The 57,671-nt window shown below is 33.0% G+C and carries 51 protein-coding genes and 4 riboswitches (1 of these 55 only partly in view); of the genes, 43 read left to right on the top strand and 8 right to left on the bottom strand.

The features are described 5' to 3' along the window. Positions 1 to 897, bottom strand: the 5' portion of a protein-coding gene (locus tag BX659_RS03935) for an ammonium transporter (RefSeq protein ID WP_097017121.1). It extends 360 nt beyond the left edge of the window; only the first 897 of its 1,257 coding nucleotides appear in the window; it begins with the start codon at positions 895 to 897; its stop codon lies beyond the left edge, outside the window. A 190-nt stretch (positions 898 to 1,087) separates the two neighbouring features. Between BX659_RS03935 and BX659_RS03940 the strand changes: the two genes are divergently transcribed. Then, the gene (locus BX659_RS03940; RefSeq protein WP_097017120.1) at positions 1,088 to 1,426 is read left to right on the top strand and encodes a P-II family nitrogen regulator; all 339 of its coding nucleotides are present in this window, start codon (positions 1,088 to 1,090) and stop codon (positions 1,424 to 1,426) included. A 217-nt stretch (positions 1,427 to 1,643) separates the two neighbouring features. On the opposite strand, the gene BX659_RS03945 is transcribed toward BX659_RS03940, so the two are convergent. Next, positions 1,644 to 2,666 (bottom strand): methyl-accepting chemotaxis protein, encoded by a 1,023-nt coding sequence (locus BX659_RS03945; protein ID WP_097017119.1) that lies wholly within the window; start codon positions 2,664 to 2,666, stop codon positions 1,644 to 1,646. Positions 2,667 to 3,157: 491 nt separating this feature from the next. Here BX659_RS03945 and BX659_RS03950 point away from each other — a divergent pair, with 491 nt between their 5' ends. From BX659_RS03950 to BX659_RS04005, 13 genes are all read left to right on the top strand, one after another. Beyond that, positions 3,158 to 5,680, top strand: coding sequence for a hypothetical protein (locus BX659_RS03950; protein WP_106231623.1), 2,523 nt, complete (start codon positions 3,158 to 3,160; stop codon positions 5,678 to 5,680). A gap of 169 nt (positions 5,681 to 5,849) precedes the next feature. After that, positions 5,850 to 7,034 carry a M20 metallopeptidase family protein gene (locus BX659_RS03955; protein WP_181186408.1) on the top strand — a complete coding sequence of 395 codons (1,185 nt, stop codon included), beginning with the start codon at positions 5,850 to 5,852 and terminating at the stop codon, positions 7,032 to 7,034. 125 nt (positions 7,035 to 7,159) lie between these two features. Then, entirely contained in the window at positions 7,160 to 7,327 is a 168-nt protein-coding gene (locus BX659_RS18935; RefSeq protein ID WP_172431845.1) for a hypothetical protein, read from the top strand. Beyond that, complete coding sequence (locus BX659_RS03960) at positions 7,327 to 8,709, top strand: APC family permease (protein ID WP_097017116.1); 1,383 nt, start codon at positions 7,327 to 7,329, stop codon at positions 8,707 to 8,709. The genes BX659_RS18935 and BX659_RS03960 overlap by 1 nt, the downstream gene beginning before the upstream one ends. A gap of 67 nt (positions 8,710 to 8,776) precedes the next feature. Next, the gene (locus BX659_RS03965) at positions 8,777 to 11,008 is read left to right on the top strand and encodes an amino acid permease (RefSeq protein WP_097017115.1); all 2,232 of its coding nucleotides are present in this window, start codon (positions 8,777 to 8,779) and stop codon (positions 11,006 to 11,008) included. Between the two features lie 87 nt (positions 11,009 to 11,095). Next, on the top strand, positions 11,096 to 11,335 hold the full coding sequence (locus BX659_RS03970) for a TIGR03905 family TSCPD domain-containing protein (RefSeq protein ID WP_097017114.1): 240 nt from the start codon (positions 11,096 to 11,098) through the stop codon (positions 11,333 to 11,335). 68 nt (positions 11,336 to 11,403) lie between these two features. Further along, a riboswitch (SAM riboswitch) is annotated at positions 11,404 to 11,492 on the top strand. Between the two features lie 166 nt (positions 11,493 to 11,658). Beyond that, positions 11,659 to 11,831, top strand: a riboswitch (SAM riboswitch). 74 nt (positions 11,832 to 11,905) lie between these two features. Continuing rightward, positions 11,906 to 12,961 carry a methionine ABC transporter ATP-binding protein gene (locus BX659_RS03975; protein ID WP_097017113.1) on the top strand — a complete coding sequence of 352 codons (1,056 nt, stop codon included), beginning with the start codon at positions 11,906 to 11,908 and terminating at the stop codon, positions 12,959 to 12,961. Continuing rightward, the gene (locus BX659_RS03980; protein ID WP_097017112.1) at positions 12,933 to 13,604 is read left to right on the top strand and encodes a methionine ABC transporter permease; all 672 of its coding nucleotides are present in this window, start codon (positions 12,933 to 12,935) and stop codon (positions 13,602 to 13,604) included. Before BX659_RS03975 ends, BX659_RS03980 begins: the two co-directional genes overlap by 29 nt. Positions 13,605 to 13,706: 102 nt before the next feature. Further along, entirely contained in the window at positions 13,707 to 14,519 is an 813-nt protein-coding gene (locus BX659_RS03985; protein ID WP_097017111.1) for a MetQ/NlpA family ABC transporter substrate-binding protein, read from the top strand. A gap of 92 nt (positions 14,520 to 14,611) precedes the next feature. Further along, positions 14,612 to 15,418 (top strand): MetQ/NlpA family ABC transporter substrate-binding protein, encoded by an 807-nt coding sequence (locus tag BX659_RS03990; protein ID WP_097017110.1) that lies wholly within the window; start codon positions 14,612 to 14,614, stop codon positions 15,416 to 15,418. A 263-nt stretch (positions 15,419 to 15,681) separates the two neighbouring features. Beyond that, positions 15,682 to 15,797: riboswitch (FMN riboswitch) on the top strand. A gap of 92 nt (positions 15,798 to 15,889) precedes the next feature. Then, positions 15,890 to 16,444, top strand: a complete 555-nt coding sequence (locus BX659_RS03995; RefSeq protein ID WP_097017109.1) for an ECF transporter S component — start codon at positions 15,890 to 15,892, stop codon at positions 16,442 to 16,444. 128 nt (positions 16,445 to 16,572) lie between these two features. Continuing rightward, a complete protein-coding gene (locus tag BX659_RS04000; RefSeq protein ID WP_097017108.1) occupies positions 16,573 to 17,559 on the top strand; it encodes a hypothetical protein in 987 nt (328 codons plus the stop codon). A gap of 97 nt (positions 17,560 to 17,656) precedes the next feature. Then, positions 17,657 to 18,421 (top strand): MBL fold metallo-hydrolase, encoded by a 765-nt coding sequence (locus BX659_RS04005; RefSeq protein WP_097017107.1) that lies wholly within the window; start codon positions 17,657 to 17,659, stop codon positions 18,419 to 18,421. A 154-nt stretch (positions 18,422 to 18,575) separates the two neighbouring features. Here the strand turns inward: BX659_RS04005 and BX659_RS04010 are convergent, their stop codons facing one another. Then, positions 18,576 to 18,914 (bottom strand): terminase small subunit, encoded by a 339-nt coding sequence (locus tag BX659_RS04010; protein WP_097017106.1) that lies wholly within the window; start codon positions 18,912 to 18,914, stop codon positions 18,576 to 18,578. A 526-nt stretch (positions 18,915 to 19,440) separates the two neighbouring features. On the opposite strand from BX659_RS04010, the gene BX659_RS04015 reads away from it, so the two are divergent. The 6 genes from BX659_RS04015 (at position 19,441) to BX659_RS04040 (ending at position 23,990) form a co-directional block, all read left to right on the top strand. Further along, positions 19,441 to 20,478, top strand: a complete 1,038-nt coding sequence (locus BX659_RS04015; RefSeq protein ID WP_097017105.1) for a YeiH family protein — start codon at positions 19,441 to 19,443, stop codon at positions 20,476 to 20,478. 167 nt (positions 20,479 to 20,645) lie between these two features. After that, positions 20,646 to 20,873, top strand: a complete 228-nt coding sequence (locus BX659_RS04020) for a hypothetical protein (RefSeq protein ID WP_097017104.1) — start codon at positions 20,646 to 20,648, stop codon at positions 20,871 to 20,873. 10 nt (positions 20,874 to 20,883) lie between these two features. Next, positions 20,884 to 21,546 carry a PrsW family intramembrane metalloprotease gene (locus tag BX659_RS04025; protein WP_097017103.1) on the top strand — a complete coding sequence of 221 codons (663 nt, stop codon included), beginning with the start codon at positions 20,884 to 20,886 and terminating at the stop codon, positions 21,544 to 21,546. Between the two features lie 129 nt (positions 21,547 to 21,675). Further along, positions 21,676 to 23,061 carry an NAD(P)/FAD-dependent oxidoreductase gene (locus BX659_RS04030; RefSeq protein WP_097017102.1) on the top strand — a complete coding sequence of 462 codons (1,386 nt, stop codon included), beginning with the start codon at positions 21,676 to 21,678 and terminating at the stop codon, positions 23,059 to 23,061. Positions 23,062 to 23,307: 246 nt separating this feature from the next. Beyond that, positions 23,308 to 23,562 (top strand): AbrB/MazE/SpoVT family DNA-binding domain-containing protein, encoded by a 255-nt coding sequence (locus BX659_RS04035; RefSeq protein WP_097017101.1) that lies wholly within the window; start codon positions 23,308 to 23,310, stop codon positions 23,560 to 23,562. Between the two features lie 170 nt (positions 23,563 to 23,732). Further along, a complete protein-coding gene (locus tag BX659_RS04040) occupies positions 23,733 to 23,990 on the top strand; it encodes an AbrB/MazE/SpoVT family DNA-binding domain-containing protein (RefSeq protein WP_097017100.1) in 258 nt (85 codons plus the stop codon). A 71-nt stretch (positions 23,991 to 24,061) separates the two neighbouring features. Here the strand turns inward: BX659_RS04040 and BX659_RS04045 are convergent, their stop codons facing one another. Beyond that, positions 24,062 to 24,592 carry a thioredoxin-like domain-containing protein gene (locus BX659_RS04045; protein ID WP_097017099.1) on the bottom strand — a complete coding sequence of 177 codons (531 nt, stop codon included), beginning with the start codon at positions 24,590 to 24,592 and terminating at the stop codon, positions 24,062 to 24,064. Between the two features lie 372 nt (positions 24,593 to 24,964). Here BX659_RS04045 and pcrA point away from each other — a divergent pair, with 372 nt between their 5' ends. Further along, positions 24,965 to 27,103, top strand: coding sequence for a DNA helicase PcrA (pcrA, locus tag BX659_RS04050; protein WP_097017098.1), 2,139 nt, complete (start codon positions 24,965 to 24,967; stop codon positions 27,101 to 27,103). A 475-nt stretch (positions 27,104 to 27,578) separates the two neighbouring features. Next, complete coding sequence (locus BX659_RS04055) at positions 27,579 to 28,502, top strand: manganese-dependent inorganic pyrophosphatase (protein ID WP_097017097.1); 924 nt, start codon at positions 27,579 to 27,581, stop codon at positions 28,500 to 28,502. Between the two features lie 48 nt (positions 28,503 to 28,550). On the opposite strand, the gene BX659_RS04060 is transcribed toward BX659_RS04055, so the two are convergent. Beyond that, positions 28,551 to 29,228 carry a potassium channel family protein gene (locus BX659_RS04060; RefSeq protein WP_097017096.1) on the bottom strand — a complete coding sequence of 226 codons (678 nt, stop codon included), beginning with the start codon at positions 29,226 to 29,228 and terminating at the stop codon, positions 28,551 to 28,553. 540 nt (positions 29,229 to 29,768) lie between these two features. On the opposite strand from BX659_RS04060, the gene ligA reads away from it, so the two are divergent. The 11 genes from ligA (at position 29,769) to gatB (ending at position 45,446) form a co-directional block, all read left to right on the top strand. After that, on the top strand, positions 29,769 to 31,751 hold the full coding sequence (gene ligA, locus BX659_RS04065; protein ID WP_097017095.1) for an NAD-dependent DNA ligase LigA: 1,983 nt from the start codon (positions 29,769 to 29,771) through the stop codon (positions 31,749 to 31,751). A 567-nt stretch (positions 31,752 to 32,318) separates the two neighbouring features. Then, positions 32,319 to 33,506, top strand: a complete 1,188-nt coding sequence (locus BX659_RS04070) for a BTAD domain-containing putative transcriptional regulator (RefSeq protein WP_172431844.1) — start codon at positions 32,319 to 32,321, stop codon at positions 33,504 to 33,506. 278 nt (positions 33,507 to 33,784) lie between these two features. Beyond that, positions 33,785 to 34,660, top strand: a complete 876-nt coding sequence (locus tag BX659_RS04075; RefSeq protein ID WP_097017093.1) for a hypothetical protein — start codon at positions 33,785 to 33,787, stop codon at positions 34,658 to 34,660. A gap of 25 nt (positions 34,661 to 34,685) precedes the next feature. After that, positions 34,686 to 35,477, top strand: a complete 792-nt coding sequence (locus BX659_RS04080; protein ID WP_097017092.1) for a hypothetical protein — start codon at positions 34,686 to 34,688, stop codon at positions 35,475 to 35,477. A gap of 124 nt (positions 35,478 to 35,601) precedes the next feature. Then, a complete protein-coding gene (locus BX659_RS04085; protein WP_097017091.1) occupies positions 35,602 to 36,408 on the top strand; it encodes a hypothetical protein in 807 nt (268 codons plus the stop codon). Positions 36,409 to 36,449: 41 nt separating this feature from the next. Then, positions 36,450 to 39,467 (top strand): hypothetical protein, encoded by a 3,018-nt coding sequence (locus BX659_RS04090; RefSeq protein WP_097017090.1) that lies wholly within the window; start codon positions 36,450 to 36,452, stop codon positions 39,465 to 39,467. A 383-nt stretch (positions 39,468 to 39,850) separates the two neighbouring features. Further along, positions 39,851 to 40,294 (top strand): peptidylprolyl isomerase, encoded by a 444-nt coding sequence (locus BX659_RS04095; protein WP_097017089.1) that lies wholly within the window; start codon positions 39,851 to 39,853, stop codon positions 40,292 to 40,294. A gap of 282 nt (positions 40,295 to 40,576) precedes the next feature. Further along, positions 40,577 to 41,929, top strand: coding sequence for a PTS galactitol transporter subunit IIC (locus tag BX659_RS04100; protein ID WP_219884422.1), 1,353 nt, complete (start codon positions 40,577 to 40,579; stop codon positions 41,927 to 41,929). Between the two features lie 158 nt (positions 41,930 to 42,087). Beyond that, entirely contained in the window at positions 42,088 to 42,375 is a 288-nt protein-coding gene (gene gatC, locus BX659_RS04105; protein ID WP_097017087.1) for an Asp-tRNA(Asn)/Glu-tRNA(Gln) amidotransferase subunit GatC, read from the top strand. A 55-nt stretch (positions 42,376 to 42,430) separates the two neighbouring features. Next, positions 42,431 to 43,888, top strand: a complete 1,458-nt coding sequence (gene gatA / locus BX659_RS04110) for an Asp-tRNA(Asn)/Glu-tRNA(Gln) amidotransferase subunit GatA (RefSeq protein ID WP_097017086.1) — start codon at positions 42,431 to 42,433, stop codon at positions 43,886 to 43,888. 106 nt (positions 43,889 to 43,994) lie between these two features. After that, a complete protein-coding gene (gene gatB / locus BX659_RS04115) occupies positions 43,995 to 45,446 on the top strand; it encodes an Asp-tRNA(Asn)/Glu-tRNA(Gln) amidotransferase subunit GatB (RefSeq protein WP_097017085.1) in 1,452 nt (483 codons plus the stop codon). 45 nt (positions 45,447 to 45,491) lie between these two features. Here gatB and BX659_RS04120 read toward each other — a convergent pair whose 3' ends face one another. Continuing rightward, on the bottom strand, positions 45,492 to 46,742 hold the full coding sequence (locus BX659_RS04120) for a citrate/2-methylcitrate synthase (protein WP_097017084.1): 1,251 nt from the start codon (positions 46,740 to 46,742) through the stop codon (positions 45,492 to 45,494). A 433-nt stretch (positions 46,743 to 47,175) separates the two neighbouring features. Here BX659_RS04120 and BX659_RS04125 point away from each other — a divergent pair, with 433 nt between their 5' ends. Then, on the top strand, positions 47,176 to 48,195 hold the full coding sequence (locus tag BX659_RS04125) for an isocitrate dehydrogenase (NAD(+)) (RefSeq protein ID WP_097017083.1): 1,020 nt from the start codon (positions 47,176 to 47,178) through the stop codon (positions 48,193 to 48,195). Between the two features lie 140 nt (positions 48,196 to 48,335). On the opposite strand, the gene BX659_RS04130 is transcribed toward BX659_RS04125, so the two are convergent. Together BX659_RS04130 and BX659_RS18940 are read right to left on the bottom strand one after the other, a co-directional pair. Further along, complete coding sequence (locus BX659_RS04130) at positions 48,336 to 48,875, bottom strand: hypothetical protein (RefSeq protein WP_097017082.1); 540 nt, start codon at positions 48,873 to 48,875, stop codon at positions 48,336 to 48,338. A 47-nt stretch (positions 48,876 to 48,922) separates the two neighbouring features. Further along, a riboswitch (cyclic di-GMP riboswitch) is annotated at positions 48,923 to 49,005 on the bottom strand. 136 nt (positions 49,006 to 49,141) lie between these two features. Beyond that, on the bottom strand, positions 49,142 to 49,291 hold the full coding sequence (locus BX659_RS18940) for a hypothetical protein (protein ID WP_172431843.1): 150 nt from the start codon (positions 49,289 to 49,291) through the stop codon (positions 49,142 to 49,144). A 186-nt stretch (positions 49,292 to 49,477) separates the two neighbouring features. On the opposite strand from BX659_RS18940, the gene rlmD (BX659_RS04135) reads away from it, so the two are divergent. The 9 genes from rlmD (BX659_RS04135) (at position 49,478) to BX659_RS04170 (ending at position 57,598) form a co-directional block, all read left to right on the top strand. Beyond that, entirely contained in the window at positions 49,478 to 50,851 is a 1,374-nt protein-coding gene (gene rlmD, locus BX659_RS04135) for a 23S rRNA (uracil(1939)-C(5))-methyltransferase RlmD (RefSeq protein WP_097017081.1), read from the top strand. A 251-nt stretch (positions 50,852 to 51,102) separates the two neighbouring features. Next, positions 51,103 to 52,467 (top strand): 23S rRNA (uracil(1939)-C(5))-methyltransferase RlmD, encoded by a 1,365-nt coding sequence (gene rlmD, locus BX659_RS04140; RefSeq protein ID WP_097017080.1) that lies wholly within the window; start codon positions 51,103 to 51,105, stop codon positions 52,465 to 52,467. Between the two features lie 112 nt (positions 52,468 to 52,579). After that, complete coding sequence (locus tag BX659_RS04145) at positions 52,580 to 52,780, top strand: cold-shock protein (protein ID WP_097017079.1); 201 nt, start codon at positions 52,580 to 52,582, stop codon at positions 52,778 to 52,780. A 182-nt stretch (positions 52,781 to 52,962) separates the two neighbouring features. Continuing rightward, positions 52,963 to 54,192, top strand: a complete 1,230-nt coding sequence (locus BX659_RS04150) for an NAD(P)/FAD-dependent oxidoreductase (RefSeq protein ID WP_106231627.1) — start codon at positions 52,963 to 52,965, stop codon at positions 54,190 to 54,192. 617 nt (positions 54,193 to 54,809) lie between these two features. Continuing rightward, positions 54,810 to 55,034 (top strand): YdbC family protein, encoded by a 225-nt coding sequence (locus BX659_RS04155; RefSeq protein WP_097017077.1) that lies wholly within the window; start codon positions 54,810 to 54,812, stop codon positions 55,032 to 55,034. Positions 55,035 to 55,251: 217 nt separating this feature from the next. After that, on the top strand, positions 55,252 to 55,725 hold the full coding sequence (locus BX659_RS04160) for a GAF domain-containing protein (protein WP_097017076.1): 474 nt from the start codon (positions 55,252 to 55,254) through the stop codon (positions 55,723 to 55,725). 387 nt (positions 55,726 to 56,112) lie between these two features. Beyond that, positions 56,113 to 56,313 carry a cold-shock protein gene (locus BX659_RS04165; protein ID WP_068715624.1) on the top strand — a complete coding sequence of 67 codons (201 nt, stop codon included), beginning with the start codon at positions 56,113 to 56,115 and terminating at the stop codon, positions 56,311 to 56,313. A gap of 399 nt (positions 56,314 to 56,712) precedes the next feature. Then, positions 56,713 to 56,871, top strand: a complete 159-nt coding sequence (locus tag BX659_RS18945; protein ID WP_172431842.1) for a hypothetical protein — start codon at positions 56,713 to 56,715, stop codon at positions 56,869 to 56,871. A gap of 460 nt (positions 56,872 to 57,331) precedes the next feature. Next, complete coding sequence (locus tag BX659_RS04170; protein WP_097017075.1) at positions 57,332 to 57,598, top strand: HPr family phosphocarrier protein; 267 nt, start codon at positions 57,332 to 57,334, stop codon at positions 57,596 to 57,598. Positions 57,599 to 57,671: the final 73 nt, after the last annotated feature.

Genomic DNA, 57,671 nt, shown 5'->3' on the forward strand with positions numbered 1-57,671 from the left:
AGTAAATCCTTTAACGAAGATAATTGATGCTATTCCTCCAACAACAAAGGCAGCCAATGGATGATATAAGTTAGAACCTGCACAGACAGCAACCAAGCCAGCTAAAGCACCATTATGGATAAAGACAGGGTCATTTTTAGAGATGACTAAAGCTACTAGTATTCCACCAACCATAGCAAATAGAGAGTTGATTGCAACTAAGCCTGATATATCACCTAAATTTTGAGCACTCATTACATTAAATCCAAACCAACCAACAGCCAAAATCCAGCTTCCTAATGCCAAGAAAGGAACATTACTAATTGGAATGGGATTGCTTTTTGTTTTACTATATCTTCCTTTTCTTGCCCCTAAGATTAAGATTGCTGGTAATGCTAGCCATCCTCCAAAGGAGTGAACAACGACAGATCCTGCATAATCACTAAACTCAGCACCACCAATGGACTTGATAAAACCTTGAAATACTGCAGAATTCTGTCCCCAGATCAATGATTCAAAGAAAGGATATAATACTCCAGCAAAGACTGCCCCTGCAATTACTTGAGGCCAGAACTTTGCCCTTTCAGCAATCCCTCCTGAGATAATAGCAGGAATACAAGCAGCAAAGGTTAATAAAAAGAAGAACCTTACTAAACTAAAGCCCATATCAGTAGCCATTAATTCATTAGCAGGTTTAATAAAACTGATGCCATAAGATATTGGAAAGCCTACTAAGAAATAGACAACAGTTGAAACAGCCCAATCGGTCAATATTTTTACCAAAGCATTTATTTGGTTCTTTCTTCTAACAGAACCTACTTCTAAAAATGCAAAGCCAGCATGCATTGCAAAGATCATGATTGCTCCTAATAATAAGAATAAGACATTAGTACTTTGGATCAAATTATTTAAATTCATTTTGATTACCCCTTTATGTATTTTATTTTAACTATAAAATAATTATAAACAACCTCACAACTGATGTCAAGTATTTTTACATCAACCTTACGCAAAGCTCACATTTGTCATTTTCTATCTACTCTAAAGGTAATTGTTGCTGATTGTAGAATATATCTATTTAAGAGTGAGATTAAGGAGGAGTTTAGATATGAGAAAGATAGAAGCAATAATTAAACCATCAAGGCTAAATATAGTTAAAGATGCATTAAATGAGGTTGGTGTAAAAGGAATGACAGTAACAGAAGCTAAAGGTTTTGGAAGGCAGAAAGGTAAAAAAGAGATTATCAGAGGAGCAGAGTATAAGGTTGATTTCTTATCTAAGGTTAAGTTAGAGATTGTCTGTAAAGAAGAGGCTGTAGAAGAAATCTTAGATATTATCATTGCTAATGCCAAAACTGGTGAGATAGGTGATGGTAAGATATTTATTTATCCAGTTGAAGAGGTTGTTAGAATTAGAACTGGCGAAAGAGGAGAGACAGCGATATAAACATAGTTAGCTTATTATAGATATTTTAGAGTTTAAGATTAAGTCTGAGTCTAAGTCTAAGAAAAACATTAAAAAGAATGTTTTTATGTTTTACTCAATCTTGAACTTAAACTCAAAGTATCATCACTTCATAGATTAAGGCTAGAAGGATCGTATAATTTTATATTATGTAAATAGATAAGGTGGGCAAATTTGCCCACCTTATCTATTTTATAAATTAAATTTGAATACTATCTATTAGGTTACTAAATTCTTGAGCAATAGCTGCTAGGTTTTGGGATGAAAGGGTAACTTCATCAGACATATTTTGGATATCTTGTGCAGCTGCTCTCATCTCTTCACTATGGTCAGCTAAATCCTTGGTAGCTGTGGCAATCTCTTGAGTTTGCTTAGCTGCTTTTGAGCTTGATTCTTCAAGGTTAAAGAAGACATCTGCAACTTCTTTAGTAATTTCATGTCCTTCTTTGGCTTGGTTCTCTACTTCTTCAATAGCATTAGAACAGGTCTTTGATTGGCCTTGAACATCTGTGATTAAAGAGGAGATATTTTGAGTAGAGCGGTTAGTCTCTTTGGCTAATTGCCTTATCTCCTCTGCTACTACGGCAAAGCCTTTGCCATAGTCACCTGCTCTAGCAGCTTCAATTGAAGCATTTAGGGCTAAAAGGTTGATCTGGTCAGCTATATTTTCTACAGTCTGGACTATCCCTCCAATCTCCTTAGAAGTACCGTTTAATTGTCCTATTACTTTGACAGCCTTCTCTACAGATTTGTTGATATTAATCATATTACGTAAGGTCTGAGTAATCTTCTCCTCACCAACATAAGCATTATCATTAGCCTGCTGGGTAGCAGCACTGACCTCATCTGTACTGGCAGAAACCTGCTTAATACTTGCAGTTATACTGTCTATTAACTCGCTTGTAGTCTTGATACTGGCATTACCTTCTTCAGATAAAGCAGAAAGTTCTTCACTATGGGCAGTCAAATCTTCCATAGCTTCTGAAACCCTTAATAAGACAACTCTATTTCTTCCTGTAATAAAAGATATAATCAGTAAGAAGGTTATAGCCTCTAGTAGATGGAGAACATACTCGATATTGATATAATTGCCTAAGAGCTTGTCCAAAAACTGGCTAAGTAGAGGGCTGATAAATACCAGAATTACAAGTAGATTAATCTTTGATTTGATACCTAATTTTATCTTCCTAATCAAATCACTAATCAGTTCATTTCCTTTCATAATTTCACCCCTTTTAAGATTATAGTTGTTAGTGAATCTATTTAAGGTCTTTAAAACTAAAAATCAGTATTTATTTTATTTTAATATAAGGATATTAAGAGGGTATTAAGAAAATATTAACAAAATATTACTAAAATCTTATAAGCTATTTAATTTGCTTATAATTTCAAATTGAGCTTTAGAGAGATATTGCGACACTGTTTTCGAGTTGACGGTTGACAGTGAACAGTTTATAGTAAAAAGAATAAATTATACCTTAAGAGCTTTGGTGATTTTGAACTTAACCGTCAACTGTACACTGTAAACTGAAGTAAAAGTGTTTCAATATCCGCAGCCTCGTATTTAAATTAAATTTATATAATTAATTTTTACTATTTCAGTAGGGAATTTATTGATGATAAAGAATTAAATAGATAATAAATATTGATAGGAGAGGATTTGAAATGGAAAAAAGGAGGAACTTGTTATTTATCTTCCTTTGTCTTATTATATTGGGATTTACAGTTAACGTATCGGCAGCTGTCTTGGATTGGAAGTATTATGAGACAGATGATTTTATTGTCTTTTATCCTAAAGGTTATGAATGGCAAGGGACAGAGGTACTTTATTATTTAGAGAAATATCAATCAGAGGTAAGGGAGGTTACAGGTAATTCTGCTCAGTTTAAGACTACTGTAGTGCTTCAGGATATGGGAAATGAGAGTAATGGAATGGCTGATCCTATTACTACTAAGATTGATATTTATACCAATAATCCCTCAACCTATGCAGCGATGAGTGGACTAGAGAATGGTCATAGTTGGCTTAGAAGTGTTAGTGTCCATGAATTTACCCATATTTCACAGATGACAAATACTTCAGGTACAGTAGGAGTATTGGCTCGTCTTTTTGGTAATGCCTATTCTACCAATTCAGCACCTTTCATTCCATTGTGGATGGTCGAGGGGATAACTGTCTATCAAGAGTCACAGCTTAGCCCTTATGAGGGTAGGCTAAATACAGGTTATTATGATGCCCTGATAGCTACTAAGGCTAAGGAGAATAAGCTACCATCTATTTCAGAGGCGACTTACCCTCATAATCATTATCCAAGGGGGCAGTGGTATCTTTATGGTGGAGAGTTCTTTGAATATCTTGGCAAAGAATATGGTGAAGATAAGCTGGCTGAATATTTTAAATTAAATGGTTCTGATACCTCCGCTCCTTATGGTATCTTCTTTCCTAGCTTATCTCTAGATAATTCTGCTAAGACAGTCTATGGTAAAGGCTTTCCTGACTTATTTGAAGATTGGAAAGAAGAAGCAAAGCAGAATTATCAGAGTTGGCAGGTAGATGGTCAACAAGTCTTGGAGAATAAGAGTGGAAGAATCTATAACTTACTCACTGCTCATGGTAAGATATATTATTTAAAAGAACTGCGTTTAACTTCAGCACCTTTTAATTCAAAGAGAAATTTAGCTTTGACAGAGTATGACCCTAGTAGTGGTCAAGAGAAGGTTCTTAAATTAATGAACTCTTCTAGTGCAACTTCGATGCAAATAGTTGGGGACAAAATATATTATTCCTTACTTGATTTTGAGCGGGGATTTGCAAATTTAAAGCAATCTGGCAGAGGTACTTTAGGAGTCTTATATAGTTATGATTTAACTACAGGTAAGAGTCATAAAATTTTTAGAGATGATTTTAAGGACTTTGTAGTTTTAGCTACTGGAGAGATTATTTATAGTAAGGATAATAAAGAGGAGTTTGGTTCAGAGCTTTGGAGTTATAGCTCTAAGGGTAAAGAGAAATTAGCAGTAACAGAGGAGCTTATCAGCGAAATCAGAGCTTATCGAGATAGATTTATAGTAGTTGCTAAGCAGAGGGTCGGTTCTTGGAATATTAACTATTTAGATTTAGAGCAGGATAAAGTATCTTTAGAACCGATTATCAAGACCCCTTATACAGAAGAGTTTATCAAGGTGATAGGTGATAAGATTTATTTTACAGCCAATTATGATGATCACCATTCGGTTTATAGCTATGATTTATTATCTAAAAGGTTAGCTCAAATTACTACAGGTGCTTATAGTGTAGATGGAATACCCTATCAAGATAAGTATTATTTTGTTAGTTTAACAGCAGATGGAGAAGGGGTTTATAGAAAGAACTTAGATTTTAAATCTGTTGCCATACCAGAAGTAGAAGAAGAAAGAGCTTTAAATATAGATTTTGATGGCAAAGTTAAAGGAGGAAGTGCTGGACTTAAGAGTTTAAGTTACTTGTTTAAGCCCTATCTAAGATTTCCATTCTTGATGGGCGAGGATGCTTTGGGTCAAAATTATTATCTGCTTAATTATTTTGATGATTTTTCTTTTACCTTTGGCACTAAACTATTAAATTCATTGAATTTAGCAGTAAGTAACTTTGAAGATGATGAAGAGGATAATCAGAGAAGTACAGAATTGTCTTTGGACTATCCACTTTATTCATCTAAATTAAGTGGTTTATCATCATTGAACTTAGGTTATAGTACAGACTTTGATGAAGACTCGAATCCAAAATTGGCCGTCTTCTTCTCTTATCCTAGACAGGATATTTCATTATCATCAGAGGTCAATCTAAAGGTTGATGATAGTATTAATACAACACTTAATTATCGTTATACCTTTAATAACAGTAGTCTAGCCTTTAAAGCTAAAAGGTATGATGATTTTGATAGTGAAGAGAGCATCCGTTCCTTTGATTCAGCAGAGGTCGATGATGGGTATCAACTTAGTGTAGACTACATTCATAAATTAACAGAGGTTAGAAGTGGTTCATGGAGTCCTAATATCTTCCTTGGTGATATCTATGGTAGTGTTTTTATAGATTATGCCCATGAATTAGAAGATGATAATCATGACCTTTCTGGAGGTTACGAATTTTTAGTTGAGATGGGTCTCTTTAATTATCTCTCTGTAGTACCTAGATTAGGAGTGACAACTGATGGGCAAGAGGTCAAAGGCTATTTGGGAGTTAAGATGGATCTTTAGAAGGATAGGATTAGATAGAAGTATATGAATAAAAAAGCCATTTGGAGAATTCTCCAAATGGCTTTTTTATTATCTCTTAGCATAAATAATCCATTTTAATTTAAACTAAAGACTTAGAAACACGATTTTCTTATAAGTAAATATAATGGAAAAAAGAGGTGGTAAATTTATGATAAATATGAAAGTAGAGGCTTTAGAGATAAAGGATGAGATTATTAAGATTAGGCGAGAGATTCATGCCAACCCTGAATTGGGCTTTGAAGAATGGGAGACTGCAAAGCTAGTAGCTGATTACTTAAGGTCTTTAGGCTTAGAGGTAGAGGAAGGGGTAGCAAGAACTGGAGTTGTAGGCTTTTTAGAAGGTAAGAACAGAGACAAGGTAGTTGCTATTAGAGCAGACATGGATGCTCTACCAATCAAGGAGCAGAATCATTGTGACTACAAATCAAATAATGAAGGGAAGATGCATGCCTGTGGTCATGACTCCCATACTGCAATGGTCTTAGGTGTAGCCAAGTTACTGACTAAATTCAAAGAAGAACTAGAGGGGAGCGTCAAATTCATCTTCCAACCAAATGAGGAGCAGACTGAAATGCCTGGTGGTGCAGAGACTATGATTGCAGAAGGGGTGTTAGAAAAGCCAAAGGTAGAAGCTATCTTTGGAATTCATGTCAATCCACAGCTAGAAGTGGGAACTGTAGGAATCAAAGAAGGTCCTATTATGGCTGCTACCGACAAGTTTAAGATAACTGTCAAAGGTGAAGGTGGTCATGGTGCGGCTCCCCATGAGACTATTGATGCAATCATTATCGCTGCTGATATAGTTCAGAATCTACAGTCGATAGTTAGTAGAAGAATCAGTCCAGTAGAGCCAGCTGTCTTAACTATTGGTAAGCTGTGTGGTGGTGAAAGCTATAATGTCATTGCTGATGAGGTCAGGATAGAAGGGACAGTTAGAACTGTAAATCCAGAGGTCAGAGATAAAGTACCTTTATTGATGGAACAGACTATCGATGGAGTTACCGATATTTTTGGTGGTGGTTATACCTTCGATTATCAATTTGGTCATTCAGTCTTAGAGAATGATGAGCAGTTAACTGCTTTAGTTACCCAAGTAAGTAAGGAGTTAATTGGCGCAGATAATACAGTTATCTTAAAGAATCCCTTGATGGCAGGAGAGGATTTTGCTAGTTATGCCAAAGAAGTACCAGGTTTCTTCTTACACCTAGGAGTCAGTAATTCTGATAGAAAGATCTATCCTTGGCATCACCCTAAGTTCAATCTTGATGAAGAGGCATTGCCTATTGGAATGGCTATCTTAGCTAAGTCTGCTATGGAATATTTAAGTAAATAATGAAACTATTGATTCAATAATGAGATAATAATCAGCCAATCTCCTATAATTTGACATTAGATAAAGATTATCATAAGATAGAAATAAGTAATAATAATAATTACTAATTAAGGAGGTTGGCTAAATTGACTACAAATAAAATTATAGGATTAGCCATTATCATAGGTGGTTATGGATTAATTTGGTTTCTATTATTAAAATCTAAAAATATAATTGAAATTATAAATAAAAAAGAGTTAAAGAATTTAGATGAGATAGAGGATGAGTTAGATTTGAAGGTTGGTGATAATTAATGGCTGAAGAAACAGACAAGCAACCTGAATTATCCCGTGATTTAACTCTATTTCAAGTAACGATGATGGGAGTAGGGATGATGATTGGGGCTGGCGTTTTTGTAGCTACAGGTATAGCTATAGGGGTTTCAGGTCCTGGTGGAGTTTTAATTGCTTTTATTCTCAATGGTTTACTAGCCTTCTTCTCTTCTATGACTTATGCTGAATTAGCTTCTGCAATTCCCAAGGCTGGTGGTGGATATACTTATATTAATGAAGCCTTTGGTGGAATTATTGGTTTTATGGGAGGCTGGTTATCATGGTTTGGACATGCTATATCTGGGAGCCTTTATGCAATTACCTTTGCTAAATATTCGAGTTTATTATTAGAAGGTATAAATTTCTTTGAAAAATTTAGTTTGAATCAGAATCTATTTATGAGAGTTACTGCTGTGATAATAGCATTAGTTTTTGTATTTATTAATTATAAAGGCTCTTCTGAGACGGGGAATACAAGTGTTTATATTACTCTAGGTAAGTTATCAGTTTTAGGGTTGATTGGAGTTGCTGGTATTAGAGCAGCTTTTTTACAGCCCGATAATTTCAGTAATTTTTCTCCCTTCTTACCCAAAGGTTGGGGTAAGATACTGGTAACTATGGGCTTTACCTATATTGCTTTTGAAGGTTATGAGGTGATTGCTCAAGCTGGAGAAGAGACAGTTAATCCTAAGAAGAATATACCTAAAGCTATCTTTTATTCTTTAGTGATTGTAGTGAGTATTTATGTAATTATTGCTTTTGCTACAATCATAGGTGTTGAGACAGGCGAAATAGCAGTCTGGAAGTGGTTTGAGCAAGAAGGTACAACTGGCTTTGCCAATGCTGTTAAGCATTTATTACCCTATGGTGGAATAATGGTATCTGTTGCAGCTTTATTATCTAGCACCTCAGCACTGAATGCTACCACTTACTCTTCCACTAGAGTTGCATATGCAATGGGTAAGAATGGTAGTCTACCAAAAAAGATATCGAAAATATCTAAAAATAGTAAGACACCCCATATAGCCTTATTATTGTCGTCAATTATTATAGTTTTAGTAGCAGCTACTTTACCTGTAGAGGATGTTGCTGCAGGAGCAGATATAATGTTTTTGCTAATCTTTATGTTTGTAAATTTAGCTGTCTTTAAAATACGTAAAGAGCAGGGTAATGAATTAAATTATGGCTATCTGATGCCTTATTTTCCCTTTGTACCGATTGTAGCTATTATTATGCAATTTATCCTTTCAATCAGATTGTTTGATTTAAGCATAATAGCTTGGGTAACTAGTGGGATTTGGATTGGATTAGGATTACTTATGTATTTTATTTTTCAAGATAAGGATGAAGCTAAGGTGAATTAAGGTTTATTTCAATAATTTCACAGAGAGAAATATTAATTGAAAAAATATAAATAAAGGGGGATTGGTAATGGCTAATTCTAAAGTTGATGTAGAAAATAATGAGAACAAGAGCTTAGGAGAACAAGCTAAGGGGAAGAAGGATGAATCTCAGCTATTTGGTACCTTTGCTGGTGTATTTACACCAACCTTACTGACTATCTTAGGGGTAATAATGTTCTTAAGGCTAGGCTGGGTAGTAGGTAATGCAGGGTTATTAGGTTCTTGGGGGATTATTCTTTTATCCTTTGGAATCACTACCTGTACTGCTTTATCCCTCTCTTCAATAACAACTAACATCAGAATTGGTGCTGGAGGGGCTTTTTCGGTTATCTCCCAGTCTTTAGGTCTTGAGGTTGGCGGAAGTATAGGAGTACCTTTATATCTATCTCAGACCTTGGCTGTAGCAATGTATATCTTTGGTTTTCGTAGTGGGTGGCAATGGCTCTTTCCTAATCACCCAGCGATATTTATAGATTTGATTACTTTTTTTGTTCTATTTACAATTGCCTTTATCAGTGCTAACTTTGCTTTTAAGATACAGCACTTAATTTTACTAATTATAGGAGCATCATTATTGAGTGTAGTTATAGCAGCTTTTATGGGTTCTATGCACTTTGATATTCAATGGATAGGGAAATTCCCAGGTTCCCCAGAGAATGATTTTTCAGGGATAGGCTTTTGGGCAGTTTTTGCAGTCTTTTTTCCTGCTTCAACAGGGATTATGGCAGGGGCTAATATGTCAGGGGAGCTTAAGAACCCTCGCAAGAATATCCCTTTAGGTACCATGACTGCTATCGGTGTTAGTGTAGTAATCTATCTTGTTTTAGCTTATTGGTTAGCCCGCTCGGCATCGGTTTCAGAACTTGTTGAGAACTATACGGTAATGATTGATAAAGCTGCTTGGGGACCAGCAGTTTTAATAGGATTGTTGGGAGCTACTTTTTCATCAGCCCTTTCCTCTATTGTAGGAGCACCACGGATTCTTCAAGCTCTTGGCAATCACAATATCTTACCTAAAGGAGAGTGGTTTGCTCGAAAATCCATTAATGGAGAGCCAAGAAATGCACTGTTTTTAACAGGAGCAATAGTCTTAGCTGCAATTATGCTTAGGGATTTAAATGTACTTGCTCCATTAATTACAATGTTCTTTTTAATCACTTATACTATGATTAATGTAGTAGTTCTAATTGAGCAGAGTTTGCAATTGGTCAGCTTTAGACCGATGTTTAGGATACCAAATTTTGTTTCGCTAGTAGGTGCTTTGGGATGTATCTTTGCAATGTTTATCATCAATCCTACCTTTAGTATAGTTGCAGTAGCAATTGTTTTATTAATCCATGGACTTTTACTAAGACGTCACTTAAATGCTCCTTTTGGTGATGTTAGAAGTGGTTTATTTGAGGCATTAGCTGAATGGGCAGCTAAAAAGGTACATGATTTAACTCTCCATCAAGAGAGGACTTGGAAAGCAAATCTACTCTTACCAATAGAAAATACAGCTTGGTTGGATAAGTCCTATAGCTTTGTTAAAGATATCTGTTATCCAAAGGGTTTTTTGAAGATAATAGGACTTGCTGATAAGGAAGATAAGGACAGGTTAATTGATGAACTATCAGATTTTACTGAAGGAATTAGAAAGAAAGGGATATTTGCTTCTTGGACAGTGATTACTGTCTCAGAGTTTAGTGAGAATTTAAAGGCTGGGATTCAGACCTTTGGAAGTACCTTCTTTAAACCAAATATCATCTTACTACAGATGCCAGAAGATCCAAAACGTGAAGATGATATGAAAGAGCTGATTAAGATATGCCGTCAAAATGAGATTGGAGTGCTATTATTTGATGAGCATCCAGTTAAAGGTATGGGTAAAGAGGAGGATGTGAATCTCTGGTTTGAAAATCAAGGACCTGAGTGGGACCTTGATATGGAGCTAGATAACCAGGATTTAGCTATATTAATAGCCTATAAGCTTAAGCTCAATTGGGAAGCAAACCTAAGAATGATTGCAGAGCTTGAAAGTCAAGAGTATAGCCAAGATGCTAAAGAATACTTAAGTCTGGTAGCAGAAATGGGCAGAATTCCTAATGTCAATGTATTTGCCAAAAAGCCTGAAGCTTATGATGAACTGCCAAAAGCAGATTTGCAGGTAATACCCTTACCAGAAGAGATTGATTTTGAAGAGTTGAGGGCATATAAGGATAAATTTAGATCTTCTTGCTTATTTACCTTAGATTCAGGTGATGAGAGTGCATTAGCTTGATAACTTATAATAAATCCAATAGTAGTTGATTTATAATTTAACTCTCTGGTATAATTGAATCAGTTAATAATTTAGGAGGTCGTTAGAATGCAAGTCTTTAAAACAAGTGGAGTATGTGCCAGAGAGATTAGATTTAAGATTAATGATGCAAAGATTATTGAGAAGGTAAAGTTTATTGGAGGCTGTAGTGGTAACCAATCAGCCATTGCAGCTTTAGCAGAGGGGCAGACTATTGAGCATGTTGCTAATAAATTAGCAGGGATTGAGTGTCGTAATGGAACATCTTGTCCTGACCAGCTAAGCAAGGCTTTGAAAGATTTGCTATAAGCAATTTTTCAAAAGCTGTTGACAAATGATAAATAAATTGATATGATACTAATAACTTAAATAAGTAACTCTTATCGAGAGAGGTGGAGGGACCGGCCCTATGAAACCCAGCAACCCCCCTGCAAGGGGAAAGGTGCTAATTCCTGATAGATAAGAGAAGACGGTAAAACTTCTTCTCTTGTAGAAGAAGTTTTTTTAAGTTGGATGTGATACTTAACTGAGAAAAAGTATAAGTAGCAGGTTTTTGATAATTGCTCGTCACTCATCACTTGTTACTCGTTACTTTCATTAAAGCTTAACTTAAACTTTAATGACCATATAGATTCTTATCAAGAGAGGTGGAGGGACTGGCCCGATGAAGCCCAGCAACCGGTAGTATATTAAGTCTGAGCTTGAGATTAAGTTTAAGTTAAGAGGCTATTCTTATTTAGACTTAGGCTTAAACTTAAACTCAAAATTAGGTTCTATGGCGGTGCTAATTCCTGATAGATAAGAGCAGGGAACTGATAGCCCCTCTTCTCTATTGGGTAGAAGAGGGGAATTCTTTTAATAAGGAGAGAAGGAACTATTATGATTAAGATCAATAATTTAACAAAGATTTATCAGAGTAAGGATAAGCAAGTAGTTGCTTTTGATAATATTAATCTAGACATAGGTGAGGGAGAAATCTTTGGAGTAATTGGACCAAGTGGTGCAGGAAAGAGTACCTTGATTCGTTGCCTTAACCTACTAGAAGAGCCCACAGCAGGAGAGGTTATTATAGATGGTCAAGATATCACTAAATTGAGTACCTATAAGCTGCGTGAAGCAAGAAAAGAGATGGGAATGATCTTCCAAAGATTCAATCTCCTTAAATCAAGAACTGTAGCTGATAATGTAGCTTTTCCTCTAGAGATTGCAGGCAAGACTAAAAGGGAGATTACTATTAAGGTAGCAGAACTATTAGAGTTGGTTGGTCTGGCTGACAAGGCTAATAATTATCCTAGCCAGCTCAGTGGCGGGCAGCAGCAGAGGGTAGGAATTGCTAGAGCTTTGGCAAATGATCCTAAGGTGTTGCTCTGTGATGAGGCTACTTCAGCCTTAGACCCAGAGACTACCCACTCTATTTTAGAGTTATTAAAGAAGATTAATGATAAATTAGGGATTACTATTGTGATTATAACCCATGAAATGGAAGTTATTAAAGAGATATGTACCAAGGTAGCTGTCTTAGATAAAGGAACTATTGCTGAGCATGGTGATGTGATTGATATCTTCACCAATCCTCAAGCAGAGGTTACTAAAAGATTTATTGAGAGGGTAATCAATGCTAATGTTCCAGAAGAACTATTATCTAGAGTAACTGTGGCTAATCCAGATAAAGGTAGGCTAGTTAAAGTATCCTTTATCGGTGAATCAGCAGCTAAGCCGATGGTTTCAGAGTTGGTGCATAACTTTGCCATTGATGCTAATATACTTTATGGTAATATAGATAAGATTCAAGGAACACCTTTTGGAACATTGATTATTGAATTGACCTGTGAAAATCCATCAATAATAGAGGATGGAATTAACTATTTAGTTGAAGAATTAGAGGTTAAAGTGGAGGTGATTGAGAATGAAGGAAGTGTTCTCTCTTCTAATTAAGGATAGTGGGCTCTTATGGCAAGGAATCTTGCAAACAGCATATATGGTTTCAGTTTCAATGCTTTTAGCATCTTTATTTGGCATTCCTTTAGGGATAGGGGTGGTTGTCAGCGAAGAAGGTAATATTTTAGAGAATAAAGCTATAAATTTGATATTAAGTACCTTTATAAATATCACCCGTTCCATTCCCTTTATTATCTTGATGGTGGCTTTGATTCCCTTAACTAGAATTATTGTAGGAACTTCGATTGGAACTTCAGCAGCTGTTGTCTCATTAACTATCGGTGCTGTACCTTTTATAGGAAGGATTGTAGAGGGTGCTTTAAAAGAGGTTGATGGTGGTGTTATAGAGGCTGCTCAAGCAATGGGAGCAAATCCTTGGGAGATTATCAGTAAGGTGTTATTGCCAGAAGCTCTACCATCTTTAGTTTTAGGACTAACGATTACTGCTATTAGTTTAATTGGTTATTCAGCGATAGCAGGGGCAATTGGAGCTGGTGGCTTAGGGGATATAGCAATCCGTTATGGGTATCACCGTTTCCAGACTGATGTGATGATTAAGACAGTTGTCTTATTGGTGGTAATAGTTCAAATTATTCAAAATTTAGGTACTTATTTAGCAAGAAGGTTAGATCACAGTTAATAAAGAATAGTTAATAAAGAGTAAAAAATATAAATATTTAAGATTTTATTTATTCATTATTATTTATTATTTGAATTTTTATAAAAAAGAGGAGGAGAGAAGATGAAAAGAAATTTACTTATTTTAATAGCTGTATTATTGGTAGGAGTATTAGTAGTTGGTTGTGGAGGTAGTCAAGAAGCTAGTGTTAAGGCTGATAAGATTGTGGTAGGGGCTACACCAGTACCCCATGCTGAGATTTTAAATGATGTAGTTAAAGGTTTATTAGAGAAGGAAGGAATTACTTTAGAGGTTAAGGAGTTTACTGATTATGTTACTCCTAACTTGGCATTAGCAGATGGAAGTATTGATGCTAACTTCTTCCAGCACACCCCATATTTAAATAACTTTGCTGAAGAGAGAGGTTTAGACTTAGTCTCTATTGCTAAGGTTCATGTTGAGCCAATCGGGCTTTATTCAAAGAAGATTTCTAAGCTTGAAGAGCTAAAAGATGGTTCAGTGATTGCAATTCCTAGTGATGCAACTAATGAAGGAAGAGCATTATTATTATTAGAGTCTAAAGGTCTGATTAAATTAAGTGATAAAGCTGGTTTAACAGCCACTCCAGTCGATATTGTAGAGAATCCAAAAAATTTAGAATTTAAAGAGCTAGAAGCAGCCCAATTACCAAGAGTATTAAAGGATGTTACTGCTGCTATTATCAATACTAACTATGCTTTAGAAGCTGATTTAGTACCTACAAAGGATGCACTAATTATTGAAGGTAGTGAATCACCTTATGCTAACATTTTAGCTGTTAGAACAGAGGATAAGGACAATGAAACTCTACAAAAATTGGTTAAAGCATTGAATTCTCCAGAAGTTAAAGAGTATATTGCAGATAAATATAAAGGTGCTATTGTACCTGCATTTTAATTAACTTATAACCTATTGGCTACTGACTATTAGTTGGTAGCCAATAAAAATATTATAAGACTATAAGATTATAAGCTTAGGAGGAATTATCTATGAAGAAGAATATTAGTGTTTTTATAACTTTATTGATTGCTGTTCTAGTATTGACTGCTTGTGGCACAAAGGAGGCTAGGATTGATAAGAAGATAGTAATTGGGGTAACACCAGTTCCTCATACTGCTATCTTAGAGAATGTAGTTAAGCCAATTTTAGCTAAAGAAGGGATTGAAATAGAGGTTAAAGAGTTTACAGATTATGTCACTCCCAATTTAGCCTTAGCTGATGGTAGTATTGACGCTAATTACTTTCAACACATACCTTATCTGAATAACTTTAAAGAGAAGAGAGGCTTAGATTTAACAGAGGTAACTAAGGTTCATATCCCACCTACTGCCCTATATTCTGATAAGATAAGCAGTTTAGAAGAGTTAGTGGAAGGTAGCTTAGTGGCAATCCCTAGTGATCCAACCAATGAAGGAAGAGCATTATTATTACTAGAAAGAGCAGGACTGATTAAATTAGCTGATGATGTGGAGTTAACAGCTACTCCTGCCGATATTATAAATAATCCAAAGAATTTAGAGTTTAAAGAGCTAGAAGCCGCTCAACTACCAAGAATTTTAAAAGATGTCGATGCAGCAGTAATTACTGCTAACTATGCAATTGAAGCAGAACTTAAGCCAGCTGAAGATGCAATTATCAAAGAGGATGCTAGTTCTCCTTATGCCAATGTCCTAGCGGTAAGGACAGAGGATAAAGATAATCCTGCAATCAAAAAGCTAGCAGAAGCCTTGAACTCTCAAGCTGTAAAAGACTTTATTATTGAAGAGTATCAAGGGAATATAATTCCAGCATTTTGATGTGTTAGTACCAGTAGGTAGTGAGAGTTGAGATAGATAATAACGGTTAATGGGGATATTATGACACTTTTTGAGTTGATAGTTGATAGTTAAAACACTTATTTTTAAGAGTTTGAACTTAACTATCAACTATCAACTATACACTATACACTAAAGTAAAAAGTGTCGCAATCTCTTTCTATTATGTCACTACAAATTAAATATTTACTTGCAACTCTCTTCTAATTGGAATATAATATTAACTAAGGAAAAGTGAATAATAATTTTATCTTCAGGGCAGGGTGAGATTCCTGACCGGTGGTAATAGTCCACGAGCTTTTTAAGCTGAACTGGTGAAATTCCAGTACCGACGGTATAGTCCGGATGAGAGAAGATGAAGCGATTTTATACAAAAGTATTTAAGACCCTGAGGATTTAATCTTTGGGGTCTTTTTCTGTTATTAATAATTTGGCTAAAAGGAGAGAAGAAGTATGGATTTGAAGAAGATGACTAACATTGGGGCATTATCGGCATTGTCCTTGATTCTGATGATTACTATTAAGTTTCCAATTATTCCAACAGTACCTTACTTACTTTATGAAGCAGGTGATTTACCGATTCTGATCATAGCTTTTCTCTATGGTCCAGGGGCTGCTGTAGGAGCTACTTTAATCTTATCAATTTTAATGTCTATCTTTGTAGGGTTGGGAGGTCCTTTTGGAGCTTTTATGCATTTTTTAGCAACAGGAACTCTGGTATTTGTAGCAGGTTATATTTATAATCATAATCGTACTCAAAAGACAGCAGTTTATGGTCTACTTGCAGCTTCTATAGCAATGACTGTGATTATGGCTTTTGCTAATCTCTTATTAACCCCTATATTTTATGGGATTCCTCGTCAAGAGGTATTGAAGGTCTTAGTACCAGGAATAATCCCTTTTAATATTATCAAGGCATTTATTAATTCTGGATTAACCTTACTTATTTACAAAAAACTGGCTGGATTTTTAAAATCTAAGGGGCTATTGTATTCATTAAACAATTAAAAAATTAATTTGAAAGAAAAACCTTAAATTTATTTAGGGTTTTTCTTTTTGTTTATAATATTAAGGGGGAATTGAAAGGTTTATATAGAATATAAAGGTTAATAATATATAAAAAGGACTGGTGCATTATGACAGAAGAGATGAATAATGTAGAAGTTGAGGATAAAGAGATGGATAATGGAGTGGAAACACAAGGCTTACAGGATGGTTACTTACTGATTAACTGTAAATTTAATTATGGTGGACGGACAAAGAACTATGGCTTTATCAATCTAATTATAGACATTAAATCTAAGTCTCTAATTAAGGCTAGTGCACTTTTAACCTCAGATCGGGATATTTGGGATATTAATCTCCATATCAGCTTCTTTAAGGATGAATTAGATGAATTTATGGAGAGGACTGCTACTACAGAGGATAATGATTTGAGATTAGAAATTAAGGATAATTTAGATGTAACGGGTTTAGTTGAGGCTAATAACAACGAAGAGATTGAAAGAATAGTTCAAGAGACTATCGAGAATATAATACAAGAAGCAGTTAGCTTAAATTTAATTATTGAGAGGATCAATCAAGAGGAATTGAGGGTTATTTATCCTCAATTACTTAATAAAAAAGAGGGTGTAGCCGACAAAGAAGCTACGTCTAATAATGATAAAGATGCTTTAGATGGGGCTACTAATAATGGAAAGTTGAATATAGATATTAAATTGAATTGTACCCCTATTATTTCACCAGTAAAGGGGAGAAAGATTACAGAATTAAATTTAGGTGATGAGTTAATAGTTAAGGTAAATGATGATAGAGAGATTTCTAAAAGTATAGTTTCTATGTTAGAAAAGAATGAAGATGGTGATTTAATAGGAATGATCTATGAGATCAATTATAATAAAGAGTTAGATCGCTATAATGTTCTAGTTCAGTTTAAGTCAAATATTTTTGGGAATTTAGTCATTGATCCAGAATTGAAGGTGAAATTTAATAAAACAATCATTGAGAATGAATCAAATCAAAGGGAAGGCTTAAAGGAGATTGATCAGAATATCTTAATAATAGGTATCTTTGCAGCTATAATGATTATCTTAATACTTGGAGTTGTAATCTTCTTTACTTGATTCTTAAAATTTAAAATAAGTCAATTTTAAAAGCATAGACCTACTTTAGATATAGTAAGATTTATATAAGTGTCAAAGTTGGATTGGAGGCATAGTCATGAAAATAACTTTTTTAGGGACTGGCACCTCCCATGGTGTTCCAGTGGTGGGGTGTGAATGTGCTACATGTATTTCAGAGGATTCTAAGAATAAGCGTTATCGTTCTTCCATCTATATAGAGATTGCTAATACCTCTATCTTGGTTGATACTCCACCTGAACTTAGATTACAGCTATTAGAGAATAATATTAGAAAGATTGATGCTGTACTCTTTACCCATCCCCATGCTGATCACCTAATGGGTTTTGATGATCTAAGGGGGATTAATCGCTTACAGAGAAGGAGTATTCCCTGTTATGGTAATAAGATGACTATTCAAGAGGTAGAGAGGGTTTTTTCTTATATCTTCAATCCAATCCAAATAGGGGGAGGAGTCCCCGAAGTGATTTTATACACTGTTGATAGAGACTTTCAGCTTAATGATAATACTATTATTCCTATTCCAATTAAACATGGTAAGTTAAATATTTTGGGTTATAGAATAGGAAAACTTGCTTATTTAACTGATTGTAGCTATATTCCAGAGAGTAGCTTTGCCTTATTAGATGGTATTGAGCTACTGGTAATAGATGCTTTACGGTATAGAACCCATTCGACCCATATGAATATTGAAGAAGCCTTAGATGTAGTAGATAAACTGGGGGTTACTAAAGCTTACTTTACTCACTTATCCCATGATTTAGAGCATAATAAGGTTAATAGTGAATTGCCTGATCATGTTAAACTTGCTTATGATGGTTTAGTAGTAGAAATTAATAATTAAATGATGAGTTTTATGATTTAGCTGAAATTCTTATAGATATGTCAATTTAAAATTAAATTTAATGGTGATATTGCGATAATATTTTTATTTTTTTCTAAAGTTGAATGACTACAATAAGATAATATTCTAAGATAAAATGAGCCTTATTATAGGCTCATTTTTTGATTAGCTTTTTTCTCTCTTTTTTTATAGCACTATTAATTTTAGCTAGAGATAATAGAGTTGTACCATTAGCATTGGCAGTTCTTTTAGAATAACCTGCTCTAATTGCTGCCTGTTTAATATCATAATCTTTTAAGTATTCTATCACAAATCTCTGTTGCCTTTCACTTAATGGATCTGATTTATCTCCTTTTAATTTGTCCCACTTCTCTTCTAAAATCATATCTTCAGGGAATTTTTCTTCTTCTAATTTCAATTTTAAAGAATTCTTATCTTGATTAGTCTTTTTATGAAATGGTTTAGCTAGATAATATAGAATCTTTTTTAACATTTGAACCTCCTCCTTAGAATATTTATATTCTAGAATATATGTTAATTATTACTATACAATTATTTAATGAAATCTAGCCTCTCTTGATAATAAATTCAATTCTATCTGCTTATATAGATGTTCAAGTTTAAAGTGAAGTTCTTGAATGGGGATATTCCGACACTTTTTACTTTGGTAGTTGGGAGTTAGAGGGTTAGGTAGTTAGGCAGTTCCTAACCATCTACCTACCTATCTACCTCCTACGAGTTGAAAAACAACTCTGCGTGTAAACCATAATCAAAGTGTCCCTTTATCTATCTATAACGTCATATTTAAATCTTATTCTAAGTTGGATGGCTATAATTAAAGTTTTTTCATATTTTTAATTCAATAATAATAACTTTATAGGGGAGGTGAGGCAGGGGATGGAGCTTGAGAAAATAGGGGTTAGTACCGATTGGTTAGCTGTGATTATAGCTTTAATCTTATGCTTATTAGTTAAGTTTGGATTAATAACTAATATACCTTGGTAGAGGGAGGGATAATTATGTCTGATATCGAATTAGCAGAGAAGGATAAGAATAGTTATTTAAATAATGCTTTTATTCAGAAGATTCCTGGGATAATTCTTTTATTTTTAGTGGGTTATCTTTCTAAGATAATTGCAGGTTATATTCCTCATATGGAGTATGTATTAATTGCTATCTTACTTGGGATGCTAATCAGTAATACAATCAAGCTACCAAAAATCTTTGTCCCAGGAATTGAGACCTATGAGCTCTGGTTGAAACTGGGGATTGTACTATTGGGAGCTAGATTGGCGCTACAGAGTATCTTTCAGATCGGAATGATTGGATTGCTATTGGTGATAGTTGAGATAATAGTATCTATTGCTACAGCTAAATATCTGGCTAAAAAATTTGGCTTAAGCGATAAATTGGGGAGTTTATTGGGGATTGGGATTGGCATCTGTGGAGTTTCAGCAATTATAGGAGCCTCGGGAGCAATTGATGCTGATGAAGAGGAAGCAAGTTTAGCTATAGCTACCATCTTAATCTTTGGTGCAGTAATGGTATTTTTATATCCAATATTAGGTCAGGTGATGGATTTATCCCATCAAGCCTTTGGATTCTGGTCCGGTTTAGCAATTGATAATACAGCAGAGTCCTTAGCAACAGGCTTTGCCTTTTCAGAAGAGGCAGGTCAAGTAGCCACTATAACCAAATTGTCTAGAAATGCTCTAATGGGAGTAATTATTTTATTGTTTGCTCTTTATTATGCTAGAAAAGGTGTCAGTGGAGAGGTAAAGCATAAGGGTAAGTTCATTTGGGAGAGGTTTCCTAAATTTCTAATTGGATTCTTATTAATGTCTTTATTAGCAACTATAGGCTTTTTTAATCAGGATAATGTTGGTGATATGAAGAATTTATATAAATGGTCATTTATGCTCTCCTTTGCTGGTGTCGGATTTAGGACTGAATTTGCTAGAATGAAGCAGGTAGGTTTTAAAGCCTTTTTTGTAGGTTTAGGAGCAGAGGTAGTGGTAAGTATAGTGACTTTATTAGTGATTTTGATAATTTATTGAATTATTCTATAATTAATTTTATAATTAGGGCTAGATTTAAGTTTAAGACTAAGATTTAGACTAATACTACTATTTGAGCTTATAACTTGTATCTAAATTAAACTATTAATTATCAAAATAGGAATAGTAATTATAATTTAAGATATAATAATTGATGAGGTGAGAAGATGGTAATTGGGATAGAAATAATCAGCTCTAAGGGATATGATTATTTTAAGATGGTTGTTCAAAATTATATTAGCATAGTTGATTTACAAAAAGCTTTACAAGTTCCTGAAAAGTATCATATTTTAGTTAATGGATTCTATGAATTAGATGACTATCAAGTCAAGCCTTATGACCAAATCTCTTTTATAGTCAATCCAGTAATTACAGAAGTGAAAAACATCAATTAGGAGGTAGATGATGAATCTCTTTTGGTTATTAGCTGTATCATTATTACCTGGTCTATTATGGGTTTACTACTTTTATCGTAAAGATAGATATGAACCAGAACCTGCTAATTTAGTTATAAAAGCATTTATCTATGGAGCTTTAGCTGTTATTCCAGTGGGATTAATAGAAGCTCCTTTTGCTAAATTAATTTCAAATCCACCAAATCTAGTGACATTATTTCTTGTAACAATAGGTGTGATTGGTTTGGTAGAAGAGACAGCTAAATTCGCTGTAATTAGATATACAATCTATAATTCTGATGAATTTGATGAAGTAGTTGATGGTATTATCTACTCAATAGCTGCTGGTTTGGGCTTTGCTGCTTTAGAAAATTTATTATATACCTATGTTTTTGGATTTAAAGTTGGGGTTATTAGAGCTATAGTTACTAGTCTAATTCATGCTTCCTTTTCAGGCATTATGGGTTATTATTTAGGAAAGGCTAAATTAGAAGCAAAGCCTTCTTTAATCTGGACTGGTCTATTACAAGTCATTATTTTACATGGTCTTTATGACTTCTTGATTATCAGTGGCTTTGTCTCTAATTATCTTGTTTATGGAATGGTAATTGCCTTTTATATTTATTTAGTTTCTTTAATCAATCGTGCTGTAGAATCATCCCCTTTCAAATAAGACGAACAATAATAGACAAAAAATAAATATTATTAGTTTTTATCTTGATAATATTTATTTTTTATGTTAATATTATTATTGTGTGTTAAAAAATAACGAACTTTCTACTCTATTTGAAAGGGTGATTTTATGTCGAAAAGCTATGATTTAATCATTGTAGGAGCAGGACCTGCTGGAATATTTACTGCTTTAGAGTTGGTAAAGAAGAGTGATTTAGAGATTCTTATTTTAGAAAAGGGTAGAGATATTTATAAACGTGATTGTCCGATGAAATCTAAAAATACAGACTGTGTTAAGTGTCATAACTGTTCTATTGTATGTGGGTGGGGTGGAGCAGGAGCCTTTAGTGATGGCAAGTTGACCCTATCTAATGAGATTGGTGGACATTTAGATGAATATATAGGTAAAGATAGATTATCTGAATTAATAGCTTATGCTGATGAAGTTTATAAAGAGTTTGGTGCACCAGATAAGCTATATGGTCCTTCTAACGAAATAATTCAAAACATCCATGATCGTGCTACTATGGCTGAACTGAAGTTTATTCCATCAAAAATCAGGCATTTAGGGACTGGACACAGTAAGAGTGTCTTAGCAGAGATGAAGGAATATTTAGCAGATAATGGTGTTGAAATTAGAACAGGCATTAAGGTTACAGAGATCTTAACTCAAGATGATAGAGTTATAGGGGTAAAAACTTCTAAGAATGAAGAGCTTAAAAGTGAGATAGTAGTTGTAGCACCAGGTAGAGAGAATGCAGAATGGCTAAGTAAAGAAGCTCAAAGGTTAAATATTACCACCACAATTAACCCTGTAGATATAGGAGTTAGAGTTGAATTACCAGCTGCTATAATGAAAGAACTGACTGATGTTGTTTATGAGTCCAAGTTTGTTTACCATTCACCTACTTTTGATGATAAGGTCAGAACCTTTTGTATGTGTCCAAATGGCGATGTAGTTAATGAAAATAATAATGGCTTAATCACAGTAAATGGTCATAGTCATGCTACTATGAAGACTCAAAATACTAACTTTGCTCTATTGGTTAGTAAGAACTTCACTGAACCTTTTAAAGAGCCAATTACATATGGTAAGGATATTGCTAAATTGGCTAATCTATTAGGTGGAGGGGTAATTGTACAACGCTTAGGTGACTTCTTAAATGGAAGAAGATCAACTGCTGAAAGGATTAGTCGTGGTTTAGTAGAGCCAACTTTAAAGGATGCTACTCCAGGGGATTTAAGCTTAGTATTGCCTTATAGACATTTAAAGGCAATAGATGAAATGTTACAAGCTTTAGATAAGATCTGTCCTGGTGTCTATTCAAGACATACATTATTGTATGGGGTAGAGGTTAAATTCTATTCTTCTAGATTAGAGGTCAATAATAGCCTTGAGAGTAAGATCAAGAATCTATATACTGCAGGTGATGGTGCTGGTATTACTCGTGGCTTAATGCAGGCGTCCTCATCTGGAATTGTAATTGCTGAGGATATATTAAAGAAATTAGGATAATTAAATAGGTAGATATGGAAAAGTTCTAGTGAATTTCACTAGAACTTTTTTTATTAGATAAGTAATTTTTAATTACTTATATTTGTTAGCCTAGACAACTAAACTATCTATTATTTAAGTTAATTTTAAATTTCTGGAAAAATTATTGACATAATGTTAAAACTCTGATATAATTCTTTGCAGAACTTGTCGAAAAATGTCTTAACAACAAAAATTATAAAATAAAGTTAGAAGAGGTGCAAAGCCATGAAGTCAACGGGAATTGTTAGAAAAGTAGATGAACTAGGTAGAATGGTAATTCCAATTGAGCTAAGAAGGACTTTAGGGATCGAAACAAAAGATCCATTGGAAATTTATGTAGATGATGACAAGATTATATTCAAAAAATATGAGCCAGCATGTACTTTCTGTTCAAATGCAGGTAACACTACAGAATTTAAAGGAAAGATCGTCTGTTGTGAGTGTATAGATGAGATGAAGAACAGGGGTAAAAGTGCTTAATATACAAAAAATTACTAGTAATTTATCCCTTAAATAGAATTTTAAATATCTTGAGGAAAAAAGTCTATTTTTATACAAAAAATACTTGACACCAGTTTTAGTAGTTGGTATAATGGGATTAAAGATAATTAAGTGTCGACCACTGTCAAAATATAAGGAGGAATTTATTGATGAAATCAACAGGAATTGTTAGAAAAGTAGATAATTTAGGTAGAATGGTAATCCCAATTGAATTAAGAAGAACTTTAGGAATTGATACTAAAGACCCATTAGAAATTTATGTAGACGATGATAAGATTATATTCAAAAAATACGAACCAGCTTGTACATTCTGTGGAAATGCAGGAGATACATTAGATTTTAAAGGAAAAGTTGTTTGTAGTGAATGTTTATCAGAAATGTCAGAAAAAAGTCAAGAAACTGCTTAATATTTCTGAAACGGTTACTTATAAAAGTAAGTTGGACAAACTGTCCAACTTACTTTTTTGTTTATATAGATTTATTTAACTGTTAAAGTGGGAAAATAATTCTTAATTAACTTTTTTAGCTCTTTTTCTTCTTTTAAGCCGATAATAGTCTTTGCTTTCTTAGCAGGATTATAAAATACTAGAGTAGGAATATTGGTAATTTGCAACTGTTCAGTCAGTTCAGCTTTATCATCAATTACTATAGGGATATCTTCTTGGAGCTCTATATTTATCTTCTCCATCACTTCTCTATCTATTTGACCTATATTAATAGCCAATATATTCAAATTATCATTATATTCTTCCTTTAGTATCTTTAGATTTTCAAACTGTTGCTGGCAGCTTTTAGATTGTGGTAACCAGAATAATAATATAGTAGATTTATTAATCTTATCAAACTTGATTTTATTATCTTTTAAATCTCTTAAAGTTACTTTGGGAAGAAAGAACTTTTCCTCTGAATGGGCTGTTGCTTTAAACTTAATGACTGTCCCGACAGTCCCCCCAATAATAAAAGCAACGATTAAGATAAAAGACACTAATATAAGAATTAATTTTTTCATCTTATCACTCCCTTTGTAAAGAGTATGAAAGTGGAAATTTGAATATAACTAGTAATGAAGAGAGGTTGGTTTTTTACTAAATTAATGTATTTGTGATAGGGGTAAAATGAGATAATAGATAGGTAATGCGACAGTTTGTTCTTTGGTAGTTGGGTAGTTAGGTTTGACCCACTACCAAACCACTTACCCACCTAATATCGAAAGTGTCACAATATCCCTATTGTTTCTTATTCTATATTCAAATCTAACTAAATTTATGAGCTTAGTCTACTTTATCCGTCTTAGATTAGACAAGGAATAAATTTTCATATATAATGTTAGAGTAAATTAATCATGATAATAATACATCCTAAGTCGGTTAGGAGGATTTAAATGGATACTTTAAAAGGGCTAAACCCTGAGCAGAAGAAAGCTGTTAAACATCACCAAGGTCCTTTGTTGATTTTAGCAGGGGCGGGCTCTGGTAAGACTAGAGTATTGACCCATCGGATTGCTCATTTAATTTATGAATACGGTGTTTCTCCTTATAATATTTTAGCTGTTACCTTTACTAATAAAGCAGCAGGGGAGATGAAGGAGAGAATTGAGAATCTGATTTCTACAGATAGTAAAGGAATTTGGATGAGCACCTTCCATTCTATCTGTGTACGAATTTTAAGAAGAGAGATAAATAAACTAGGCTATAATACGAATTTTGTTATCTTTGATAGCAGTGATCAAAGAACCTTAATTAAAAATATTTTAAAAGAGTTAAATATAGATACTAAGAAGTTCAACCCTAGAGCAATATTAGGGATGATTAGTAGTGCTAAGAACCAATTGATTTCACCCAAAAACTATGAGAGTAATAACTATTTTGAAGAGATAGTTAGACAGGTCTATGAATTATATCAGAAGAAGTTAAAGGAGAATAATGCTTTAGATTTTGATGATTTAATTATGAAGACTGTAGAGTTATTTCAAGAGTATCCTCTAGTTTTAGAACATTATCAAGAACGTTTTAAGTACATATTAGTTGACGAGTATCAGGATGTAAATCACGCCCAATATAAATTGATAAATCTATTGGCAGAAAAAAATAAAAATATCTGTGTTGTTGGTGATGATGACCAAGGGATTTATGGTTTTAGAGGAGCAGATATTAGTAATATTTTAAGCTTTGAAAATGATTATCCAAATACTAAAGTGATTAAGCTTGAACAGAATTATCGTTCTACTAAAAAGATTTTAGAGGCTGCCTTTGGTGTTGTCAGCAATAATATAGATAGAAAAGATAAGAAATTATGGACTGAGAATGATGAAGGTCAAGATTTAAAGTTATATAAAGCCTCAAATGGACAAGAAGAAGCAGATTATATAGCTAATGAGATCAGTAGATTAAAGGAAAGAGATGATTATAGTTTTAATGACTTTTCGATTTTATATCGTACCAATGCCCAGTCAAGAAGTCTAGAGCAAGCCTTGATTAGAAAGGAGATTCCTTATAGAATAATTGGGGGATTGAAGTTCTATGACCGCAAAGAGATTAAGGATATTTTAGCTTATCTACGACTTATCTATAACCCTGATGATGATATCAGTTTAGAGCGGATTATTAATGTACCAAAACGGGGGATTGGTAATACTACTATTGGACGCTTACAGGACTATGCTTTAAAAGAAGAAATCAGCTTATTGGAAGCTGTTTATCAGGCTGATAAGGTTGATACCCTTGGTTCAAGAGCTATTTCTAGAGTGAGAAGTTTTGGTGAGATGATAAGTCAGTTTAGAGCTGAGGCAGAAGAATTATCTGTGCTGGCTTTGACAGAGAAAGTCTTAGATAAGACAGGCTATTTAGAAGAGCTTAAATTAGAAAAAACCCTTGAAGCAGAGAGTAGAATCGAAAATATTACGGAACTCTTAACAGATATGAAGGAGTTCAATAAAGAGGATACAGCTGCAAAGCTAGGCGACTATTTAGAAGAGGTAGCTTTGATTGCTGATGTGGATAATTTAGATAAGGATGCTGAAGCTGTAGTCTTGATGACCTTACATAGTGCCAAGGGATTAGAGTTTCCTATAGTATTTTTGGCAGGAATGGAAGAAGGATTATTTCCTCATAGTATGTCTATGAATAGTGAAGCAGAGATTGAAGAAGAGAGAAGGCTATGTTATGTAGGAATTACAAGGGCAGAGAAATTATTGTACTTAACCCATGCTACCTATCGGATGGTTTATGGTAAATCTCAATATAATGCTCCTTCCCGCTTTATTAGTGAAATTCCTAAGACTCTCTTTGGTTTAAAGGAAGGGAAGAAGGGTAATAAGGTAAAGGCGGTAGTTAAAGAGGAAACTAAGAGTGTTGAAACTGGCAACTTTAGTGCTGGGGATAGAGTACTCCATCAGAAATGGGGTAAAGGTACTATAATTACAGTAGCTATGGACAGTGGCTTGGAGAAAGCAACCATTGCTTTTCCCAATGAAGGTATTAAAGAGTTAGCCACCCAATATGGTAAGTTGACCAAATTATAATTGACAATGTATAATGTACAATTTACAATAAAAACTGCATAAATAATTTTAAATCATATAGAAAATGAAAATAGTTTAAAATATTTTTTGCAGCGAATTAACACGAATCATACGAATTAAAGACTAGATATATATAACATGAAAAAGAATTTAAATTTACTTAACAGCAAATTAAAGTCAACATATTTTTTGACACAGACTAAAATCTGACTTAAATTAATTAAATTTTTATTGTTTTTGTTTTAGTCCGCTTTTGTCTGCGTAAGTCTGCGTCTAATAATTTCTTTTGAATTTAAGTTCTTAAATAATTATGAATATTTAAATTTTAAATAAATAATATGAAATCTTTATCGGTTTATATATAGATTAATATTTTAAATTGTTCTAGTTCAAATTCGCGTAAATTAGTGAGATTCGTTGCGAGATAAGTTGCTATATAAATTGAATTATTAATTAAATAAAAGGGGGAATTTAAATGTCTATTTATGTTGTAGGGCATCAGAATCCTGATACAGATTCTATCTGTGCAGCGATTACTCTTGCCAATTTAAGAAAAGAGTTAGGGGAAGATGTAGAAGCAATCAGATGTGGTAAGATCAATGCAGAAACAGAGTTTGTTTTAGATAAGTTTGGTGTAAAAGCACCTAAGCTAGTAGAGAGGGTATCTGAAGGTGAGCAAGTATTTTTAGTAGACCATAATGAATTAAGTCAAGCAATCCCTGGGATTGAAGAAGCCGAAATAGTTGGTGTAGTTGATCATCACCGTATTGGTGGTATCTCTACTGGGAATCCAATCTATTTTAGAAATGAGCCAGTAGGTTGCACAAGTACAATTGTTACTAAGTTATACAAAGAAAATAATGTAGAGATCAGTGATTCTATGGCTGGATTATTATTATCTGCAATTCTATCTGATACAGTAATCTTTAAGTCACCTACTTGTACTAAAGAGGACAAGGTGATTGTTAAACAGTTAGCTAAACAGCTAGGAGTAGATATTGAAGAGTATGGAAAAGAGTTGTTCCAAGCTGGTTCTGTAGTAAATATGTTATCTGCTAAAGAGTTGGTACAGAATGATTATAAGGAGTATGAATTTGCTGGAGATAAGATTGCAGTAGGGCAAATTGAGATTATGGGCTTAGATGAGGTTGATGCTGCTAAGAAAGAAGAGATTTTAGCTGCTATTAAAGAGCTAGTTGAAGCAGAAGGTTATAGAGCATTGTTATTGATGATAACAGATATTATGGCTGAAGGTACTCTATTGACTTATAATGCTGAAGCTAAGGAAATTGTAGCTGGAGCCTTTGATGTAGATGCTGGGGAGAATGAAGTCTATCTAGCTGGTGTATTGTCTAGAAAGAAACAGATTATCCCTGTATTATCTGATTACTTTGCATAGAATAATTTTATATTAAAAAGGAACCTTAAATTTAAGGTTCCTTTTGTATTAGCAGGCTCTTTCTTTTTCTGTGCCTGCCATTATCTCTAAGAGTTTCTCTTTAATTTCAGGATCTGCTAAAGCAATAACAGTATCATTAGCCTTAATTACAGTATTGCCACGGGGAACAATTGCTTCATCTCCTCGTAGGATTGTGATTAAAATAGCCTCATCAGGGAGTTTAATATCCTTTACCATTGAGTCCTGAATAGGAGAGTTTTCATCTACTTGGATATAATGCATCTTCAAGTCTTTAATACTATCAGCCCATAATTTTGAGGTCTCCTTAATAGCTATCTCCTCTTGAATTAGTCCCAGCATCAGTGAGGTTGAACTAATGACCTGATTTACACCTAACCATTCAAAGAGCTTTTCATTACCTGGATTATTTACCAAGGTCAATGTTTTTGGAACATTAAACTGCCTTTCAGCTAATTGGCAGATTACTAGGTTGTCTTGGTCATTGCTAGTAACAGCAACAACTGTATCAGCTTCATCAGCTTTAGCCTTCTCTAGAAATTTTCTTTGAGTTCCATCACCCAAGATAACGTCAACTTCTAATTCATTCTTTAATTTACTAACCTTCTTTTTATCGGATTCAATAACTGTAACTTGATGTCCAAATTTATGGCAATATTTTGCCAGTTGATATCCTTTTTTACCGCCACCAACAATAATTATTTTCATGCTATTACCTCCTTGGCCAATTAGGCTTGGGTAAGAAATTTTAAATTATAAATTTTAAAAGACCATCATATATTATACTATAAAGAAGAGGGAGTTGCAAAGAAATTCCATTATCTTACAGATAGTTAGCTGCTCATTGGCAAGGTTTCTTGGCTGAATTTTTAGCTTATTATATTAAATTTATAGAGGATTTTTAATACTAATAACTAAGTAAAATATAGTATGAGGTATGCTTATTTAGAAATTATGATATAATAAAGTGAAACTTAAAAGAGATAATGGGACACTTTCGTTCTAGTTGATAGTGGTTTTTACACGAAGAGTTTTGTTCTTTAAACTCGTAGGGATAGTGTATAGTGGATAGTTAAACCATTAAACTCTTTATGTTCTAAGGTTTTGAACTTAACTATCCACTATCAACTTTACACTATACACTGAGGTTAAAGTGTCGTAATATCTCTATATAAAGTCATATTTAAAAATTCAAACTTAGTTACTTACTAGCAAAAAGCTATGATTTTTAGAGCAGGGAGGATTCACATGGAAGATATAAAGAAAAGAATTGAAGAATTACGTGAAAAGATACATAAGCATGATTATTATTACTTTGTCTTAGATAAACCTAAGATTAGTGATATAGAATATGATAAGCTGATGCAAGAGTTATCGAAACTAGAGGAAGAACATCCAGAGTTAATTACTCCTGATTCACCGACACAGAGGGTAGGAGGAGAGCCTATCGATGAATTTAGAAAGGTAGAGCATCAAGTCCCTCTATTGAGCTTGGACAAGGTCTTTTCAGAAGAAGAGTTAAGAGATTTTGAGCAGAGGATAAGAAAAGATGTTGAGCAAGAGATTCAATATGTGGCTGAATTAAAGATAGATGGCTTATCGGCTTCTTTGGTCTATGAAGGTGGTAGCTTAGCCCAAGGAGCTACCAGAGGTAATGGTCGCATTGGTGAAGATGTTACCCATAATATCAAGACCATTAAGAGTATTCCTTTAAAATTAGATAAAGAGATTGATTTAGAAGTAAGAGGTGAGGTCTACTTCCCTAAAGATAAATTCATTCAATTAAATCAGAATAGAAAGGAAGCTGAGCAAGAAGAGTTTGCTAACCCTCGTAATGCAGCAGCAGGAACTTTGCGCCAGCTTGACCCTCAGATAGCAGCCAAACGTCCTTTAGATATCTTCATCTATGATAGTGCTTATCTAGAGGGGGAAGAGTTTAGCTTACATAGTGAAAGATTAACTTACCTTAAAGAATTGAATTTTAAGGTAAATTCTGAATGGAGAATATGTGCTAGTATTGATGAGGTAATTGAATATTGCCAGTATTGGACCCAAAAGAGGGATGAATTAAATTATGAGATTGATGGAATCGTAATTAAAGTGGATGATTTAGCTTTACGCCAAAGGTTAGGCAGTACAGCTAAACACCCCCGTTGGGCAATTGCTTATAAGTTTCCTGCTCAACAAAAAGAGACCACAATCAAGGATATTGAGATTACAGTAGGAAGAACAGGATCATTGAATCCAACGGCTATCTTAGAGCCGATTTACTTAGATGGCTCAGTAGTTAGTCGGGCTACTTTACATAATCAAGATTATATTAATGAGAAGGATATTAGAATTGGTGACAAGGCAATTATAGAAAAGGGTGGAGATATAATACCAAAGGTGGTTAAAGTCTTGCCAGAGAAGAGGACAGGTCAAGAAGAGAAGTTTGTTATTCCTAAAGAATGTCCTGTCTGTGGAGCAGAAGCAGTTCGTTTAGAAGGAGAGGCTGTAATCAGCTGTACTGGTGGAGCCTGCCCTGCTCAATTAAAAGAAGAGATTATTCACTTTGTCCAAAGAAATGCTATGAATATTGAAGGAGTAGGACCTTCCTTGATAGAACAACTATTAGATAATGAATTAATAGGTGATGTAGGGGATTTATATTATCTAAAGAAAGAAGAGCTAATGAATTTAGAGAGAATGGGTGAAAAATCCAGCCAGAATGTGATTGATGCCTTAGAGAAGAGCAAGAATAACTCCTTAGCCCAATTATTATTTGGCTTAGGAATTCGCCATGTAGGTAGCAGGGTGGGGCAAGTATTGGCCCAAAACTATCAGGATATCGAGGCTATTACTCAGGTAAGTGAAGATGAGCTGTCAGAAATCAACGAGATTGGTCCCAAGATTGCTCAAAGTATTGTGACCTATTTTCAACAAGAACAGAACTTGAAGATACTCGATAAGTTAAGAGAAGCAGGGGTCAATCTAGAGTCTCAAACTTCTAATGTAAAAAAAATATTAGAAGGGAAGAAGATAGTTGTAACTGGTACTCTACAGGAATTTACCCGTAAAGAAGCCAAAGAAGCCATTACTAGCTTAGGAGGCAGGGTCACCAGCTCGGTCAGTAAGAATACAGATTATGTAGTGGTAGGTGATAATCCTGGTTCTAAATATGATAAAGCTCAAGAGTTAGGAGTTACTATTTTAAATGAATCAGAATTTAAAGAGTTAATAGGAGGGTAATCTTAAAGCCCCGAACTACATTATAATGTAGTTCGGGGCTTTATTTATATTAACTTAGAATTTTTAATAAAGAGTTAAATTTGATTTAATATATTATTCATAAAAATTATTTTGAAATTTAATTACATAATAGGTTGTAATTGTAATTAGTGTTGTTTAATATAAAGTTGTAACGTTATAATTGTATTTGGAGTGATATAATACCATCAGTAGCGTTGTATCGAAAAAATTAGATAGAGTATTTATTTAAAAAAATTTAATTTAGTTGTTTTTGACGCTCCTCGGAGCGAACTCACGAGGATTCCTCGTTCCTATAGATTCGTGAATTGAAAATGAAACTTAATGGATATATTGCGACACCTTTTCTTTGGTGGTCAGGAGTTAGAAATTTAGGTAGTTAGGTAGTTAGGCAGTTCCTAACCATCTACCCACCTATCTACCTAACAACAAAAGTGTCTTAATACCTCTATATAGCGTCATGGTTAAATTTCATTCTAGATTCACGAACCTATAGTAAGAATAAGCTAAATGTTTACTGAAATAATTGCAAGAAGGGAGAAAAATTTGATGTTAAAAAATAATTTGAAAATATATGCTCTGGGTCCCTTTTACATAGAGATTGAAGGAAAAAGATTAGATGGAGGTAATTGGAAGGAAAGAAAATCACTGGCATTATTTAAATGTCTGTCAATTGAATTTCCTAAACACATTAGTATTGAAAGATTGATAGATAAATTATGGCCAGAGTGTGATGAACAGTATGGTAAACCTAGATTATACGATACGGTTTATAAACTTCGAAAGATATTAGATTCTGATGACTCAGAGAGCTATATAATAAAATTACCAGAAGGTTATGTTTTGAATAAAAATAAAAATTATTGGTTTGATTGGAGAGAATTTTCTGATATTTATGACAAATATAAGTTTAATAAGAACTGGCCTAACTATTCTAAGGAAGAATTAAATCAATCTATAGATGAACTTAGTTGGGCTCTTAACCTTTATAGAGGAGATTTTATGGAAAATTGTTTATATGATGATTTGATGGATATGCAACGAACCCATTATAGACAAATTATGTTAGATATGGTTATATTATTAGTTAAGATGCTTATTAAAGGGGACCAAAATGAAAAAGCTATTAATTATTTGAAATATGGTATACAAGAAGAACCTTATAGAGAAGAACTGTATATATTATTTATGCAGATATTGGGTAGGGAAAATAGAGTTTCAGAGGTTGTTGCTTTATATAAGAGGTATAAAAAGATATTGCAGAAGGAGCTAGGTTTATCATCTTATAATAGGTTAGAAGCTGAGTACAAAAAAATTATTAGTTATAATATGGGCACATCAACTGCTCAGGATGATGTAAATTTAGAAGAAAATATGGATAATTTAGTGTTTGGAGCTATGATATGTAACCCCAAAATTTTTAGAAAAATATATAATTTAGAAAAACAAAAAATATTTAGGGGGGGAAATCCATTTACTATATTAAAGATAAGTTTTGATAATGTATTAAATTCTGAATTATTAGAAAAATTTATAGTAGAGCTTAGTAAAAATCTTAGATCAGTAGATGTTATTGCAAAATGGAATTCTTGTAGTATATATGTTCTTTTGCATGGTACTCCTATTGAATGTAATACTGTAATTTCGCAGAGGTTATTTAAAATATCTTCATTGAGCAGAATTGAGGAAGACCCAAAAATAGAATGGGAGGAAATATCTAAAGAAAAAGCACAATGAAAATTTTATAATTTTGTATAGGAAATGCTCAGATCCTCTTATGTTTGTCTTAGGGGATGAATGAGCTCTTTTTTTTAGGTTTGTTACCTTAAAATTCGGCTAATTATTCCAAGGATTGTTTTTTTAAGCAAAAAACTTTTAAGAAAGTTCAAAAACGAGTTTTAAACGAGTTCTAATAGAAATTTAATAGAGATTTAATTGTTATAATTTATTAGAGAGATAAATTATTGAATTTTTGATAAGGGGGTGAGAAAATTTTTAAGGATGAGGAAAAGAAATTGAAGTTTATATCTTCAGTTATAATAGTATTTATAATATTGGTTTTATTTACTGAAAAAGTTGAAGCAAATTTGTCTCTAGATTTTGGAGAATTTACTCCTAAAACTAATATTACTAGTAATCTCCTATGTAGACTATCCATTGATGAAGAAAATATAAGATTACTAGAAATATATTTAGAGGATAAATTTTATAGAACTGATAGGATCGAAAGTATTTCAGCTAATAGGTTAAAATTAAAAACAAAAAATCAGAGAGTCTCTTTAAGAAGCAAAAAAGCAATTAAAGTTGACTTAAATGATTTACCTAAAGATGGATTAGGCTCTTTTATTCTACCTTTAAGTTTTACTGCTTTAAATACAGATTTGCCTGGTAGGTATAAAGCTAGGTTAATAATTAAAGCGCTAGACATTAAAGGGAGGGATTATCCAACCATTATAGAAAGAGAAGTAGAATTTAAGATTAATCCATGGCTAAGAATTACAAAAGTTGAGGGACGAGATAAGGTTATAATAGATAGAGTAAAAATTGATAGTAAGAAGATATATAGTGTAGGAGGGGCCTCTATAAAGATTGCATCTAATGTTCCTTGGAAGCTTTGTGCCAATATTAATCCAAAATTAGTTGAAGCTAAATCTTTAACTAATAGATCATTAAAGATTCAAGTTATGCCTAATTCAGATCATTATAGTATTATCAATAATGATGGTACGTTTTTTAAGAAAAATCCTACCTTAATTGTCATAGGAACTGAGACTGTGAGAGGGGATGGTTATTGGATTAATATGCCCTTTTCTATGAGCATTGAAAACTTCACAAAGATAAAAGCAGGTAATATTTCTTTTCCAATCAATTTCTATCTCTCATTTAATTAAAAATTTTAAGGAGGCAAAGATAATTATGAAAAGATTATTAGTTTTATCTTTAGCAACTCTTTTTGTCTTAACTATGAGTATTTCCGCTTTTGCATTTGATGAAGATGCTTTTTGGGCAGAGTATGGTTCTGGTTATTCTATGGCAGAGGAAAAGCTTGATGGAATTGAATGGACTTCTGGAGAAGCAATTAATTTAGCTAGTATTAACAGAGATGCAGAGCATTTAGATACAAATAAAAAAGAAAATGATGATGATCAAAACGTAGAAATAGAAGTTACTGCTGAAGCTTATATTCCATGCTATCTTGAACTAAAGGTGGCAGGTAATACAAAATCCCTTAAAGGGCAAAGCTTTGGTCCAGATGCTATTGCAAAAAGCAGTTCTTATGGAACAAACATGGAATTCGATAATGAAATGGGTGGATTTGTTGATGGTGATTGGAAGGCTTTAGGTCATGGAAAGAATGCGGAAATAGAACCAGGTGATAATGTATATATTCAAGCTTGCGACTTGTTCAAGGTCGATATTTATGGAAATGACAATTATAAATATGAAGTAGAATCCACTGGGTTAAGTGCTACAGATAACACAGGTCAAATTCTTCCTTTAGATATGAGAAGTAGTTTTGATGAAGGAGCTAGCTGGGGAGGTACTATAACTTTTGATGAAGCAACGACTGCTCCAGTTATAATTGCAGATAATATAGCTGCTACTACAGAAATGACTGTATATCATCAATTTAGAGTTCCATATACTCGTACTACAACTCATGGAAGTTATGTAGGTAAAGTAATTTTTAGAACTGTCAGTATGTAAAAATAATCAATTGAAAAATAACTTTTAGTTATATAGAGGGGTTGATGTATTTATACATCAACCCCTTTTGAATAAAATATTATAAAAAATTGGATGATTAATTTTAATGGAGGAGAGAGTAGTAATGAAGAAGTACAGTAAACTAAAAATATCTCTTTTGATTTTTTTATCTGTTTTTATTTTTTTTACTTATAGTGAGAGGGTAATGGCTATTACTCATATAGAGCCGGCTAGAATTATTTTATATGTAGAACCTGGTGATAGAACAACAGGAACTATTAAAGTTACAAATAAAAGTGAGAAAGAAACAGAGGTTAAAGCAATCCTATATGATTGGACTTTAGATGATAATGATGGACTTAATGCTACTATAGCTGGAAGCAGACCAGAGACTTTAGATGGGCTAATTAAATTTAACCCACGCAGATTTAAACTCAAGCCTGGGAAAACTCAAGTAGTTAGATTCACTATTAGTGCACCTAAGGATATAAACATAGAGAGAAGGGGGATAGTATTCTTTGAAGAAGAAACAGGTTTAATAGAAAAGACTACAGGTGCTAATGTGGTTACTCAGATAGGAACGACTATTTATTTGGCACCAACTACTGCAAAATCTGAGTTTAAATTATTAGGTGCTAAGGTTTATATACCTAAAGATAGACAGAAAAAGAAATTAGGGGTTTTATCTTTAAATAATCAAGGAAATGCTCATATAAGATATATTATTTCTTATAAAATTATAGATGAAAAGGGAGCTTTAGTTAATGAAAATAAATTTACAGAGCAAGTAATATTGCCAGGATTTAAAAGAGGAGTTACCTTTCCTATAAAACAAGATTTAAAATCAGGAAGCTACAAGATGTTGTTAAGTTTTGAATTTCACGGAACAGCTAAAAAGGCTAATTATACTATACCATTTAAAATAAACTAGTTCAAAGGATAGGGAGGGAATTGCTTATAAAAAGAATATATTTGTTAAAAATTATATTTCTAATAGTTCTCTTTTCTTTTTTTTCTCTCTTTATTTATGCTAAAGAAGATTTAGATTTGGAGACGAATATTGTTCTTTTAAAAATATCTAGTCATGAGAAGGTAATTTGTGAGGATCCTTTTTTTGAATTGTTATTACTATATGATGAAAGTTCTGAAGAAGATTATATTCTTTTGCCTTTAAATATGTTAACCTCCTATTTCAAAATGAAAATAAATTTTTATCGAGAAAATAATATGTTGGTAGTAATAAATTCAGCAAATAAAACAGAATTAAGGATAGATTTAGAGAATAAAAAGTATTTGGAGCATGACGAGTGGTCAAGGGAAGCCCCAATAGTTTTAGCAGGAGATTTTTTTGTTTCTTCTAAGGTCTTAGAATATCTTTTTGAAATAGAATTAGATTGGAATTCAAGATATCAAGAATTAACTTTAACAGGTGATTATTTTGCAAAAGAAGATGATTTAAAAGAGAATGAAAGAGAAGAGAAGGATAAAGCTATAAAAGAGGAAGAGAAAGTGCAAGAGATAATTGAAGGTCCAGATTTTTCTCTAGGTTCTATCCAATATGAGACAGGATGGGAATATCGAAAAAATGAGAATGGAATAGAGAAGTTTATTAATGAAAACAAATTAAATGTTCATGGAAGGATTAAAGATTGGGCAATCTCCTTAGGAGGAGAGAGTAATATAGATTTTTATAATAATAAAGAATTTGAATTGGACTTTATTAAAGCTATTTACAAAGAAAATAAAAAATTTATTATACTGGGAGATTCACAATCTGATAGCTTTAAAGCCATAGGTGATAAGTCTTTACGAGGACTGTATTATAGAAATTCAGATAAGAAGATGAGTCGAGTTTTAGCTTATACATCTATTACTGGAAAAGCAGAAGAAGGCGATGTTGTTACTTTATATGTAAACGAAGAAAAGTATAATTACCTTAAAGTCTTATCAGATAATCTTTATACTTTTGAACATATTTATTTAAAGAAAAATAAAATAAATACCTTAAAGGTAGTAATTGAAAAGCCTAATGGTGAACAAATAGAGAGAGTAAAAAGAGTAGCAGCCAGTCCAAAAATCTATGAAGAAGGTACTAGAAATTTTGAATTTGCAATTGCTTCATATAAAGAAGACGATCATGATGATTGGGAAGGAAAGATGATTGGTTGGAGAAAAGATATTGCTTTATCAGAAAACATAAGTGTTAATTGGGAAGCTATAGTAAGAGAAGATTATAATTATGGGGAAAAATTGTTATCAAGTTCTGATTTGGGCATAGCTTTTAGAATGGGGAAAAATATGGTTATGGATTTAGACTGGTATCTACTAGGAAATAAAAGTAATTTTGAGCAGGGGGGTGTGAGTTCTTTACTATATTGTTTAGATTCAGGATATGTTGAAGGAACTTATTTTTACCTTCCTGATAAAGTCAATGAAGAGATTTATGATAATACAGGAAAGGGAGTTAAGTTAATCAGTGTTTGGGATTTTTCTTCTGAATGGAGTGTAAATTCTTTGCTTACTTGTTATTATCCTAATTTATTCACTGACTTGGAAAAGAATAGAAAGGCTGAAATTTCTTTTGAACATCAAAAGAATTGGCGAAGTTTAACTAAAATAACTCTATCAGCTGAACAAGAAGATTCTATTGATCAAGATTTTAGTGATGACAAGAAAATAGTCGTTAAAGATATATATAGATTAACTGTAGGTAAAAGTAAAACTAGTGATGGTTTTAGGGGTGATGGTGAATTAAGTATATTTGACAAGAAGATATCTTTTGATGATAAGGAGATAAGTTATAATAAATTAAAATTGAGGACTGATTTTTATAAGAAAATATCAGATTCTTTAGTTATAACAAATAGTATTGAAGGAAGTGGAAAATTATATGATAGTCAAGGTAGATTTATTGATGTAGAGGCTCAAACAGAATCTAAACTCAAATTGAGTCCAAATGACAAATTATCCTGTTCTATTAGACATAGTTTGGAAGGAGAAAAAAAGTTTGATTCTTTTAAAAAAGCTTCAGAAGAATTGAAATTTAATACTCATTATTATATAAATAGTGATAATATTATTGATTTGGGTATAACTAACAATAGTTCGGTAAATAGTCTAGATTATAGGTCTTATTCTTTAGGAATAACGCGCTTCTTTGAAGATGGGGCTGGTGAGGTTTCTTTAGATATAGAAAGACTTATTCCAAAAGAGTTAGATAGAAGGCAAAGAGATAATATACAATTAGATATTAAGAAGAGGTTAGAGTCTAAAAGAGAGATAAAATTTAGTGTAGGAAAAGTATATGATATTGTCAACCAAATTTCTGAATATTTTGCTAAAATTTCTATAACTCATGCTTTTGGTTTTGCTAAAGGAAATAAATTCAATCAAGAATTTAAAGATAATAATCATATTTCATCTGTGGTGGGACATGTTTATTTAGATGAAAATAATAATAAAAAAATGGATGAAGGTGAAAAGAGACTTTCGGGAATAGATATGATTTTAGATAATCTTCGAGCGACGACTTTTGAAGATGGTCAATTTATCTTTAACCTTACTATGCCAGGTATATATACTTTGAACTTTGATTTTAATTCATTAGATGCTGATTATACTCCTGTTACTAAAGAAAAGGTAATTAGGGTTAAAAAGAATGAAAATATGGCTTTCAATTATGGACTTACTATGAATGGTTCTGTTTCTGGAATGGTATTTATAGATAAAAATGCTAATGGAAAAAAAGATGGAGATGAAGAACCATTACAATGGATTGGATTTACACTAAATGAAAAGACAATCTATACAGATAAGAGAGGTGAGTTCTATTTTGAAAATATTCCTCTTGGTGAACATTCTTTAACTATTATTAAGGAATCATTACCAAAAGGAATGGTATCAAAGGTAGGTAATTCTTTTAAAGTTAAAATCAGAAAAGAAGATTTAGATGTAAGAGATATATTTATTCCATTAGTATATAATTTTTAAATTGTTTTTGATTTAAGAACCAATTTATCTAGCTATAGCTAGATAAATTGGTTTATTATATATCTAAAATTTAATTAATTAAATTTTAGAGGAATATGCCATAGGAAGAGAGTATAATTAATTTAGAATAAAATTTTATTTTTATCCTCGAAATTGAGTTTAAGTATAGAAAATTTTAATTTTTTGAAAAAAGAAGTGTAGTTGATTTCTATGTGCTATATCAAATATGAGTAAGTATATTATATCTTAATAATGGAAGTATAAAACAGTAAATAATTTAAATCTACTTATTTTACTTAAATTTTGACATTAAATCTCTTGGAATAGTATAATAAAGAGTAATTTTATAGATGAAATTAATTAAATAATAAGGAGGAATTATAATGAGACAAGCAATCATGGAAACAGAGAAAGGAACAATGAAGATTGAATTTTATGAGCAGGATGCCCCAAATACAGTAGACAACTTCTGTAAACTAGCTGAGGAAGGCTTTTATGATGGATTAACCTTCCATCGAGTAATCCCTAATTTTGTAATTCAAGGTGGGTGCCCTAAGGGAACTGGAACAGGAGGGCCTGGATATACTATCAATTGTGAATTAGATGGAGATAATCAATATCATGATCGAGGAGTATTATCGATGGCTCATGCTGGAAGAAATACAGGCGGGTCACAATTCTTTATCTGCCATGGTAGAGAGAATACTCAGCACTTAGATAGAAAGCATACTTGCTTTGGCAAGGTAGTAGAAGGTCTTGAAGTAATAGATGATATTAGACAAGGTGATGTCATTAACAAAGTAACTATTGTTGAAGGTGAAGAGTAGTATAATAGTTAGTGTGATATTTTTTATTAGTTGACCGTTGACAGTTAAGACCAAGTTCAAAAAATCATATTTGAGTTTTCAACTATCCTATGAGTTTAAAGAGCAAGATAGGTTTTATTCAAGAATGGTCTTCAGAAGGATTTTGATTTTGACTGTCAACCGTCAACGGTAAACTGTTAACTCAAAATTGTTTTACTATTCATATTGATTAATATTATTTCTATTAAGTACAATGTGTAAATTTATATAGAAGAAAGGAATAATTTCATGCTCGATACTATTATGAATTATATTTTGAATCTTGAGGTTTATGTTATGCTACCTATTGTTATGTTTATTGTCAGTTTAATTATACAGATACCAATTAAGCAGGCGATGAAGCATGCATTGACTTTAGGTATAGGATTTATTGGTATCTTTATGACCTTAGATCATTTTGTGGCTAAGATTGCTCCTGTAATTGAGCAAGTAGTTGAGCAGACAGGGAGTGATTTGACTGTTTTAGATGTAGGTTGGCCTCCTTTAGCTGCAGCAGCCTGGTCATTTAAGATTGCACCGATCTTGATGGTTGTTTTTATTGTTATCAATATAATTATGTTGTGGTTGAAATTAACCAATACCTTTAATATTGATATCTGGAATTTTTGGCATTTTCTCTTTACAGGACAGTTGGTTTATGCTATGTCAGAAGATCTGACCCTCTCAATAATCTCTAGCATTACCTGTATGATCATAACTATAAAGCTAGCAGATTGGAGTGCTGAAGCTACAGAAGAATTTTCAGGTATTAAAGGAATTTCTATCAGTACTTTATCTGCGACAGCATATTATCCAATTGCCTTAGTTACAGATAAAGTAATCGAAAGGATACCCAAAATAAATCGGATTAATGGTAACCCTGAGCATATACAAAAAAGATTAGGCTTTTTTGGTGAACCGATGTTTATTGGTCTATTATTAGGAATAGGGTTAGGTGTTATTGCTGGCTATGATTTAAAGGAAGTAGCCGATTTAGCTATCAATATTGCAGCTGTTGTATTTATATTACCTAGAATGGCTGGAATTTTAGGAGAGGGTTTAATACCTATATCAACAGGGGCTAAAAATTATCTGCTCGATAAATTCCCTAGTATGGAGGATGCTCGGATTGGTATGGATTTGGCTGTTTTAATTGGCTATCCAGCAGTTATTGTATCGGGGATTATTTTGATGCCAATTGCGTTAATACTTGCGGTCTTATTACCTGGGATAAGATTTATTCCCCTTGCTGACCTACCAAATATGATAGGTGCAGTAACTTTAGTTGTTGTGGCAACTAGAGGGAATTTATTCAGAGCTGTTATTGCATTTATTCCTATTATAATTGGTAAATTATATATAGCCTCTGCAATGGCAGGTACTTATACCAATTTACTAGATAAAGCGGGGATTGTTATCAGTCAATATAAAGGTAATATAACCTCTTTTTTAGATGGAGGCAATCTATTTAGAGTCTACTGGGTATACTTATTCCAAGGAAATCTATGGGCTATAGGGATCTTACCCATATTCTCTTTGTTGATCTATATTACTTGGAAAGAGTATAAGAAGAGAAATGATAATTTAGACAATGCTTTTTCCAAACTTGAATATTAGAGTTTTAATAATTTTCTATAATATTGAAGTGAGTAGTGCCTTGTGATATAATGAATAATTAGTTAAATAATCAAGTCTAGTTAATAGTTAAAAGGGCTTTTGGCTATTAACTATCATACTATAAACTGTCTACTATATAATGAAGGGATGTGAAAAAAGTGAAAATCAATAAGGAAACTGTTGAGAAGGTTGCCCATTTAGCAAGATTAGAGGTAAGTGAAGATGAGAAAGAGCTCTTTGCTCATCAGTTAAGTGATATTTTAGACCATGCTGAGAAATTAAATGAGCTTGATACTGAGGATATAGCTCCAACGGCTCATGCTCTACCAATTCAGAATGTATTTAGAAAAGATGAGGTTAGAGCTTCGCTTGACCGAGAAGCTGTTTTAGCTAACGCTCCTCAAAAGGATGAGGGCATGTTCAAAGTGCCACAAATCGTAGATTAATTAGCTGCTGGCTATTAGCCAAAAGCTAGAAGCTAAAAATAAGGAGGGAAATAATATGGAACTTTACCAATTAACTGCTCATCAGTTACATGAGAAGTTAGTGAATAAAGAGGTTACTGCTAGAGAGATTACAGAATCTATATATAATAGAATTGAAGCAGTTGAAAAAGATGTAAAAGCTTACATAACTTTAACAAAGGAAGATGCTTTAAAGCAGGCTGATAAGGTCGATGAGAAGATAGCTAATGGAGAAGAAATTGCTCCATTAGCAGGAATCCCAATTGCAATTAAAGACAATATGTCTACTGAGGGGGTTAAGACTACTTGTGCTTCTCAAATATTGCATAATTATAAACCACCTTATGATGCTACAGTGATTAAGAAATTAGTAGCAGAAGATTACATTATGGTAGGTAAGACCAATATGGATGAATTTGCGATGGGGTCTTCTACTGAAAATTCTGGATTTAGTAAGACAGCAAATCCTTGGGATTTAACAAGGGTACCAGGAGGCTCTAGTGGTGGTTCTGCTGCTGCAGTAGCTGCGGGAGAGGCTATTATCTCTTTAGGTTCAGATACAGGAGGATCTATTAGACAACCTGCTGCTTTCTGTGGTGTAGTAGGATTAAAGCCAACTTATGGACTAGTCTCTCGTTATGGATTGGTAGCCTTTGCTTCTTCTTTAGATCAGATTGGTCCATTCTCAAAGGATATAACCGATTGTGCTATCGCTTTAAATTATATTGCTGGTCATGATGAATTTGATTCTACTTCTGCCAATAGAGAAGTACCAGATTACACAGCAAGTTTAAATCAAGATATTGCAGGAATGAAGATAGGTGTACCAAGTGAATACTTTGGTGATGGAATCGACCAAGAGGTTAAAGATGCGGTTTGGGCTGCAATCAAGAAGCTAGAAGAGTTAGGTGCAGAGTATGAAGAGGTATCACTACCCCATACTGATTATGCACTATCTGCATATTATCTAATTGCTCCAGCAGAAGCTAGTTCTAACTTAGCCCGTTATGATGGGGTCCGTTATGGTTTAAGAAGTGAAGAGGCAAAAGGGTTAGTTGAGATGTATAAAAATACTCGCCAAGAAGGATTTGGTGATGAGGTTAAGCGTAGAATCATGCTAGGAACTTATGCTTTAAGTTCTGGTTACTATGATGCTTATTATAAGAAGGCTCAGAAGGTAAGAACTTTGGTTAAGCAAGACTTTGACAAAGCCTTTGAAAAGTATGATGTCTTAATTTCACCAACAACTCCAACTACCTCCTTTAAAGCAGGGGCTAAAAAGGATCCATTAGAGATGTATCTATCAGATATTTGTACTATACCAATTAACCTAGCAGGTATCCCTGCATTGTCTATGCCTTGTGGATTAGACAGTAATGGATTACCGATTGGACTACAAATTATGGGTAATCACTTTGGAGAAGAGAAGATTTTACAGGTTGCACATGCCTTTGAACAAGCAACTGATTTCCATAAGAAGCAAGCTAGTTTATAATTAGCTACTAGGTTCTAGTTCTTAGCTTTTAGCAAATTCAATAATTATTTTTAAGCTGATTGCTAATAGCTGACAGCTAACAGCTAAAATAACGGAGGTGTAATAAATGTTAGACGGATATGAGATGACCGTTGGATTAGAGATCCACGTTCAATTAGATACAGATACAAAGATTTTCTGTGGTTGTAAGAATGAATTTGGAGCAGAACCAAATCATCACACTTGTCCAATCTGTTTGGGCTTACCAGGAACATTACCAGTTTTAAATGAGAAAGCAGTAGAATACATAGTGAAAGCAGGACTTGCTTTAAATTGTGAGATCAATACCTTTAGTAAATTTGACCGTAAGAATTACTTTTATGCTGATTTACCAAAGGCTTATCAGATATCTCAATTTGATCTACCCTTCTGTGAAGATGGACATGTTATGATTCAGCTTGAAGATGAGACAGAGATGAAGATTGGTATTACTCGAATCCATTTAGAGGAGGATGCAGGTAAATTAAATCATGCTGGTGAAGGTATAGCTAGCTCTGACTCTAGTTTGGTGGATTATAACCGTGTAGGTACTCCATTAATTGAGATTGTAAGTGAACCAGATATTCACTCCCCAGAACAAGCTATTGCTTATCTAAAGAAGATTAAGAGTATTTTAGAGTATATTGGAGTTTCTGATTGTGATATGTCTCAAGGATCGATGAGAGCAGATGTCAATATCTCTGTAGCTCCTACAGGTTCTGATGAATTGGGAACTAGAACAGAGCTGAAGAATATGAACTCCTTTAAAGCTATCGAGAAAGCTTTAAAGTATGAGCCAAAGCGTCAGATTAAGGTTTTAGAATCTGGTGGAGAGATTATTCAAGGTACTCTGACTTGGGATGATGAGGCAGGAAAGACGATTCCAATGAGAAGTAAAGAAGAGGCCCATGATTATCGTTACTTCCCTGAGCCAGATTTGGTACCTGTTATTGTAGAGCAAGAATGGGTAGATGGTATTGAAGATAGTCTTCCTGAACTGCCAGATGCTCGCCAGAAGAGATATGTAGAAGAGTTGGGTATTCCAGAATATGATGCAATGGTCATTACTGCTGATAGAGAGATGGCTGACTTCTTTGAAGCAGTTGTAAAAGAGCATAATGATGCTAAAGCTATCAGTAACTGGATAATGGGTGACTTCTCAAGACTGTTAAATGAAGAGTCAATTACAATTGCAGAGGTTAAATTCAAGCCAGCAGATCTAGCTCAGATGCTAAAATTAATGGATGAAGGAACAATCTCAAGTAAGATTGCTAAGACTGTTTTTGAAGAGATGTTTGCTACAGGTAAAAACCCAGATACAATTGTGGAAGAGAAGGGTCTAAAACAGATCAGTGATACCAGTGAATTAGAAAAGATTATCGATCAAGTTATTGCTGATAACCAAAGTGCTTTAGAGGATTACCGTGGAGGTAATAAGAATGTATTTGGATTCTTCATTGGTCAGACGATGAAAGCTACTCGTGGAAAAGCAAATCCAGGAATGGTTAATAAGATATTAAAGGAAAAATTAGAGGGATAATAATAAAAGGCTGTCACCTAGGTGACAGCCTTTTATTATTAATTTTTATCTTCTTTTATCTGTTTTTATGTGTCTGAGGTCTAAGCCTTTATATAATTGCTTTGGTCTAAATATTGCACTTTTTGATTCGATATTCTCTAGCCAATGAGCAGCCCAGCCCATAATTCTTCCTAAAGCAAAGATAGTTGTGAAGTAACTTGGCTCAATATTCATTGCTTTAAGAATCAATCCTGACCAGAAATCTACATTTGGGTAGATACCCTTATTGCCGAACCTATTTAGAGCAAACTCTTCAACGCCTTGAGCAATCTTATATAAGTTATCTAAATGCTTGTCTATTCCAAAAGGATTATCTTCATTGAAGATTTTAGGCAATAATTGATTTTTAAAGTAGACTCCACGAGGATCATAGGTCTTATAAACTCGATGACCTATACCCATTATCTTCTCTTTCTCAGCTATCTTATTTTCAATATAAGCCTCTACATTTTCAGGTGAGCCAATCTCTTCTAACATTCTAATCACCTTTTCATTAGCCCCACCATGAAGTGGTCCTGATAGTGAATTGATAGCTGAGGAGATCGAAGCAAAGATACTTGCATGGGAAGATCCCACAGCCCTTACTGAGAAGGTGCTATTATTAATAGTATGATCAGCGTGTAAAATTAATAACTGTTCAAATATATCTACTAAGTCCTTATTTTTAGCTGATTTCTCATCAAGACAATATAAAGCATAGTGAGCAAAAGAATCAAATTCTTTTCCTTGAGCAAAGTTAGGGTCTTTGGTTCTATATACACCAATTAATGTAGGTAGCTTTGCTATTAAGCGGATAGCCCTTTGTATATTCTCTTTTTGGTTTTTAATGTTAAAAGATGTTGGGTCACTACCTTGTAGCAATAGTACACTAATGCTGAGCATATACATAGGATGTAAATTCTTATCCATATGTGCAATTGAATTAGCTATGCTTCTATCTATATCTTTGTAGCAAAGAAACTCTTCTCTTAACTCATCTCTTTGCTCTTTAGTCGGTAGATCTTCTTTAAGTAAGAGGTAGCAGACATCTTCATAGCTACAGTGTTCTGCTAATTCTTCTGCTGGATATCCTCTAAAAGTAAGTACTCCTTCTTCTCCATCAATATTACTAATCTTGGATTCAACAATCGGTATTCCTTTAAGTCCTGGGAAATAACCCTTATCAAATAAAGTAACCATTATCTCTGAGTACTCTTTTTTTATTCTCTCTTCTGTAATATTACAAAAGCATAGACATTCATTTATTCTCTCTAACATAATAACAACTCCTTTACTACTCTGCTTCTTTTTTCATTAAACTCTTAGATTTAATCCTAACATATATGAAAATTATTTATGAATATATACTGATTATATAGTCGCTTTAATTATAAATATACTTTCTAAAGAATAAATACAAATTAAGTATAGTGTTATTATACTATCACATTTTTAACTTTTTGACAACTATATATGATTTTAGGCGCTATATAGCTTATATAGTCTACTATTCTCTTTGATTAAAGATTATCAAGCAAATACAGGGAGTTAAGACTTGAATAGCTATCTAGGCAAGGTCTAATTGACAAATAGTTGATTAGTAGGTATAATAATGATGGGATTGTTTATGCCAATTTAATTTCATCTTAAGTGAGTAAGTTTATGCATGTTTATACAATAAATTAATAAAAGTAGTGAGGAGTGAGGATTAATGTATGATGTAACTTTGATACCTGGTGATGGAATTGGACCAGAGATTACTAAATCAATTCGTGAAATTATAGAAGCAACAGGTGTTAAGATTAATTGGGAGATAGTCAATGCTGGAGAAGGTGTAATGGATCAATATGGGACACCTTTGCCTGAAGAGGTATTAGAATCAGTTAAGAAGAATAAGGTTGCTTTAAAAGGACCTATTACTACTCCTGTAGGTAGTGGATTTAGAAGTGTAAATGTTGCTATTAGACAGAAGTTAGATTTATATGTCAACCTAAGACCGGCTAAGACTATGAAGGGTGCTCCAACTAAGTTTGAAAATCTAGACGTCGTTATCTTTAGAGAGAATACAGAAGGATTATATGCAGGAATTGAGCATATGGTCGGTGATGATGCTGCTGAGAGTATTAAGATTATTACTCGTAAAGCTTCAGAGAGAATTGTTAGAGCTGCCTTTGAGTATGCTAAAGAGAATAATCGTAAAAAGGTAACTGCTGTACATAAAGCAAATATCTTAAAGCTAAGTGATGGATTATTTAAAGCTGTTGCTGAAGAGGTAGCTAAAGATTACCCTGAAATTGAATTTGATAATAAGATCGTTGATAATATGTGTATGCAGCTAGTCCAATATCCTGAAAACTATGATGTATTGGTATTACCTAACCTTTATGGTGATATTGTTTCAGATCTTTGTGCTGGATTAATTGGAGGTTTAGGATTGACTCCAGGTGCTAATTTAAATGATGAGCTTGCTGTTTTTGAGGCTGTTCATGGTTCAGCTCCAGATATAGCAGGAGAAAATAAGGCAAATCCTATTGCGTTATTGTTATCTGCTTGCATGATGTTAAACCATTTAGGGGAAAAGGAAGCAGCTTCTGCAATTGAAGAAGCTGTAGCAGCGATACTGGCTGAAGGTAAGGTATTAACTGGAGATTTAGGTGGTAATGCTAGTACTACAGAGATAACTGCTGAAATTATCAAAAAGGTTAAAGAGAATTTAGAAAAGACTGCTTAATAATAAATTAAATAATAAGACCTCTGCTTAAGCAGAGGTCTTATTATTACTTAGCCGAAAAATATAGATTTTTAAAAATTATAAATTTATTTTTTACTAGTTTTATCTATATAAACATATTTTAATACAACACAAAATTTCTAATTAGCCAGTGAGTATCTACGAGAGATATTTAGTAAGTAGTCTTGAGATAAAGTCATATTATGAATGATTAAATTTGATAGTAGATCTGATTTAGTAGAATTATTATCTTCCAAAGGAGCTATCAGCTTTTTAGCTACTTTTTTAATAGAGTTAAGTTTTCTTTTTTCATTACTATTTTCATAGAAATTAATCAAAGCTTTTGTTTCTTTGTATAGCTTATTTAAGTATTCATCTGTATCTCCTTTTAAGTTATATTGTTTTATATAATAATCTACAATGTAAGTAGCAAAATTGTGGGTGATATTTTCTATAGCTGCTGAGTTTATATTTATATCGTTATTACGAGTGGCTAATAAATAGCTAAAGAAATAGCTACAGTTTAAGATAAAGTCAAAATCTGATTCTCTAGTATTAGTTAAATTTAGAACAGCCAACTTCTTATCGCTCTCTTCTCTAATAAGTTTTATCAATTCATCTGCTACCTCTGAACACTTAATTACATTAGATTTAAACAACTTTTTAAATAATTTACTCATAATTTTTCCCCCTAATCTTCTTTATAAGATAAGTTCCTTTTCCAGTAAGAAATATAGGGTGGGTTCACCATTAGCTCCATATAATCCAGGTGACCAGTTAGAGATTATATTTCATCGCCCCTTTTTTATTATTTACCTTTTATTTGTATTTATACTATTATAACGGTGAAGAGGTTTTAAAGCAACAGATAAATTACAACACTATCTGTTTTTTAGCTACAATTAATTTGCAAAAGAATAAATAAACCCTAAAATTCTTTACAATGTTATTTGTTTTGAAGACATTTTAATAGCCTTAATTGCTCTATTCTTGCATTTAGTTTAAACTTTTCTTTAGTGTCTTTGCTCTTCTTTCTTTCCCAAGTCAATTCTTGAATGAGTTTCTCGATATTGTCTATAGTTTCTTTTCTGAGCATTTTATCACTCCTTTAAGCAGGTAAGTTCTTTTTTATATAGAAAATAGAATCATAGCTAAAAACTTAGCTAATGCTATCAATGTTAGTGGTTTATATGATCTTATAACCATAAATTTAATTGACCTAATAATGTATATGCTTAAGATCAAGAAAATATAATAATAATTTTATTAAGGAGCGAGATTAATGGCTAAAAGACCAGTAAATATTGGAGATATAGTAACTATTGAATTAGAGAGTTTAGCCCATGGAGGCGATGTTGTCGGAAGAATTGATGGTTTTGCTATCTTTGTTCCTAAGGGTGTTCCAAAAGAGAAAGTTAAAGTGAAGATAACTCAAGTCAAGAAGAGTTATGGGAGAGGGGAGATATTAGAGGTTATTGATAAGTCAGAGCATAGAATTACTCCATCCTGCCCCTTTAGCCAAAATTGTGGTGGCTGTCAGATTCAGCATATAAATTATCAAGCCCAATTAGAGCATAAAAGGGAGATAGTCAGGGATAATATTGAGAGGATAGGGAAATTGCAAGACATTAAGGTCAATCCTGTAAAAGGAATGGACAATCCCTTCTTTTATCGTAATAAAGCCCAGTTTCCTTTAGGATTAGATAGTGATAATAAGGTGATCACAGGTTTTTATGCCCCAGGAAGCCATGATATTGTTGATATCAATGATTGTGGAATTCAACACCCTTTAATCAATCGAATATCTAGAGAGGCTATTAATTTGATTGAAGAGTATGGAATAAGTATTTATGATGAGAAAGCACATGAGGGTTTGATGAGGCATCTAGTAATTAGAGTAGGGGTCTGTACCAATCAAGCTATGCTAATCTTTGTAACTAAGGATAATAAGTTTCCTGAGGGAAGAGAGATGGCTGAGAGATTGATGACTGAGATTCCTGAGTTAGTCAGTGTACAGCATAATATCAACCCTAAAAGAACTAATGTAGTCTTAGGTAAGTTAACTAAGACTTTTGCAGGTCAAGACCATATCTTTGATTACATAGGTAAGGTCAAGTATAAGATCTCACCACTGTCCTTTTTCCAAGTCAATACCTTACAAGCTAAGGTATTATATGACCAAGCTGTAGATTATGCCGGGCTAACTGGTCAGGAGAAGGTAATTGATGCTTATTGTGGATTGGGATCAATTACCCTTTATGTCGCAGATCAAGCTAAAGAGGTTTATGGGATAGAGATTATAGAAGAGGCGATTGAAGCGGCTAAAGAGAATGCTCAGTTGAATGAAATAGAGAATTGTCATTTCCAAGCAGGTAAGATGAGAGAGGTCTTACCCGAACTTAAGAAAGACTTTATCCCTGAGGTAATTATAGTAGACCCACCACGTAAGGGGTGCCATGAGGATGTTCTCAAGAGCTTTGTAGAGATGAGTCCTGAGAGAATAGTTTATGTCTCCTGTAATCCAAGTAGCTTAGCAAGGGATTTGAAGTATTTAGATGAACATGGCTACAAGACTGTAGAGATTCAACCTGTAGATATGTTCCCACAAACTTATCATATTGAGAGTGTAGCATTGATAAAAAGAGTTGACAGTTGATAGTTGACAGTGTACAGTTACAAAGTGAAATTTAATGGAGATAAAGTGACACTTTTTACTTTGATGGTTGGGAGTTGGAGGGTTAGGTAGTTAGACAGTTTCTAACCACCTCCTCACCTATCTACCTCCTACGAGTTAAAAAACAATTCTGCGTGTAAACCACAACCAAAGTGTCCTAATATCATTCCATAGTCTTATTTGAGATATCCTATATAAATTAATTTATAAGAAGTTTGAAAGGAGAAATAACTATGGCTAAAGTCAAAAAAAGAGCAGTATTAGAGGTCACAATAGAGGACACTGTCTTTCCTAATACAGGTGTTGCTTATGTAGATGGGCATGAGATTAGGGTTAAAAATGCCTTACCAGGACAGAAGGTTAAGACCTTTCTTGCTAGAAAGAGAAGTAACCATTATAAAGGAAAATTATTAGAGGTATTAGAGAGCTCACCTTTGGAGATAGAAGCAAAATGCCCCCATTATGGAGAGTGTGGGGGATGTAGTCAGCAGAGTATCGAGTATGAATTACAAATTGATAATAAAGCTAAACAAGTCCAGAAGCTACTTGATCAAAATGGAATAGAGAATTATGAATTTTTAGGAATTGAGCCTAGTCCTAGTATCTTTGAATACAGAAATAAGATGGAGTTCAGTTTTGGAGATTTAGAACGGGATGGGGAGCTTCAATTAGGAATGCATCCTAGAGCAAGGCGTTTTGATATTATCAGTGTAGATAATTGTTTATTGATAGATAATGATTTTAGAATAATTTTAACAGCGGTTCTAGATTACTTTAGAGAGAAAGGCTTTAAGAAGTATCATGTTCAAAGTAGAGAAGGATATTTGCGCCACTTAGTCGTCAGAAAAGGCTTGAATACCGGTGAGATTCTAATCAATCTTGTAACCACATCACAGATAGATCATGATATGATTGAATTAAGTGAAAAGCTACAGAATTTAGACTATAAAGGAGAGTTAGTTGGATTTTTACAGACTATCAATGATGACTTCTCTGATGCTGTTAAATGTGATAAGTTAATTGTTCATTATGGTAGAGATTATTACTATGAAGAGTTATTAGGGTTAAAGTTTAAGGTGAAACCTTTCTCCTTCTTCCAGCCAAATACCTTTGGAGCAGAGAAGTTATACTCTGTAGTTAAAGAATTTTTAGACGATGCTGATGATAAATTAGTTTATGACTTATACTGTGGAACAGGAACTATTGGACAGGTTGTAGCAGCTAAAGCCAAAGAGGTAGTAGGAATTGAGTTAGTAGAGGAAGCTGTAGAGATGGCTAAAGAGAATGCTCAGTTGAATGGATTGGATAATTGCCGTTTTATTGCAGGGGATGTGTTAGAGAAGATTGATGAGTTAGAGCAGAAGCCTGATCTAATTATTATTGATCCACCTCGTGCAGGAATTCACCCTAAAGCTTTGCCTAAGATAATCAACTTTGGTTGTGAGGAGATGGTTTATGTCTCCTGTAATCCTAAAACTCTAGCACCAAATTTAAAGGAATTTCAAGATGCAGGATATAAGATAGAGCAGGTTAAGTGTGTAGATATGTTTCCACATACAGGGCATGTCGAGACAGTAGCAAGGTTATTCAAAGGGTAATAACTGATTTTTTTTAATTTATTTCTAAATTTTCTTTGACGACACTAGTATTATATGCTATAATTAAGTCATTAAGGCCTAACAAGGCGATAAATAGGAGGAATTATTTTTTATGAACAAAGGTACAGTAAAATGGTTTAATGCAGAAAAAGGTTATGGATTTATCGAGCAAGAAGGCGGAAATGACGTATTCGTACATTTCTCAGCTATCGAAGGTGACGGATTCAAATCTCTAGACGAAGGTCAAGCTGTAGAGTTTGATATCGTAGAGGGAGACAGAGGTCCTCAAGCAGCAAACGTAACTAAGTTATAATTGGATATTATGCGGAAGCAGTAATATATAGATTATTACTTAACAAAGAGCATTCTTTACTTCACAGTAAAGAATGCTCTTTTATTTTTTGTTAGCTATTATATAAATAAAATTAGTATAATCCCCTTGAAAAAATCAAAAATAATAATGGTAGATCATTATAGTAAATTGGAGGAAATAATATGAAATTAGTGGCAGGGGATATGCTTTGGACAAGTGTAGATAGGATTAATGAGCAATATAGCTATTTGAATAATCATATAGAGTGTGATGTCTTGATAATAGGTGGTGGAATAACGGGAGCAATTACAGCTTATTATCTAACAAAAGCAGGGATTAATACCGTTATAGTGGAGAAAAATCGGATTGGCTATGGTAGTACTAGAGCTTCAACTTCAATCTTACAATATGAGATTGATACAGATTTAAATGGTTTAAGTGCTATGGTTGGAGAGGAGAATGCTGTTAATGCCTTCAAACTCTGTGAACAAGCTGTATATGATATAGAGAAAATTATAGGGAGATTAGATGATAAATCTGATTTTGAATTAAAGGAATGCCTGTATTACACAGATAATCCATCAGAAGTTTCTGCTTTAAAGAAGGAATATCATTTAAGAAAGAAGCATGAATTTGATGTAGAGTTTCTTGATAGAGAGCAGGCAAAGAGTCGGTTTACCTTACCAATAGAAGGAGGAATCTATTCCAGAAAGGGGGCAGCTCAGATTGATCCCTATAGATTTACCCATGCACTAATTAGACAGAGTTTAGAACAGGGATTAACTGTTTTTGAAAATACCGAAATAGATAGTATTCTACCTCAAGAAAATTATGTAATGCTACAGACTACCAATAACTTTAATATCAAAGCAAAAAAAGTCATAATTGCTACTGGATATGAAGCTAAGAAGTATTTTAATAAGAAGATAGCTACTTTTTCTAGAACTTTTACTATCGTAACTAAGCCAGTAAATGATTTTAGTGGATGGTATAATACCTGTATAATCCGTGATAATAAGCATGCCTATAATTATCTCAGAACAACAGGAGAAGGTCGGATTATCTTCGGGGGTGAAGATGAAGGGGTGGGTAAAGAGAGTAGTAAAATGTCTAATCTTTCTAATAATGACCTTGTATCTAAACAGAAGTATGAGATTTTATTTAATAAGTTAAAATTATATTTTCCAGAGATTAAGGATATAGAAGTAGATTATAAATTCAGTGGAATCTTTGCAACTACCAAAGATGGTCTACCATATATAGGGGGATATGAACAGATGCCTAACTGTTATTTTAATTTAGGATATGGTTCAAATGGGATACTATATGCTCTTTTAGGTGGACAGTTATTAACAGATTTATGTTTAGGTAAGGGCAGAGAAGAGCTGAAGTTATTTAGATTAAATCGCTAAATCACAGTAATGAATAATGCCAATAACTAGTAACATAAATAATTCAAGAAGGGATAAAATAATATTAGCGGGTATATAATGGTTCAGCTAAGATCTATATCTGCTCCTTTATGGGGGTCTATATAGGTCGACCAAAGATTATATACTGGTCATAAACTGGCTGGTATCTAGTCGGAGGGAAGATTCTATATGGTCAGGAAAGGTTTCATTATAGTCGGTTATTCTGATTATAATGGGATTGCAACTGATTATATAGGGTCGAGCTAAGATTATAGGTAGTGCTAAAATGGTTGTATTTAGCCGAGAGGTTAGGTATAGCTGTGTAGGTACTATCTATGGTTGGACGACTCATCAGTATAGGTGATGATCTGCTTGATTATGGTCGAAAGATCATAGTTTGGTATTAAGTTATCTATATTGGTGTTAGGTAGACCATTATATGCTCGTTTTTATAATAAAACTCATCTAATTTGAAGGAATAATAAAAATGATATAGAAAAATAATGAAATGCAAAAGGTATTCTTTAAAGGATACCTTTTACTTATTGAAAAATATATTTTTTAGTTAAATGGGCAGGGATTTTGTTAATTATAATCAGAAAATAAGGAGGATATTAATGGCAAATATAAAGTATGAAATCATTGAAAAGGTAGGAGAAATTTCAGAATCACCTAAAGGATGGATTAAAGAGCTAAATCTTATCAGTTGGAATGGTAGAGCTCCAAAGTATGATTTAAGAGATTGGGCTCCTGACCATGAGAAGATGGGGAAGGGTATTACTTTAAGCAAAGAGGAGTTAAAGAGCTTAAGAGATATCCTTAATAGTATAGATTTGGACTAATATAATTTGAAAAAGTGATTGTTAATAGAGAGGTTAAGGCACTTTGGTTATTAGGTAGACAGGTGGGTAGGTGTTTAGGAACTGCCTAACTACCTAAATCTCTAACTCCTAACCAGCAAAGTAAAAGTGTCGCAATATACCCATTAGCTATCATCATCCATATTAAAATTCACTGGCATAAAGAAATAATAATTACAAGTAAAAGGAGCTAATAAATATGAATAAAGAAGAAATTTATCAAAACATAATCTTGCAAGTAAAAGGTTTAACCTCAGCTGAGAGTGATTTAATGGCTAATTTAGCTAATATATCAGCAGTACTATATAATAACTTGGAAGAAGTCAATTGGGCAGGCTTCTATTTATGGAAAGAAGATCAGTTGGTATTGGGACCATTTCAAGGAAAATCTGCTTGTGTTAGAATAGCTAAAGGTAAAGGGGTATGTGGTAGTGCTATCGAAAAGAGAGAGACTTTAGTAGTTAAAGATGTTCATGATTTCCCTGGACATATCGCCTGTGATGCAGCTTCTAGTTCAGAGGTTGTAGTACCAATCATCATTGATAATCAAATAAAAGGTGTTTTAGATATAGATAGCCCAATTAAAGATAGATTTGATAAAGTAGACCAGAAGTATCTAGAAGAGGTGGTTGCAATTCTAATAAGAGAAACTGAATGGAAATATTCGATTTAGATCAGAAGCTATTAATTACTATAATCTAATAACGATAAAATAATTATTAGAAAAATCTTTATTTTAGAATTAAATCTTTATAATTTGATATACTATAATTGGGAATACGGTTAGCTTCACACTCAACATCATAATACGCGTATTATATTAACTCAGCTAAATTACTTAGTAAGCCAAATTTAGATTATAGGGGTATTGTATGATTATAGCTCTTATCTAATAATTTAAGTGGTTTGAACAGATTGGCTACTTTTAAATATTATTAGTAAGAGAAATTATCTGTATGAAGCTAACAGGTAATAATATACAAAAGAATTTTGCTAAAATTTTCTTGGTATGTTATAATGAAATCAATTAATAGTTAAGAAATAGGAGGAGTTTAGTTTTATGGAAAGAGGAACAGTTAAGTGGTTTGATGGAGCAAAAGGTTATGGATTTATCGAAAGAGAAGCTGGAGATGATGTATTTGTACATTTTTCATCTATCCAAGATGAAGGATTTAAAACTTTAGAAGAAGGACAAGAAGTAGAATTTGAAATTACTGAGGGAGATAGAGGACCTCAAGCTGCTAATGTAGTTAAATTATAATTGGATATAATGGCATATGGATTATTGCCTAAAAAGCACCTTTACCCAAATTGGGCAGAGGTGCTTTTTAATTTGCTATCTCCTTTAACTTTAGAATTAGATTTAAATATGACATTATATAGAGATATTGCGACACTTTCATTATTTTATAAAATGTTAATCTTTTTGTAGGGTCTGGTCGCGACCAGACCCTACTTTAAGACCTTTTAATTCTGCGTTATTCATTTGAAAAACTGTCGCAACATCCCCATTAATTTTCACTTTAGACTTGCTTATCTATAGTGTTTACTATATTCCTGATATTGAAATAAAAGGTTAGAACATTTTAATGCTCCTTGAATATACTATAACAGGTCATATAACCTTATAAGTTTATAAGTATACAAGGAGGGGAATAGTATGAAGATAAAATGTAGGTATTGTGGGGAGATCAATAGCTCTTCACAAGAATATTGCCAGAAGTGTAGTGGGAAATTATTTGAAAACTACAGAGGTAGAAGTATCATTGAATATAATCCTATATATTCAGGGATTATTCAAGTATTACCATGGTTATAGAATTTAGTTTAAAGATAAATTTATTCTAAATAGGCAAAATAACTATTTAACAACTTGCAGATCAAAGTTAACTGGAAGAGTTGCTTAAGCAACTCTTTTTTTCTTTTTTATATTGATCATAGCTATTAAATTAGAGAATAAGAGAGTTGTATTATTTAATCAAATTATTTTATTAAAATAAGATAATTTGTCAAAAATTAATAACATATTTATAAAGCTGAAATAATAATATAAATAAAAAGTGATAATATAGATAGCTATATTAATTTAAATTTTCAATATACTTATCTCTTAAAATAAGAAGGAATTTAATCTTCATTATGAGCTGATAATTCCTAAAGAAGTTAGCTTATTTATTGATTAAGATGATTGATTAATACAGTGGAAAATTAAAATTTAAAAGGGATTTACTCATTGAATATAGAAATAATAAAAAAATTATAGTTTAAGAGGTGATAGAATGTTAACTCAAAAAATTACTATTCAAAATAAGACTGGCTTACATGCAAGACCTGCTTCATTATTAATAGATGCAGCTAATAAATTTAATTGTGATCTTCAAATTATCCATGAAAACCGAGAAGCTAATCTAAAAAGTATAATAAGTGTTATGTCTTTAGCTATTGGCTATGGGGAAGAGATTATTATCAAAGCTGATGGTAAGGATGAAGAATTGGCTTTAGCTAAGATTATTGAGATTATTAATAATAAATTCGGTGAAGAATAATTAGATTGAAGTAGAATCTATTCTGAATAATTGAGCTATTATCTATTATTATTAATATTGATATTTCAAGTTA

The organism is Orenia metallireducens (assembly GCF_003001995.1).
In the GTDB taxonomy this organism is placed as follows: Bacteria; Bacillota; Halanaerobiia; order Halobacteroidales; family Halobacteroidaceae; genus Orenia; species Orenia metallireducens_B.

What these genes read in the sequence shown, in the direction of transcription:
- BX659_RS03940 (WP_097017120.1), top strand. Translation starts at nt 1,088, where the DNA reads ATGAGAAAGATAGAAGCAATAATTAAACCATCAAGGCTAAATATAGTT.
- BX659_RS03945 (WP_097017119.1), bottom strand. Translation starts at nt 2,666, where the DNA reads ATGAAAGGAAATGAACTGATTAGTGATTTGATTAGGAAGATAAAATTA.
- BX659_RS03955 (WP_181186408.1), top strand. Translation starts at nt 5,850, where the DNA reads ATGATAAATATGAAAGTAGAGGCTTTAGAGATAAAGGATGAGATTATT.
- BX659_RS03960 (WP_097017116.1), top strand. Translation starts at nt 7,327, where the DNA reads ATGGCTGAAGAAACAGACAAGCAACCTGAATTATCCCGTGATTTAACT.
- BX659_RS03965 (WP_097017115.1), top strand. Translation starts at nt 8,777, where the DNA reads ATGGCTAATTCTAAAGTTGATGTAGAAAATAATGAGAACAAGAGCTTA.
- BX659_RS03970 (WP_097017114.1), top strand. Translation starts at nt 11,096, where the DNA reads ATGCAAGTCTTTAAAACAAGTGGAGTATGTGCCAGAGAGATTAGATTT.
- BX659_RS03975 (WP_097017113.1), top strand. Translation starts at nt 11,906, where the DNA reads ATGATTAAGATCAATAATTTAACAAAGATTTATCAGAGTAAGGATAAG.
- BX659_RS03980 (WP_097017112.1), top strand. Translation starts at nt 12,933, where the DNA reads ATGAAGGAAGTGTTCTCTCTTCTAATTAAGGATAGTGGGCTCTTATGG.
- BX659_RS03985 (WP_097017111.1), top strand. Translation starts at nt 13,707, where the DNA reads ATGAAAAGAAATTTACTTATTTTAATAGCTGTATTATTGGTAGGAGTA.
- BX659_RS03990 (WP_097017110.1), top strand. Translation starts at nt 14,612, where the DNA reads ATGAAGAAGAATATTAGTGTTTTTATAACTTTATTGATTGCTGTTCTA.
- BX659_RS03995 (WP_097017109.1), top strand. Translation starts at nt 15,890, where the DNA reads ATGGATTTGAAGAAGATGACTAACATTGGGGCATTATCGGCATTGTCC.
- BX659_RS04000 (WP_097017108.1), top strand. Translation starts at nt 16,573, where the DNA reads ATGACAGAAGAGATGAATAATGTAGAAGTTGAGGATAAAGAGATGGAT.
- BX659_RS04005 (WP_097017107.1), top strand. Translation starts at nt 17,657, where the DNA reads ATGAAAATAACTTTTTTAGGGACTGGCACCTCCCATGGTGTTCCAGTG.
- BX659_RS04010 (WP_097017106.1), bottom strand. Translation starts at nt 18,914, where the DNA reads ATGTTAAAAAAGATTCTATATTATCTAGCTAAACCATTTCATAAAAAG.
- BX659_RS04015 (WP_097017105.1), top strand. Translation starts at nt 19,441, where the DNA reads ATGTCTGATATCGAATTAGCAGAGAAGGATAAGAATAGTTATTTAAAT.
- BX659_RS04020 (WP_097017104.1), top strand. Translation starts at nt 20,646, where the DNA reads ATGGTAATTGGGATAGAAATAATCAGCTCTAAGGGATATGATTATTTT.
- BX659_RS04025 (WP_097017103.1), top strand. Translation starts at nt 20,884, where the DNA reads ATGAATCTCTTTTGGTTATTAGCTGTATCATTATTACCTGGTCTATTA.
- BX659_RS04030 (WP_097017102.1), top strand. Translation starts at nt 21,676, where the DNA reads ATGTCGAAAAGCTATGATTTAATCATTGTAGGAGCAGGACCTGCTGGA.
- BX659_RS04035 (WP_097017101.1), top strand. Translation starts at nt 23,308, where the DNA reads ATGAAGTCAACGGGAATTGTTAGAAAAGTAGATGAACTAGGTAGAATG.
- BX659_RS04040 (WP_097017100.1), top strand. Translation starts at nt 23,733, where the DNA reads ATGAAATCAACAGGAATTGTTAGAAAAGTAGATAATTTAGGTAGAATG.
- BX659_RS04045 (WP_097017099.1), bottom strand. Translation starts at nt 24,592, where the DNA reads ATGAAAAAATTAATTCTTATATTAGTGTCTTTTATCTTAATCGTTGCT.
- pcrA (WP_097017098.1), top strand. Translation starts at nt 24,965, where the DNA reads ATGGATACTTTAAAAGGGCTAAACCCTGAGCAGAAGAAAGCTGTTAAA.
- BX659_RS04055 (WP_097017097.1), top strand. Translation starts at nt 27,579, where the DNA reads ATGTCTATTTATGTTGTAGGGCATCAGAATCCTGATACAGATTCTATC.
- BX659_RS04060 (WP_097017096.1), bottom strand. Translation starts at nt 29,228, where the DNA reads ATGAAAATAATTATTGTTGGTGGCGGTAAAAAAGGATATCAACTGGCA.
- ligA (WP_097017095.1), top strand. Translation starts at nt 29,769, where the DNA reads ATGGAAGATATAAAGAAAAGAATTGAAGAATTACGTGAAAAGATACAT.
- BX659_RS04070 (WP_172431844.1), top strand. Translation starts at nt 32,319, where the DNA reads ATGTTAAAAAATAATTTGAAAATATATGCTCTGGGTCCCTTTTACATA.
- BX659_RS04080 (WP_097017092.1), top strand. Translation starts at nt 34,686, where the DNA reads ATGAAAAGATTATTAGTTTTATCTTTAGCAACTCTTTTTGTCTTAACT.
- BX659_RS04085 (WP_097017091.1), top strand. Translation starts at nt 35,602, where the DNA reads ATGAAGAAGTACAGTAAACTAAAAATATCTCTTTTGATTTTTTTATCT.
- BX659_RS04095 (WP_097017089.1), top strand. Translation starts at nt 39,851, where the DNA reads ATGAGACAAGCAATCATGGAAACAGAGAAAGGAACAATGAAGATTGAA.
- BX659_RS04100 (WP_219884422.1), top strand. Translation starts at nt 40,577, where the DNA reads ATGAATTATATTTTGAATCTTGAGGTTTATGTTATGCTACCTATTGTT.
- gatA (WP_097017086.1), top strand. Translation starts at nt 42,431, where the DNA reads ATGGAACTTTACCAATTAACTGCTCATCAGTTACATGAGAAGTTAGTG.
- gatB (WP_097017085.1), top strand. Translation starts at nt 43,995, where the DNA reads ATGTTAGACGGATATGAGATGACCGTTGGATTAGAGATCCACGTTCAA.
- BX659_RS04120 (WP_097017084.1), bottom strand. Translation starts at nt 46,742, where the DNA reads ATGTTAGAGAGAATAAATGAATGTCTATGCTTTTGTAATATTACAGAA.
- BX659_RS04125 (WP_097017083.1), top strand. Translation starts at nt 47,176, where the DNA reads ATGTATGATGTAACTTTGATACCTGGTGATGGAATTGGACCAGAGATT.
- BX659_RS04130 (WP_097017082.1), bottom strand. Translation starts at nt 48,875, where the DNA reads ATGAGTAAATTATTTAAAAAGTTGTTTAAATCTAATGTAATTAAGTGT.
- BX659_RS18940 (WP_172431843.1), bottom strand. Translation starts at nt 49,291, where the DNA reads ATGCTCAGAAAAGAAACTATAGACAATATCGAGAAACTCATTCAAGAA.
- rlmD (WP_097017081.1), top strand. Translation starts at nt 49,478, where the DNA reads ATGGCTAAAAGACCAGTAAATATTGGAGATATAGTAACTATTGAATTA.
- rlmD (WP_097017080.1), top strand. Translation starts at nt 51,103, where the DNA reads ATGGCTAAAGTCAAAAAAAGAGCAGTATTAGAGGTCACAATAGAGGAC.
- BX659_RS04145 (WP_097017079.1), top strand. Translation starts at nt 52,580, where the DNA reads ATGAACAAAGGTACAGTAAAATGGTTTAATGCAGAAAAAGGTTATGGA.
- BX659_RS04150 (WP_106231627.1), top strand. Translation starts at nt 52,963, where the DNA reads ATGAAATTAGTGGCAGGGGATATGCTTTGGACAAGTGTAGATAGGATT.
- BX659_RS04155 (WP_097017077.1), top strand. Translation starts at nt 54,810, where the DNA reads ATGGCAAATATAAAGTATGAAATCATTGAAAAGGTAGGAGAAATTTCA.
- BX659_RS04160 (WP_097017076.1), top strand. Translation starts at nt 55,252, where the DNA reads ATGAATAAAGAAGAAATTTATCAAAACATAATCTTGCAAGTAAAAGGT.
- BX659_RS04165 (WP_068715624.1), top strand. Translation starts at nt 56,113, where the DNA reads ATGGAAAGAGGAACAGTTAAGTGGTTTGATGGAGCAAAAGGTTATGGA.
- BX659_RS18945 (WP_172431842.1), top strand. Translation starts at nt 56,713, where the DNA reads ATGAAGATAAAATGTAGGTATTGTGGGGAGATCAATAGCTCTTCACAA.
- BX659_RS04170 (WP_097017075.1), top strand. Translation starts at nt 57,332, where the DNA reads ATGTTAACTCAAAAAATTACTATTCAAAATAAGACTGGCTTACATGCA.